The sequence below is a fragment of the Clostridium punense genome (genome assembly GCF_017874425.1).
Taxonomy (GTDB): domain Bacteria; phylum Bacillota; class Clostridia; order Clostridiales; family Clostridiaceae; genus Clostridium_J; species Clostridium_J punense.
The window spans coordinates 57,672-115,342 of record NZ_JAGGLL010000001.1; the positions used below are offsets into that span (position 1 = coordinate 57,672).

Here is a 57,671-nt window from a genome sequence, read left to right on the forward strand (position 1 = left end):
CTTAATACATCTAGATTATCTAAGGCTTTACCTGCTCCTATAGCCACACAATCAAGTGGTATTTCTGCTATATTAACAGGCATATGTGTTTCGTGGTTAATTAATTTATCTAATCCTTTTAAAAGAGCTCCTCCTCCAGTTAGCATTATACCCTTATCCATGATATCTGCTGCTAATTCTGGTGGTGTTTTTTCAAGCGTAGTTTTTATTGAGTCTATAATTGCTGCTATAGGCTCACTTAATGCCTCTCTTACTTCTGATTCAGTTATCTCTATAACTTTTGGAAGCCCTGTAACTAAATCTCTTCCTCTTATCTCCATAGTATTATCTGGTTCTCCTAAATCAAAGGCTGAACCTAATTGTATTTTTATAGCTTCTGATGTTCTTTCACCTATCATAAGATTGTATTGTTTTTTTATGTAAGCAATAATAGAAGTGTCTAGTTCATCTCCTGCAACTCTTAAGGATTTGCTAGTAACTATTCCCCCAAGTGAAATAATAGCAACTTCTGTAGTTCCACCACCTATGTCTACAACCATGCTTCCTGTTGGTTCATTTACTGGAAGGCCTGCTCCAATAGCTGCTGCCATTGGCTCTTCCATTAAATGTGCTTCCCTTGCTCCTGCACTTTTTGTAGCTTCTTCTATGGCTCTTTTTTCCACTTCTGTTACTCCTGATGGAAAACATACTACAATTCTAGGACTCTTAAAAGAATTTTTCGCCCCAACTTTATCTATAAAATGTCTTAACATTTTCTCAGTTACATCAAAATCAGCAATTACACCATCTTTCATAGGTCTTATTGCCACGATATTTCCTGGAGTTCTTCCAATCATTTGTTTAGCTTCATTTCCTACTGCAAGAACTTTTCCAGTATTTTTATTTATTGCAACAACTGAAGGTTCCCTTAATACAATCCCCTTCCCCTTAACATAAACTAGTGTATTAGCTGTTCCTAAATCTATTCCCATGTCTCTTGACTTCGCAAATAATCCCATTAAAATTCTCCTTTCTATTTATAAAAACTCTATAATACTCCCTTTTCTTTCAAACTAATATAAGTACCATTTCCAATTATAATGTGATCTAAAACATCTATACCAATGAGTTTCCCACATTCTTGCAGTCTATTAGTAATACCTATATCCTCCTTACTTGGAGTTGGGTCTCCCGAAGGATGATTATGACATACAATAATTGAAGCACTGCTGCATTTAATAGCTTCAACAAAAACCTCTCTCGGATGGACTATAGAACTGTTTAAACTTCCGATGGATATATCTACAGACTTAATTACTATATTTTTAGTATTTAACATAATAACCTTTAGACATTCCTTTTTCAAATATCTCATAGGTTCCATCACATATTCCACTACATCCTGAGGTTGTTTAATTTTAATTTCATCCCCTGATTTAAAGGATTTAAATCTTTTTGATAGTTCAGACAGTGCTAAAAGCTGAGTAGCTTTAGCCTCTCCTATACCTTTTAAATTTTGAAGGTCGTTGATATCAGAATTTAAGAGTCCATTTATACCACCACATTGTGAAAGTATTCTATTACTTAAATTCAAAATATTTTCAGACTTGCTTCCAGTTCGTAATATTATAGCTAAAAGCTCTCCATTAGACAAGCTTTCCGCTCCATATAGCAACATTTTTTCTCTTGGTCTTTCATTTCTTGGTAAATCTGTAAGTTTAATTTTTTCTTCCATTTCAAAACTCCTTTATAGATTTACCCCCATCTCCTTTAGCATTAAGTATAATTTATTCACAGATAACCCCATTACATTATAATAGCATCCATTTATTCCTTCAACAAAAATGGCGCCTTTATCTTGTATTCCATAAGCTCCTGCTTTATCAAAAGGTTCTCCTGATTTTACATAATCCTTAATGAGCTCCTCATGAAGGTCCATAAATTTCACTTCAGTACATATACAGCTTTTCTTTACATCCTTAGTAACACTGTTTATAATAACAATGCTTGAATAAACATAGTGAACATTGTTACTTAACATTTTAAGCATAGAAAAAGCCTCTTTTTCATTCTTAGGCTTTCCTAAAACATGGCCATTAAAAAACACTATAGTATCACAGCCTATTATTAAAGTGTCTTCATTTACCTTCTGTAATACATCTTTTGCTTTTTCTTCTGCTAATATACAAACATAATCACAAGGATTTCCATTAAATTTTACGCTGCTTTCATCAAAATTACTTACTAAGATTTTAAAGTCTTTGATTAACTTTCCTAGTAGCTGTTGCCTTCTCGGAGATGCTGATGCTAGTATGATATTCATAGTCTCACCCCTATAGTTTTCTAAATAATATTATTGCCAAAACTATACCAATAATAGACATAAAATTAATATTAAAGTTAAAACCGAAAGCTAATTCTACAACTTTTAAATCTAATGATAAAGGGCTTTTTAATCCTATAGAATAAGCCTTACCTAAAAAGCTTAACCCGCTAAAATTATTGGCCAAAATCTCCCCAATAAAACTCCCTGAAATGGCTCCTAGCAATATACCAAATATATATTCCTTGGCTTTCATATCTCCATTTCTCATTCTATATCCCCCATCTAAAATTTAAAATCAATATACATTTTTATCTTATATAGTTTAACACTTAACAAATTCTTATACAAGGCTATAACCCATTATTTAAAAATTTTTTATTATTTTGTTATTTATTAGTAGAGTATGTATTATTTTAAAGCATATCTCTAATTTTTTAAATTTTAATAATATAATTTAAGTTATTTTAGTTCTATTTTTAAAATTTTGTTCAAAAAAACTTTAAAAGTGCCCATAAACTTAGGCACTTTTATTAGTTTCTATATTACTTTTTAAATTGTTTCAGCTTATTATAGGTTGTACTAGTTATTTCTCCTACTTTTGTCTTGTCTACCTCTTCCGGTAACGATTTAATATACTCCTTTAATTCAATTACATCTTTATAATGCTTTTTATTTTCCTCAATAGTCTGAAGAGACTCTGCCCAGGCTTTCAACTCATTAGTTTTTACAGCCTTAATATTTTGCTCTGAAACCTTATTAATTATCTTGAAATTTGCTTCAATTATTTGACATAGTTCCCCAGTTGATAGGTCATCATAATACACATTAATTACTGATTTAGTACTATTAATCCCCTTCTCTTTTAACATATTATAAACCGGTTCCCATTGGTCTTTCGAATACACACCAAAGTATACTCTAAAAAGCTCGCCTTCCTCTACAATAAAAGGACTTCCCATAGACTCTATACTCTTTCTTAAGGCTTCAGCATTTTCTTTCACCTTAAACACTCCACATTGAATTAAGTAAAACTGATGATTAGGTTCTCCTTTATTTTCTTGTTCTCCCTGCTGATTTTTACCATTTTCAGTAACTTCAGTTCCCTTTTGCTGCTCAGCTTCTGTTGCTTTCTTAAACATAAAAGATAAGCCTGTCCCTAAAAGCAGCGCCGCTAATAGAGTTACAACAAAGTATAAAAAGAAATTACCTTTTCCTCTTCGCTTTTGTTTTATATTATATCTTGTGTACTTCATTTTATCACCCCAACCTATAGATTAAATTACAAAATCACCTATTGTAATTTTATAATTATCTTTATTACACTTGTCCAAGTTTTATACCAAAAAACCTTCGACATAGTTTTTATAAATAGGCTTCATTAGTGAAAGTTTAATTTATTTAGCATGAATTTCATTCTTGTTCAAAAAGCCTTAAGGGAACCAGTGTAATTACTCATGTATAAGTTAAGCTTTTATTCTGGTTCCCTATAATAACAAAAGCAGAGAAACTCCTCTGCTTTTTGTTACTCATCATACATTAGGGTAAGTCTTATTACTCTTCTTACAAGTCTTCTTGCTTTTTCATAAGGTACCCCATTTCTTTCCAAAAACCTGAATATGCCCGGATTATTATTCTCAATCCTACTAAGAATTAAATCTACTCTAGAATAATTGTCCTCCTCGTATCCATCTTCTATATTAACAAGTCCATTGCCTATAAATGGAGAAGTTCTACTTAGCGGAAAGCTTCTTTGCATAGGGCTTATTAAATTGTTCATTGGCATCATTCCCATCATACAGCACATGGACATAAATTCCTTCATTTCCTCTGGAATATCAGCATTGTCCATAGGAGCCATTGGAACGAACTCATATTCCTCGTAGACAATTTCCTCTTTATCCTTTTGAAATTCCATACTATACCTCCATTTTATTCCTTCTCTAAAATGTATGCATAGATGTTTAAATAAATTCTATTTTATTTCGTCCCTAAACTTTTATCTTAATGCTTTATTTAACTAAAATACACAATAAAATTCCTGGACATATAACACAAATCCTACTCTTTATAAATAAGAAAAGAATAACTTAATCATGTATTATTCAAGTTATTCTTTTCTTATCATCTTCACCTATTTAACTTCAATTCCACTAGAGGTAGTCTTTGAGAAAATATTATAGGAGATCTATAGTATCTCCCGCATTATTCTTAAGTTTATCTATGGAATGTATGTACCTATTGGTTGTGGATATACTTTTATGAGCCGCAAACTCCCTTACCTTCTCAATAGTAGCCCCTTTAGTTATTGCAATAGTTATTGCTGTATGTCTTGTTGAATGAACTCGTAGTTTTTTATTTATTTTTGCTTCTTTACAAACTCTTTTAATCATATAGTTTAGGGTGCTTGGGTCAAGTTTTTCTCTATTTTGTCCGTTAAGAGAGTGCCCAATAAATAAATAATCTTCTTTATTATCTTCAGAAGTTCTTCCTGTAGTTTTTATATATTCATTAATAAGTTCCTTCACCTTTGGTTGGAGTTTAACCATATCTGCTTTATTACCCTTTCTTATAACTTTTACTACATCATATTGCCCATAAGCTACAATATCCTTGAGTTTAATATTTATTATTTCCGATTTTCTTAGGGCTGTGGTTAGGGCTAAAGATAAAATTGCTTTATTTCTTAAACCTAAAACTGTGGATGTATCAATGCTATTTAATAAAATCTTACATTCTTCCTCAGTTAAAAATTCCGTTTCACTATTGTTTATAGTAGGTTTTTCTTCCTTTAAATTGCTAAAAGGATTAAATTTGATAATTTGAAATCCACTATAATTATCTACGTATTTCATTAGCCATTTATATAAAGCACTAAGAGAAGATATTTTTCTGTTGATTGTGGCTGAGGAAAGCCCCTTTTCTTTTAACTCTAGGATAAACTCCTGAGCATGAAATATATTGACTTTAACCATATCATCTAGTGCAATTTCTTCTATGTTACTAACTTTAAAAAAATCCTTTATATCTCTTTCATAGCTTCTACTTGTATACCTACTCTTTGACTCCCTAAGATCTAAAAAATACCTGATAAAATGTTTATTTCTAAAAATCTGTAAGTCCTTATTTAATATTTCATGGGAAGTAATTTCATTTTTCACAATATCACCTTTAACTTTCTAGTTTATGAGAAAATCACTTAAACAATAATTTACAACCTAAAGAAGTGATTCCCCAATAGAGATAGAAAACTCAAATCTAACATCCATAAGATTTTAATTTTTCTTTCATATCATAAATCAATTATCTTAATTATACACTAGAAGCTCAAATAATGAACAAATCCATTTTATTCATCTACTTTAGAAGTATAATAATTTTTTATTATTATATAGCTTCATTAAGAAATTATCATAAATCTGACTAACACTTATTTTTAATCCTTATAAGAATAAATTAGGCTACAGCACTTATTTATTGCGTGCTGTAGCCTAATACGTTTCGTTTTAATTCAATTTATTCTTGAGTAAGTTTTACCCTTCAAAGCCTTCTACTAATTCACTAATTTCTTTTAAGGCTGCATTTTCATCTGATCCCTTAGTACTAAGTACAATATTAGCTCCTTTGCTTATGCCCAGTGATAGTATACCTATTAAACTCTTAGCATTTGCACTCTTTCCTTTGTACTCAATTTTAATTTCACATTTGAAACGAGTAGCCTTTTGTACTAGCAATGTTGCTGGTCTAGCATGAAGCCCTTGAGAATTTTTAATTTCTATTTCTTTTGATACCAAAATGTATCACCTCATCTTTTTTGGTGAATTTCTATTTTACTGTGCTTACAAACTTTTCTATTCTGTCTAAACCATTTTTTATGTTTTCCATTGATGTAGCATATGAAAGTCTTATAAAGTTATCAACCCCAAAAGCTATTCCAGGAATTACTGCAACTTTTTCTTTTTCTAATAATAAATCACTAAAAGTTAATGAATCCTTAATTACTTTACCTTCTACTTCTTTGTTTAATAATTTAGATATATTAACCATTACGTAGAAAGCACCTTCAGGTTTTACACAAGAAAGGTTCTTAATAGAATTTATTCTATCTACCATAAAATCTCTTCTTGCTTTAAATTCTTTTTTCATGTTTTCAACTTCACTTTGATCACCATTTAATGCTTCTACAGAGGCATATTGTGAAATTGAGCATGGATTTGAAGTTGTATGACTTTGAATGTTAGACATTAGCTTAGTAACTTCTTCGCTAGCAGCTGCATATCCAATTCTCCATCCAGTCATAGCATAAGCTTTAGATACTCCATTAATTACAATTGTTCTATTATAAGCGTCCTCACTTAAGCTTGCAATTGAAATATGGCCTTCATTTCCATATAATAACTCTTCGTATATTTCATCAGAAATTATAAATAAATCTTTTTCTTTTGCAAAGTTTGCAATAGCTTCTAATTCATTTCTTGTATAAACTGTACCTGTTGGGTTATTAGGGCTATTTATTATTATAGCTTTTGTTTTATCAGTTGCAACTTTCTGTAATTCTTCAACAGTTAATTTAAAAGAATTGCTTTCTTCTGATTGAGCAAACACTGGAACTCCATCAGCAAGCTGAATTAGTTCTGGATAACTTACCCAGTATGGAACTCCTACAATAACTTCATCTCCTGGATTTAAAATAGCTTGAAAAACGTTAGCTAAGCATTGTTTTGCACCAGTGGAAATAATAATTTGAGAAGTTTTATAAGTTAAGTTATTATCTCTCTTAAATTTGTCAACTATAGCTTCCTTAAGTTCAATTATTCCTGAAGCCGCTGTATATCTTGTTAAGCCTTGCTCAATTGCTTTAATAGCTGCTTGTTGAATATTTTTTGGAGTATTAAAATCTGGTTCTCCAGCTCCAAATCCTATAACATCAATTCCTTCTGCTTTCATTTTCTTAGCCTTTGCTGTTATAGCTAAAGTTAAAGATGGTGATATTTGCATAGCTTTTTTTGATAAAATCATGTTTTTTACCCCCAAATTTTTGCATATTTTACGAAACTGAAATATAAAATTTCAAAATCTCTATAATTATTTTTCATTTAAATTATAATTTTTATTACTCTAAATTAAAATTTAAATTAAATTTATATTTGAATAATAAAATGCAACTTTCCATAAAATGAAAGTTTAACTTCATAGTTATAATATAGCATTTATTAATTACAGTGTAAACCTTTATAGTATATTTTTCACAACGTTTACAAAAAAATAAAGAACTTGTTTTAATAAGTTCTTTATTTATATAAATCTATAAAAATTATTTAGGTTGAACAATTAATCTAATTGCTGTTCTTTCTTCCCCATCAATTTCAATATCAGTAAATGCTGGTATACAAACTAGATCTACTCCACTTGGAGCTACAAATCCCCTTGCAATTGCAACAGCTTTTATAGCTTGGTTAATTGCACCTGCTCCAATTGCTTGAATTTCTGCTCCTCCCTTTTCTCTTAAAACTCCTGCTAATGCACCTGCTACAGAATTTGGGCTTGATTTTGCTGAAACTTTTAATACCTCCATAAATAAACCTCCTAAGTTAAACTTTATCATTGCACTATACTAATTCTACAAAAAACATAAAAATCCTCTTAAAATGTTTTAATTTATTTTGAAAATTGAAATTTCTTGTTTATTTTACACTATTAACCCTATTTTTTGCTTATTCTTGGCATTAATAAAAACCATATTTCCCCGCTATTCTCATTCTATTTTAGCATTAATTATAATTTTTTATAATCAATTTGTCTTCGATACTGCCAAGGTTTTCACCACATCTTTTTAGTAAAAAATGTTGAATTACTTATAAATAATAGGAAGCGAAATTAATTCTTATCTAATTCATGAAATCTACCTTGATACCCTTAAACTTTTTAATATGAATTTCATTGATGATGATCAAAATAAACTTTCATGGTAGAAGTCTATAATTAAAAAATCTTCTTGAATTTCAGCAAAATAGCTAAAAATCAAGAAGACTTGTTGTTTGCAAAGTTATTTTATTTTCTATTTGGCATATTCTATTGAACGTGTTTCTCTAATTACATTTACCTTGATTTGACCTGGATATTCAAGTTCACTTTCTATTCTTTTTACAATATCCCTTGCCACTTCAATAGCACCTGCATCATTAATTTCTTCTGGTTTAATCATAATTCTAATTTCTCTTCCAGCCTGAATGGCATATGACTTTTCTACGCCTTCATATGAATTTGCAATTTCTTCTAATTTCTCTAATCTCTTAATGTAAGCTTCTAAAGTTTCTCTTCTAGCACCTGGTCTTGCTGCAGATATAGCATCTGCTGCTTGAACTAGTATTGCTTCTAAGGACTGCATTTCTACATCTCCATGGTGAGCTGCTATAGCATTAACAACTAGTGGTGACTCATGATATTTCTTGGCAATTTCTGCACCAATTAGTGCGTGTGGCCCCTCAACTTCATGATCAACAGCTTTTCCTATGTCATGTAATAATCCTGCTCTTTTCGCTAAAGTTGGATCAATTCCAAGCTCTGAAGCCATAAGTCCTGCTAAATAAGATACTTCAATAGAATGTTTTAAAACATTTTGACCGTAACTTGTTCTGTATTTTAATCTACCTAACAGCCTAACTATCTCAATGTGTAGTCCATGTATACCAGTTTCAAAGGTAGCTTGTTCTCCCTCTTCTCTAATATCATTTTCAACATCCTTCTTAGCTTTCTCAACCATTTCTTCAATTCTTGCTGGATGTATTCTTCCATCAACTATTAACTTCTCTAATGCTATTCTTGCAACTTCTCTTCTTATAGGATCAAATCCTGAAAGAATTACTGCTTCTGGAGTATCATCAATTATTAAATCTACACCAGTTAAGGTTTCAAGAGCTCTAATGTTTCTACCCTCTCTTCCAATAATTCTTCCCTTCATTTCATCATTAGGAAGAGATACAACATGTACTGTTGACTCAGCAACATGATCTGCTGCGCATCTTTGGATAGCATAAGTTATAATCTCTCTAGCCTTTTTATCTGCCTCTTCCTTAGCCTTTGATTCTAATTCCTTAATCATCATTGCAGTTTCATGTTTGATTTCTTTCTTAACCTCATCCAATAAAACCTGTTTAGCTTCATCAGATGTAAGACCTGATATTCTTTCTAATTCCTGTCTTTGTTTAGTATACAATTCTTGTATACCTGCTTCTAATATTTCAACCTCTTGTTGCTTTTTATTTAATGATTCTTCCTTTTTCTCAAGAACTGTGCTTTTCTTATCTAAAGATTCTTCTCTTTGAATTATTCTTCTTTCAAGTCTTTGAATCTCGGTTCTTCTTTCTCTTGACTCTTTTTCAAAATCAGTTCTTAATCTATGAACTTCTTCCTTGGCCTCAAGAATTGCCTCTTTCCTCTTTGATTCAGCCTCTTTTTTTCCTTCTTCAATAATTCTTTTTGCCTCGTCTTCAGATTTAGCTATATTAGCTTGAGATATATTTTTTCTTGTATAAATAACAACAAAAATTCCAATTAAAATAACAACGAAAATTGCGCCTATTAATAAAATAATTGTGCCCATTTCCATTTAATCAACACCTCCTTTGCTTATTCTGTAATATCTATTTGCAATAAACTAAAAGCTAGAAAAGGTGTCATACTTATTCAATTGGTAGCAATTATATTATGCTAAACCAGTATTTGTATTTATTTTATATTAATTTTACATCAATGTCAAGATTGTTACCAAATAGTGCGTACAACTTAAACAATGTTCTACAATAAATTATACACAATTCTTATAATTTTTATACTTGCAAATCATAAAACTCTTTACTAAGTTTTGTTTTCAAAGGGGTATAGGGTATAAGCTCATAAGTAACTTAAGTATTAATTTTGCTATAGTCAGCCAAATTCATCACTTAACCCATACTTATGCTACCTTAATCCTTTAACTTTTTGCTAATGAATAAAATAAATTTTCACTTTGGAATCCTGTATCTTTATTTTAAACTTATTCTAAAACAAAAACAGTTATGAACCATTTTTATTCATAACTGTCTTTACAGGAAACCTAAGTAAAACTTAATTTATCAATAAAATATTATCAGTTTCCTTATAGCTAATAAAACTAGTTTTATTAGCTATAATACACTATTAAACTTTTTATTTGGCATATATTTTATTCTTCAGTCTCAGTCGTAGCTACTTCAACCTTTGAAATATTCTCTTTGTATAGAGGTAGATTATGCTTTTCTCTAATTTTATTTTCAACTTCTAATCTAAGTTCTGGATTTTCTTTAAAGAAAGTCTTAGCATTTTCTCTTCCTTGACCTAATCTTACATCTCCATAGGAGAACCATGCTCCGCTCTTTTGAACAATTTCTTCTTTTACAGCTATGTCAAGAACATCTCCTTCTTTTGAAATTCCCTGACCATACATAATATCAAATTCTGCTTGTTTAAATGGTGGTGCTACTTTATTTTTAGTAATCTTAACTTTTGTTCTATTCCCAAGGAATTCCTCGCCTTGTTTTATAGTATCTACCTTTCTTACATCCATTCTAACTGAGGCATAGAATTTAAGTGCTCTTCCTCCTGGAGTCGTCTCTGGACTTCCAAACATTACTCCTACTTTTTCTCTTAACTGGTTAATAAAGATAGCTACACATTTAGATTTATTTATTGCACCTGCAAGTTTTCTTAAAGCTTGAGACATTAATCTAGCTTGAAGTCCCACATGGGCATCTCCCATTTCTCCTTCAATTTCTGCTTTTGGAACTAGAGCTGCAACAGAGTCAATTACTATTACATCCACAGCACCAGAACGTACTAATGCCTCTGCAATCTCTAAACCTTGCTCTCCTGTATCTGGTTGGGATACTATTAAGTTATCTATGTCAGCACCTAGAGCCTTTGCATAAACTGGATCTAAGGCATGCTCAGCATCTACATAAGCAGCAGTTCCACCGGCTTTCTGCGCTTCAGCAACTATGTGTAGTGCAACTGTAGTTTTACCAGATGATTCTGGTCCGAAAATTTCTATAATTCTTCCTCTTGGAACGCCCCCTATTCCAAGTCCTATATCTAACCCTAGGCAGCCTGTTGAAATGGCCTCTAGATTCATAACTGTATTTTCTCCAAGCTTCATTATAGAGCCTTTACCAAATTGTTTCTCTATTTGTCCCATAGCAGCTTCTAATGCTTTTAATTTTTCGTTATTCATATATTTCCCCTAAGGGTTCACCATCCTTTCACATGTCGAACATTAGTTCTATTTAATTATATAATAAACTTTTGTTTAGGTCAACTATATTATAGATTTTCAAGAAATATCCTAATATATTATATTATAACAAGAAGTTCCTACTTAATTAGCAGGAACCTCTTATTATGATTACCATTTTATTGAAGTTTAATCATTACTTGTTTGTTTTTATTACATTTTTGTTTTTTATAAAATAGTCGAACCCAGATATTAAAGTTATAATTACAGACACTCCAATAGATATATCAGTTATAATCTTTAACCAATGTAATGGGTAACTTAGATAAACTAATCCCACTATTATAGCAACTATCTGAATTACAGTTTTAGCCTTGCCCCAATTACTTGCAGCTATAACCAAACCATCAGAAGCAGCTAAAGTTCTTAGTCCCGATACAGCAAATTCCCTAGCAATTATTATCATAGCTACCCATCCGAAAATAACATCTCTTTCAACTAAAGTTATTAATGCAGAAGTAACTAAAAGTTTATCTGCCAATGGATCCATGAATTTACCAAAGTTAGTAATTTGATTTCTTGACCTAGCTATATATCCATCTAATTTGTCCGTGATGGATGCAAGTATAAAAATAATAGTTGCAATTACCGTGCCAGTTGGACTATTTAATGCAATAAAAATTAAGAATATAGGTACTAACATCATTCGTAGTACTGTAAGTTTGTTAGCAAGATTCATTACACACATCTCCTACTTCCAATTTGATACTTATCTATTTATCCATATTGTCAACAATTTTTCCAACAAGATCATATTCTAATGCGTCAACAATGTTAACATTTATAAATTCTCCCATATTAATAATTTTATCACACTTTATAAAAATTTCACCATCTATTTCTGGTGACATTTCGTAACTTCTTCCAATATATTCTCCATTTTCTTTCTCTTCTATTAAAACCTCGTAGATTCTGCCAACTTTTTTCTTATTAACTTCTGCAGAAATCTTTTGTTGTAGTGTCATAAGTCTATGATATCTTTCTTCCTTAACTTCCTCCTCTATTTGATTTTCCATTTCTGCTGCTGCTGTTCCTTCTTCTTGAGAGTACTTAAACACACCTAACTTATCGAAGTTTACTTCTTTAACAAAGTCTAAAAGCTCCTGAAAGTTTTCTTCTGTTTCTCCTGGAAATCCAACAATAATAGAAGTTCTTAGTACAACATTAGGAATTGCTTCTCTTAGTTTCTTAATATTTTCTAAAATTATTTTTTTTCTTCCTCTTCTTTTCATTGCTTTTAGAATATCATCACTTATATGTTGAACAGGTATATCTACATAATTACATACCTTTTCATTGCTTGCAAACTCATTGATAATTTCCTCTGTAAGTTCTTCGGCATAACAATATAATACCCTAATCCATTTTATACTCTTAATTTTAGAAAGCTCTTGTAAAAGCATATGAAGTTTTTGTCCTCCATATATATCTATACCATAGTTAGTAGTATCCTGTGCTACTAAAATTAACTCCTTGTATCCATTAATCGCAAGTTCCTTAGCCTCGGCCACAATATCTTCAATAGTTCTACTTCTATATTTACCTCTAATTTTAGGTATTGCACAATAAGCGCATTGATAATTACAGCCCTCAGAAATTCTTATGTAAGCTGTAATTCCTCCCGTAGTAACAGTTCTTTTTCCAATATTTATATTTGAATCGCTATAATTTGTATAACAACTCTTTTCACCCTTCTCTAAGGCTTTTTCTATAGCTTCATTTAATTTATCATAATCATTAACCCCAAGAATTATATCTAATTCAGGTATAAGCTCTAAAAGTTCCTGTCCATACCTTTGAGTTAAGCATCCTGTAGCAACTAATACCTTACACTTATTATTTTCCTTATATTTAGCCATTTCTAAAATAGTATCAATAGATTCTTGCTTAGAGGTTTCTATAAATCCACAAGTATTTATTAATATTACATCCGCCTCTTCAGGCTCATTAACTATTTCATACTTCTCTTTTAGATTTCCTATGATAATTTCTGAGTCAATTCTATTTTTATCACAGCCTAAATTTACTACTCCTACTTTTAACTTACTCACTAGTTTTCCTCCTATTTATCTATTAGTATCCTTCATAATCATTTTCTCTTATAAGTATCTGCCTTGGTTTACTACCATTTTTACCTGATATTACACCATTTTGTTCTAACTGGTCCATAATTCTCGCCGCTCTATTATATCCTATCTTTAACTTGCGTTGCAATAGGGAGGTGGAGGCTTGACCTGTTTCTAATACTATGCTTATTGCTTGATCTAAAAGCTCATCTCCATCTTCATCTTTTCCATTAGCATTCACTTCTATTTGGTCAATTATTTCTTTTTTATATTGAATTTCCTCAACTCCACTTTTTATAAAATCCACAACTCTTTCTACTTCTTCTTCTGAAACAAAAGCCCCTTGAATTCTAACAGGTTTTGCCTCTCCTACAGGGTAGAACAGCATGTCACCTTTTCCTAGAAGCTTTTCTGCACCGGAAGAATCTAAAATAGTTCTTGAGTCAATTTGGCTGGATACTGAAAAAGATATTCTTGATGGAATATTTGCTTTGATAACTCCTGTAATTACATCTACAGATGGTCTTTGTGTTGCTATAACTAAATGCATTCCTGCTGCTCTAGCCATTTGAGCTAGTCTACCAATGTAGTCCTCAATATCATTTGGACATACCATCATAAGATCAGCAAGCTCATCTATAATTATAACTATCCATGGTAGTTTTTCTTCCACTATTCCTTTATTGGCTAAGTCATTGTAGCCCTCTATATTTCTTACATTGTTATCAGCAAATACCTTATATCGTCTTGTCATTTCATTTACTGCCCAATTCAAAGCTCCTGCGGCCTTTTTGGGGTCTGTAACTACTGGAATTAATAAATGTGGAATGCCGTTGTATATGTTAAGCTCAACCACTTTTGGGTCAATTAATAGTAGTTTTACATCTTCAGGAGAGTATTTATACAGCAAACTCATTAAAAGAGTATTTACGCACACACTTTTTCCTGAACCTGTAGCTCCTGCTATTAAAAGGTGAGGCATTTTAGTTAAATCTGAAACAATACAATTTCCTCCTATATCCTTTCCAAGGCAAAAAGCAAGGTTTTTGTTTGATTTACTAAACTCCTCAGCTTCTATAACTTCTCTTAAAAATACAGGAGTTAAATCCTTATTAGGCACTTCTATTCCTACAGCAGCTTTCCCTGGTATAGGAGCCTCAATTCTCACTCCTGAAGAGGCTAAATTTAGAGCTATATCATCTGATAGATTTACTATCTTACTTACCTTAACTCCAACATTAGGCTGAAGTTCAAATCGCGTTACTGAAGGGCCCTTTGTTACTTGAATAACCTTAGCTTCCACTCCAAAGCTTAAAAGGGTTTCCTGTAGCTTATTAGCACTATTTAAAAGCTCCTTTTTATCACCTTTCTTCAAGTTCAAAGCCTCATTTTTTGATAAGAGGTCTATGGATGGATACTGATATTCATAATGAATATTAGAAGATGAGGTATTAATTTGTATTTCTTCTTCTATTTCTGTGTTGATTACCTCTCTATGCTTTTGATCTTCAAAGACTTCCCTTTTAGGACTTCTTGGCTTTTCATGAGTTTCTATAGGTTCTTCACCAGATTCCATTGACTTCATAAAATCTATAATCTTTATTTTAGGATCCAACTTAGTTGAAAAATCCTGTGAAACTGATGCTGATTCCTTGACTTGTTCTACGGCCACTTCATTTCCTATTTTTATCTCACTTTTTTCTTGGTTCTCTTCCTTAGCAAAGTATTCCTTTCCTTTACTTATGAGATCCTTTAAAGTTACTTCACTGATTAAAGTTACAGCAATAATATATAAAGCTATAAAAATAATATAGCTTCCCCATTTACCAAATAGTTGATATAAAGGAACAGTTATGAGTAAAGCTATAATTCCCCCATGAAAGGTACTATCTCCATTAAATTGAGCAATTATAGCATCTGCTAGATAACCATCTTTGTAATAATGAGGTAATACAAGCATCTCTATAAATAAAAGAGTACAGATTACTAATAAAATTATTCCATAAAACCTCTGATTAAACTTGAGTTTTCCTCTAGTCGCTATATAGTTTAAGCCTATAAAAATAAAGAACACTGGAAATATGTATGCCCCTAAGCCTAGCATTCCCGTAAAAAATTTATTAAGAAATATTCCAATAGTACCAGATAAGGAAGATGGATTAGAAAATAAGGAGGAAAAAAGACTGAGCAGAATAAGTACTCCAAGTGTAATCAACATTATTCCTGTGACATCAAAGTTTTTTTCAGTTTTCCCTTCAGCACCAGCATTTATCTTCGCAGTACTACTTCGACTTTTTTTACTTTTCTCTTGTTTTTTATCCTGATCCTTAGATTTTTTAGCCACAATATCACCTCCGACATAAATACTTCTACATTCCTAAGGAAATTTCCTTTATTTGCACCTTTATATCCCCTTATAATTATAGTCTAAAATTACATGTTTAAAATACTAAATTATAATTTAATTTAATTTTCTTATTGAAAAACATAGTTTTTCCATTTAAAGTCCTTTTATAAACCATGCATAGAGGGGGTATAAAATACTACAAAAAAATTATATACGTATACTTAATATTCTATTAAGGTGCAAATTAAAACTAGCAAAGCCATACCACTGCTCTGCTAGTTTTAATTAAAGAGAACTTTATTATATTATAATTAATATTAAAAATTTATATAAACAAACTCTTAACATAAACTGTATAAACTCAAAGTTGTTTTTATATAAATTATAAACCTGGATATTTCTATTACACTACAATTACTCTTGATCAATTAATCCATTTAACTTATCCAAAGCCTGCCTTATGCCCCCTACTTCATCTATAAGTCCACACTCAACAGCTTGTTTTCCAATTAAAATAGTACCTATATCATTAAGCAATTCATCAGTTTGGCTCATTAAATTTCTAAAGTTCTCATCACTAATTTTTGAGGTTCTAACCACAAACTCCACAATTCTATCCTGCATCTTTTTAAAGTATTCAAAAGTTTGGTTAACCCCTATTACAAAACCATTCATTCTGATTGGATGAACAATCATGGTAGCTGTAGGGGATATAAATGAATAATCTGAGGAGGTAGCTAAAGGTACTCCAATTGAGTGCCCTCCTCCAATTACAATAGAAACTGTAGGCTTACTTAGGCTTGCTATCATTTCTGCTATAGCAAGACCTGCTTCTACATCTCCACCAATGGTGTTTAAAACCACCAATATACCCTTTACTTTTTCATCACGTTCCATAGCTATTAGCTGCGGAATTACATGCTCGTATTTTGTAGTTTTAGTTTGAGGGTTAGATATGCTATGGCCCTCTATTTGACCTATAATAGGTAGTATTTGAATCCTCTCATCTGGATGGGCTACAGTCATTACTCCAACCTCTTTTAGATTGGCCACTTCCTCACTTGGTCCATTTTTCAATTCTTCTTTTTTAGTATCTTCTTTACTACTGCTATTTAGCTTTTTTTCTGTATTTTTTTTATCAATAAACTCCATAATCATTCCTCCTAATTCACACATATTGTGTGCATTAGGAGGAATTTATATACTTATAACAAAAGTGCTGTAGTCTTCCAGCATAAAATTTATTTTTCAAATTGTAGAAACTTTAATACAACTACAAGCTCGAAAATGAGAGATTATTCTCCAAGATTGAATTCCTTATGAAGAGCATTTATTGCATTTTCTGTATTTTTAGATTCCACTAAACACCAAATAGTCATGTGAGAGTCAGCAGTTTGTAATACCTCTACTTTTTCCCTAGTTAGAGCTTTTAGAATTTTAGCCATAACCCCTGGAATTCCTCTCATCTTGGATCCTATAATAGCAATTTTACTACAGCTTTCTATATAGCTACAGGATAAATTTATCCTTTCAGCTATTTTCTTATACTTTGGAAGGTCATAATCAGCTATAGTGAATATTTTTTCTTTTGGAAAAACGTTTATTAAGTCTATGCTAATTTTCTCCTCAGCTAAAATATCAAACAATTCTTCATAAGATTTTTGATTATTGTCACTTACTCTAATCTGCACTCTATCTTTCATATGGGTTATTCCCGTAATGATGTTGTCATTATCCTCAACATAGTGACAAATAACAGTACCTTCACAATCACTTAAAGTATTTTTTATTACAAGTGGAATGTTGTATTTCTTTGATATTTCAACAGCCCTTGGATGAATAACCTTAGCCCCCTGATCTGCAAACTGGAACACTTCATCATAACTAATATTTTGGATTAATGTTGCCTCAGATACAATTCGAGGATCTGCAGTCATTATTCCATCAACATCTGTATAAATTTGAACTTCTTCTGCTTTTAACGCTGCTCCCAAAATAGCACCAGTAACATCACTGCCTCCTCTGCCAAGAGTAGTTAAGAAGCCATCCTCAGATATACCTTGGAAACCAGCAACTACTGGAATTTTCCCTTGTTTTACTATTTCTAACAATTTGTCAGGAGTTACCTCTAAAATAGCAGCATTATTATAGTTGTTATTGGTTTTTATACCTGCTTGGCCACCAGTTAAAGGGACAGCAGCAATATTTTCCTTAAATAAATCTTCAGTAATTATAACAGTACTTAATATTTCCCCACAGCCCATTAGTAAATCTATTGCTTGAGGATTACTTCTCTTAAAGTTGTCTTCAACTAGCGAAAGTAAGGTATCAGTAGCATAAGGAGCACCTTTTCTTCCCATAGCTGAGACTACCACTACCGGGCTATAACCTTGATCCATTGCAGCTTTTATTTTCTTTACTACAAGTTTTCTATTTTCTTCACTAGATACTGAAGTTCCACCAAATTTTTGAACAAGAATCTTCATCATTAAACCTCCAAAATTAAATGTGAGATCTTCTTAATGTTTCACCATCAATATCTATTATTATTGTTCTTGATCCAATTTTTTTAACATATTCCCAGGGTACTTCTAAAACATCATTGTTTCGGAATAAACTAAATCCACCTTTAGATTCATTCAATAATAATAGTTTAAACTCACCATTTTCATCTACTACAATATCATTATTACCTAAAAAACTGTATTTGTCACCATCATTAATATTTATAATCTCGTATCTTTCCATCTCACTAAGATATTTTATATTATCTTCCATAAAAATCACCTCACAACAATTCTCATAAATTCTATGAGAATTATTGTGAATATATGCCTACTTTATAATATAATCTAAAAAACCTTCTTTGATAGATAAGAACTTTTAGCTATATACCTATATAACTATTCATTAATGTATAAAGTGTTCCTTAAAAATATCTTATATTTTTGTATGATTAAAACTAAACTCATCAAGGTTATCCTTATATATATCTTTAAGCAAAGTAGAATCTTTTCCTACGAAAGCACTATTATATATTCCTTTTCTAAAAGTCATATCCATAACTTTTTCTATCTTTTCATGATTAATACTATCAATTCTACTAATCACATCATTAGGTGTATTAATTTTATCTTTAAATAGAACAGATTTACCATTACTGAACATTCTGCTACTAGTACTTTCTAGTCCTAATATATAACTTCCTTTTAATTGTTCCTTTGCTTTGGTGAGTTTCTCCTTTGAAATACTATCTGTAGAGAACTTTTTCAATTCAAAATTGATAGTTTCTAGAGCCTCCTTTATATACTGAGGATTTAGCCCAGCATACACATTTACTGTTCCTACATTTATGTGAGAAGAAATAAATAAATATATTGAGTAGCATATACCTAACTCTTCTCTTATCTTTTGGAATAGTATAGAGGATGCTCCTCCTCCTAAAATATTAGAAAGTAGTATAAGAGTATAAATATCATCATGGCCAACTTCTATTCCTGGTATACCTAAAGTAACATGTAATTGTTCAATGTCCTTTTTTCTAAACAGATTACTTTTTAAAATTTCTGGATTATTATACTTAGTAATGCTTTTTTTATTGCACGCCCAGTCTCCAAAATATTTTTCTACAATTTCTTTAATATTTGACATGTCTACTTTACCACATATGGATATTACACAATTTTCAGGTATGTAGTAGCTCTGTAAATAATCTACAAGCATGGTTCTGTTAAAACCTCTTACAGTATGTTCATAACCTAAGATAGGTCTTGAAATGGATTCTTGTCCCCAAGCTGCTATAGAATGCAAATCCATGAGCACATCTTCTGGAGAATCTTCACTCATGTTTATCTCCTCTACAACTACTCCTTTTTCCTTTTCAATATCTTCTTCAGCAAAATTACTGTTAAACAGCATATCAGATATTACATCTAAACCTAACTCCAGATAGCTATCTAATACCTTCACATAATAGCAAGTAGCTTCTTTACCTGTAAAAGCATTTATCTGACCACCAATGTCCTCAATAGCTTCAGCTATTTGTTTTGAAGTTCTACGCTTTGTACCTTTGAACATCATATGTTCTATGAAGTGAGAAATTCCATTATTCACTGCATCTTCATTCCTAGAGCCATTTTCAACCCATAACCCTACTGAAACTGAGTTAAATTGTTCTATATTCTCTACTACTACTCTTAATCCGTTATCAAGCTTAAATAAATTGTACATATATTTAATCCCCTTATCGTAATAAAATAAAAAGGTTTTTTCCTATTATTCCTAAGTTTAACTAATACTATGTATAATATGATAATTACTAAAATTTTGTTATAACTTATCTATATAATAAAAGCGTGTATTTACACGCCTATGAATAGATTTTATTTTTATAACTTATCTTGTTTAATTATAAAAGATACATTAAATATCGGCTGACCATTAGTTTTAGTCCTTACTTAATGGTGTTATCTAAACTTAGCATATTATAAAAAAATAAAAAGGCATAGTGCCCTTTTATTCTTGTTCTGGTTTATTTTCTTCGCTATCTTTAATAGCATCTTTTCTTGATAGATTTACTCTACCCTGACCATCTATTTCAGTTACTTTTACGAGGATTTCATCTCCTACTGAAACTATATCCTCTACTTTGTTTACTCTTGCAGTATCTAACTTAGATATATGAACTAAACCTTCTTTTCCTGGCATTATTTCTACAAATGCCCCGAAAGTTGCAATTTTAGTAACTTTACCTAAGTAAATTTCACCAACTTCTACTTCTTTAACAATTTCTTTAATTGTTTTTAAAGCAGCATTAGCACTATCACTATCATTAGACATGATGACAACTTTTCCATCATCATTTGTGTCAATTTTCACTCCAGTGTCAGCTATTATTTTCTTAATAACTTTTCCTCCAGGTCCGATTATATCTCTAATCTTATCTGGGTTAACTTGAATAACATACATTCTTGGAGCAAAGGCAGATAATTCTGTTCTTGGCTCTGGTATGCATTCTTTAATTTTATCTAAAATAAATAATCTAGCTTTTCTAGCATTTTCAATTGAAGTTCTTATGCAGTACTCAGATAATCCTTTAATCTTAGTATCAACTTGAATTGAAGTTATTCCTTTTTCTGTTCCTGCTACTTTAAAGTCCATATCTCCAAAGAAATCTTCTATACCTTGAATATCTGTTAAAACCTCTTCACTTGTTAAATCTTCATTTGTAATTAATCCCATAGCAATACCTGCTGCTGGTCTCTTAATTGGAACTCCAGCATCTAATAGAGCTAGTGTACTTCCGCAAACACTTGCCTGAGATGTAGAACCATTAGAGCTTAATACCTCAGATACAAGTCTTATAGTATATGGGAAATCTTCTTCAGAAGGAATTAGTGGTTCAAGAGCTCTTTCAGCTAAAGCACCATGACCTATTTCTCTTCTTCCTGGTCCACGCAATGGTTTAACTTCACCTACACTATAAGCTGGGAAGTTATAGTGGTGCATATATCTTTTAGTTTCTTCTTCACCTAAACCATCTAGTATTTGAACCTCACCTAATGCTCCTAAAGTAGCAACAGTCATTACTTGAGTTAATCCTCTGGTAAATAGACCTGTTCCATGAGTTCTTGGAAGTAATGAAGTTTCACAGCTTATTGGTCTTATTTCATCAAAACCTCTTCCATCTGGTCTTCTTTTATCTACTAAAAGCATATGTCTTACTATTTCTTTTTGAAGATTATAAACAACTTCACCTACATCCGCCATTCTATCTTCATATTTCTCGCCAAATTCCACATTGATTTTTTCTTTAATCTCATCAACTAAAAGATTTCTGTCACCTTTACTAGTTGTATACATAGCTTCTTTTAACATATCATAAGCAAAAGCTCTTACATCATTTTCGATTTGTTCATCTACTTTATGTAATTCTGGAATTATTTTTTCTTTTCCAAACTTAGCTCTTGCTTCTTCTTGGAAGGCAACAAGCTTTTGACACTCGTTAAATCCAAATTTGATAGCTTCTATCATTGTTTCTTCTGGAATTTCATCTCCACCAGCTTCAATCATCATTACTCTTTCTTTAGTTGCACATACTGTTAAAGACATTGAGCTTAATTCTCTTTCCTTAGCTGTTGGGTTAACAACAAAGTTTCCATCAATCAAACCTACAGATACTGTTCCTACAGGGTCAGTAAATGGAATACTTGATAGGTATAAAGCCATTGAAGCAGCATTCATAGCTAGTATGTCTGGTGCGTTATCTTGGTCTACAGATACTACTGTACAAACTACTTGAACATCATTTCTATATCCTTTAGGAAATAATGGTCTTATTGGTCTGTCTATAGCTCTTCCATTTAGTATGGCTTTTTCAGATGGTCTACCCTCTCTTTTTATAAATCCTCCTGGAATCTTACCAACTGCATACAATCTTTCTTCGTATTCAACACTTAATGGGAAAAAGTCTATACCTGCTCTTGGTTTTTCTGATGCATTAACGTTTACAAGTATTACTGTATCTCCATAGTTCATAAAAATAGCACAATCTGAAAGCATTCCTACTCTTCCAGATTCAACTTTCATCTGTCTGCCTGCTATATTAGTTTTAAGTGTATTTATCATATATTGGCCTCCTTTCGCCTTTTAATATTATTATTGTCAAATATTTATAATTTATAAATAGTTAAAATAATAGAGCGGCTTTGCCGCTCTGATTATTTTCTGATTCCTAATTCAGCAATTATAGCACGATATCTTTCAATATCTTGCTTCTTAACATAGTTTAAAAGTCCTTTTCTTTGACCAACCATCATTAAAAGACCTCTTCTTGAGTGGTGATCTTTCTTGTGAACTTTTAAGTGCTCAGTTAATTCTTTAATTCTTTCAGTTAATAATGCGATCTGAACCTCTGGAGAACCTGTATCTCCTTCATGTCTTGCATATTTAACCATTATTTCTTGTTTTCTTGCCTTTTCCATCGTAAAACACCTCCGAAAGTAAATCGCCAAATGCCATGCTTATCGTTGGCAACTCAAATACCATAGCATTAGGTTCCTAAAGAATTATATCAAATAATATTACACTTGTAAATTGTTATTTTATATAATTTCTATAAAATAGTAAAATTTTGTTATTTATGCCTATCTATAACTAAAGTTCCAATTTGTAGCCTTAGCATACTTCTTGTCACTTTCTAACTGCTCTTTTAATTCCTCAATTGAGTTAAACTTTTTTTCATCCCTAATTTTAGAGATAAAATAAACCTTAACCTGTTCATCATAAATAGATTTTTCAAAATCTAAAATATGAGTTTCAATACTAAGCTTTTTTCCATCTACAGTGGGGTTATACCCAATGTTAGTTATACCTTTGTAGAATGCCTTATGATATTCTACATAGCTATAGTAAACTCCACCTTTAGGTATTACAAACTTTTTATTATAACTTAAGTTGATTGTTGGAAAACCAATGGTTCTTCCAATTTGTCTTCCTTTAATAACTTTTCCACTGAGCATAAAGGGACTTTTTAAAAATCTATTAGCTCTTTCAATGTGTCCCTCTTGGATGTGATATCTTATAGCAGAACTACTTACTATTTCTTCATCAATAATAACAGGTTCTACCACTATTAAATTAAATCCAACAGAGCTGCTCAATTTATGAAGTAATTCTACATCTCCAAGGTTCTTGTATCCAAACCTATAATTAAAGCCAACAATAATTCCTTGAACATTATAAAACTCTTTTAAGTTTAATATAAAACTTTCTGGAGAAATTCTCATAAAGTCTTTATTAAACTCCATAAAATTAACTATGTCTACCCCTAACTCTTGGAGAATTTCAACCTTCTGTTTATTATCCATAATAAGCTTTGGGGCTAATTCTTTATTTATTGTAGCAAGTGGATGATTTTTAAAGGTACATACCATGGTTTTAGCCTTTAAAGCTCCATTGGTATTACTTTTATTATAATCTTGTGCAGCTTGTATAGCGCTTTCAATAAGAGCTCTGTGCCCTTGATGGATTCCATCAAAGCTTCCTAGGGCAATAAATGTAGGATTCTTTATTTCCTGTTTAAAATTATCCCTAATTACTCTCATGGATCTTACCTACACAAAAACCTTTAAAAGTTTTAGTCCAATATCATTATACAATGCTATACCTATAAATAGGTTTTCCTTATTGAAAATAGTATAGTAGGATGAATCAACTAAATTTTTAACCATTCTACTATCTTTAATAGCTACACCATTTACTAGTAGTTTTTCAAACTTTTCATCCACAACTAATTTTTCATAGTTCTTAAATGTGCTCTCAATTGGCAGTACATAATCCTTTAAGTTATTCTCAGTAAGGTCATCAAGGTTAATACTATCTTCCTTTAAAAAGCTTCCTGTTCCATATCTTTCGAGACTCCACATCATGGCTCCACACCCTAAAGCTTTTCCAATATCATAACATAAACTTCTTATATATGTACCTTTAGAGCATTTTACTAAGATTTTAATAATAGGTAGGTCAATGTTAATTATTTCTATATTGTAAATAGTAACTTTTCTAGGTTCTCTTTCTATTTCAATTCCCTGTCTTGCAAGTTCATAAAGCTTCTTCCCATTATGTTTAAGAGCAGAATACATAGGTGGAACCTGCTGTATTTCTCCAACAAAAGAGTTTATAATTTCTACAACTTTTTCCTCAGATACATTTACACTGTTTTCCTCTAGTATTTTACCTTCTCTATCATAAGTATCAGTAACCACGCCTAGCTTAACTTGAGCTTCATAAATTTTAAAATCATCCATAATAAACTCAATAGCTTTCGTTGCTCTACCAATACATACTGGCAATACTCCACTAGCCTCTGGGTCAAGAGTTCCACAATGTCCAACCTTCTTTTGCCTAGAAAGCTTCTTTATCTTCCTCACTACATCAAAGGATGTAATTCCAGTGGGCTTATATACATTAATAACTCCACAAAGTTCTTTAGAGTCCTGATTGTTTTCTTTATTTAAAGTCATTATATCAACTCTTTTTCTAATATTTCCATGAGTTTTGATTTAATAGTCGAAACACTACCTTCAAAAGCAAAACCTGCTGCTCTAATATGTCCACCACCATTAAATCCCTCTGCAATAGTTCTTACATCCACTATATTTTTAGATCTTAAGCTAACCTTAACACCCTCATCACTTTCCTTAATCAGTACTACTACTTCTACCCCTTGAATCATACTTCCATAAATAAGTACATCTGAAGTATCTGAAGATTCAAGACCTAATTCCTCTAGCATAGCTTTAGTAATATACATAAATACCACATTGCCATTTAACTCTAAGGTCATGGAATCAATAACTTTTCCATAAAGTTTAACTCTATTGAATTTCTTATTATCAAAGATAGTTCTATGAATTTCACTAAAGTCTATTCCAGTATTGATTACGTCTCCTGCAATAGTGTGAGTTACAGAAGTTGTATTAGAATGCCTGAAGGAACCTGTATCTGTTAATAGAGAAGTATATAGGCTTATTCCCATATCCTTTGTTAATTTAACACTTAATAATTGTAGCATTTGATATACAATTTCTCCTACTGCTGCTGCATTAGTGTCTACAAAGTTGTAATCTCCATACATCTCATTAGATAAATGATGATCTATATTTACTAAAGTGTAACTTCTATTATCCTTATCTATATCTGCATTAATTCTTTTAAAGTCTCCACAATCCAGTACTATAACTAGTTCAGTAGCTTCTTGTACTTCATAATTCTCACCAGTAATTTCACTACTTAAAGGCAAGTATTTAAAGTTTTCAGGAACAGTTTCTTTGCATAATATGTAAGCTTCTTTATTTAGTGCTCTAAGCCCTTGTAAAAGGGCTGTAGCACTTCCTAAAGAATCCCCATCTGGTGAAGCATGAAAAGTTATAGCAATGTTTTTGCTATCTTTTATAGCTTTAAGGATGTTATTCATTATCATCGCTATTTTTCTCCTTTATAGCTTCAAATAATGTGTTAAGGTGCTGAGCTTTATCTAAAGTTGCATCAAGTTCAATAAGCACTTGTGGTACATGTCTTAGCTTTACATTCTTTCCTATTTCTTTTCTCATAAAGCCTGTTGAACTTTTTAATGCGTCCAAAGTATTTGCCTTTTGTTCTTCACTTCCAAAAATACTTACAAATACCTTTGCATAGCTTAAATCTTTAGTTACCTCAACATCAGTTACGCTTACCATAGCAGTTAATCTAGGATCTTTAATTTTATTTTGTATGGTATTACTTACTTCTTTTTTAATTTCCTCATTAATTCTACCGCCTCTATAATTAGCCACGTAACTCAACTCCTTATGTTATATTTGTTTAGGTTTAATTTCTTCCATAGTATAGGCTTCTATAATGTCGCCTTCTTTTATATCATTAAATTTCTCTACACTTAATCCACACTCAAAGCCAGCTGCTGCTTCTTTAACATCATCTTTAAATCTCTTTAAAGATGCTAAAGTTGATTCAAATATTACAATACCTTGTCTTAATACTCTTACACTGCTGTTTCTTGTGATTTTACCATTTAAAACATAACATCCTGCAATTGTACCAACATTAGATATTTTATATACTGCTCTAACTTCAACTCTACCAAGAACTACTTCTTTATATTCTGGTTCAAGCATTCCCATCATAGCAGCTTTAATATCGTCTAAAGCATTGTATATAATTCTATAAGTTTTTATTTCAACGTTATCTCTCTCACCTACAGCAATAGCATTGTTATCTGGTCTTACGTTAAATCCAATTATTATCGCATTTGAAGCATAAGCTAAAGATACGTCAGTTTCAGTAATAGCACCTACTCCACCATGAATAACTCTTACTTTTACATTATCTGTAGAAAGTTTTTCAATAGATTGTCTTATAGCTTCAACAGAACCCTGAACGTCCGCTTTTACTATAACACTAAGCTCTTTAACTTTACCTTCTTGAATTTGGCTGTATAAGTTTTCCATAGAAACCCTATTAGATGATTGGAAGTTTTCTTGTCTGATTTTTTCTTTTCTTGACTCAGCCATGTTTCTAGCTGTTTTCTCATCTTTAACTACAATAAATCTATCTCCAGCTGCTGGAACTTCTGAAAGTCCTAACACCTCAACTGGAATTGATGGTCCTGCAGCTTTAATCTTTTTACCCTTATCATCAAGCATTGCTCTTATTCTTCCATAAGTTGTTCCAACAATTATAGAGTCACCAGTACTTAAAGTTCCATTTTGAACTAGTAAAGTTGCAAGTGGACCTCTTCCTTTATCTAATTTCGCTTCAATTACTGTACCTTTAGCATTTCTTTTAGGATTTGCATTAAGTTCTAGCATTTCTGAAGTTAAGATTACCATTTCTAATAGAGTATCTAATCCCTCTCTAGTATGAGCTGATACTGGAACACAAATTGTGTCTCCACCCCAGTCTTCTGATAAAAGTCCATGTTCAGTTAACTCTTGTTTAACCTTATCTGGATTTGCTGCTGGTCTATCCATTTTGTTTATAGCAACAATCATAGGAACTTTAGCTGCTTTACAGTGGTTAATAGCTTCTACAGTTTGTGGCATTATTCCATCATCTGCTGCTACAACTAGTATAACTATATCTGTTATTTGAGCTCCTCTAGCTCTCATAGCTGTGAAAGCTTCGTGTCCAGGTGTATCCAAGAAAGTTACTTTCTCTCCGTTTACATCTACAGTATAAGCACCTATATGTTGAGTGATTCCACCTGCTTCAGTAGAAGTAACTTTCGAATGTTTTATTGCATCTAATAAAGAAGTTTTACCATGGTCAACGTGTCCCATTACAGTTACGATTGGTGGTCTTTTTTCTTCATTCTCTTCGTTTTCTTCACTGTCTTCAATGCTTTCAGCATATACTTCTTCAGCTGCAAGTTTTCCTGCTTCTGCTTCTTTTAGTACTGCTAATGAACCAAATTTCTCTATAACTTTTTCAGCTATATTAAAATCAATTTCTTGATTCATATTAGCCATAACACCTTCGAATATTAAAGCCTTAATTACTTCTGTTGCAGGCTTTTTTAATTTCTCTGCTAAATCCTTAACTACAATGGTACCTTCAAGTTCTATAACTTCATCTACTGAATTCTCTATTTTTTTGTCCTCATCTCTCTTATCATTAGTTCCTCTTTTGATCTTACTGTTTTTTCTCTCTTGCTTTTTAATATCTTCATTAACTAACTCTTCATATTCCTCAACAATTTCTTTCTTGTCTTCATCTGAAGTTTTCTTCTCAGAATAGAGTTCCTTTATAAGATCTCCATCTTCTTCATCAATAACGCTCATATGGTTTTTAGCTTCGATGCCAAATTCCTCTAATAAAACAGTAATAAGTTCCTTACTTGATATTTCTAATTCCTTAGCTAATTCATATATTCTTAATTTTGACAAAACTTTCACCCCCGAATTTACGCTTGGTTGTTTTCATTCCATAACTGTAATAACTTGTCGCTCATGTTCTTATCTTTTACACAAAGCACATTAATTTCTGGCCTTCCTAAACAATGTCCTAAATCATCCTTAGAAACATTTTCAATAATAGGAATACTTCTGTCACTACAATACTTTCTAAACTTGTTTTTAGTGTTTTCAGCACATTCTAAGGATAAAATTGTTAAATAAACTCCATGCTTTTTTATATTCTCTTCGCACTTATTATATCCTTCTACTAGGTTGCCTGATTTTTTAGTCAGGCCTAAAAATTGAAAAAATTTATTCTGCATTCTCTATCTCTTCTTTCAGTTTAGCATATATTTCTTCGCTAATCTTACTCTCTAAGTTTCTTTCTAAGCGTTTAGTTTTAACAGCCTTTTCCAAACACTCCGCGCTTTTGCAAATGTACGCACCTCTACCTGGTTTTTTTCCATGAAGATCTACGGATATTTCATTTTCCTTGTTTTTTACCACTCTTATGAGTTCCTTTTTAGGCTTCATTTCCATGCAACCAGTGCACATCCTTTGTGGTATCTTTTTAATCTTCATAAGATATCACCTACTCCTCAGAATTATTAACTTCCACCATATTTAAAGATGAACTTTCTAATGCTAGTCTATCTGCTTGAGACTTACTCTTTATGTCTATCTTCCAACCTGTTAATCTTGCTGCAAGTCTAACATTTTGACCTTCCTTACCAATAGCTAAAGAAAGCTGATTATCATCTACTACCACCTTAGCGCTTTTGTTATCCTCATCAACAGCTACATCAAGTATCTTTGCAGGACTTAATGCATTAGCGATGTATTCCTCTGGTAATTTGCTCCACTTAATAATATCTATTTTCTCGTTTTTAAGTTCATTTACGATGTTTTGAACTCTTATACCTCTCGGTCCAACACAAGCACCCATAGCATCTACATTCTCATCCTTTGAATGTACTGCTATCTTAGTTCTTGAGCCAGCTTCTCTAGATATACTCTTTATCTCTACAACACCACTGTATATTTCTGGAACCTCAAGTTCAAAAAGTCTTTTAACTAAACCAGGATGAGTTCTAGATACTACAATTTGCGGTCCTTTTGGAGTCTTTTTAACTTCTACAATATAAAGCTTTAACTTTTCGTTAAATTTATATTCCTCACCAGGCATTTGTTCATTTGGGCCAAGTACTGCTTCAAGTTTTCCAAGGTCAATAAACACATTTCCTCTATCTTTTCTTAGTACTGTTCCAGTTATGATATCATACTCTTTTGTTATAAACTCGTCATAAATTATAGTTCTTTCTGCTTCTTTAATTCTTTGTATTACAACTTGTTTCGCTGCCTGAGCTGCTACTCTTCCAAAATCTCTTGGTGTTATTTCAATTTCCGCAATATCACCTAAAGCATATCTTGGGCTAATGTCTCTTGCATCCTCTAAGGATATTTCAATTACATCATCATAAACTTCCTCAACGACTTCTTTTAAAGAAAATACATGAGTTTCTCCAGTTTCTCTATTCATAACAACTCTTACATTTTGGTCCTTAGCATGTGATTTTGCGAAGTTCTTTTTGTAAGCAGCCACTAATGCATCTTCTAATGTATTAAATAATAACTCTTCACTGATACCTTTCTCATAGGCTAATTGTCTGATAGCGTCAATGAATTCTTCTTTAAATCCCTCTCTCATTATTACTTCCTCCTTACAAAGATGGGTTTAAGCTCACTGCAGAAACCTTTGACCTTGGTAAGATAACCTCATTGTTTTCAATAGATAAAACTAAGTTCTCTTGGTCAAAACTCTTTAGTACTCCCTCATATTTTTTCTTACCATTTATTAAAGCATTTAGATTTACTAACACGGGGCTATCTATGTATCTACTTAAATGTTCTTCAGTATATAAAATTCTAAACACGCCTGGAGAAGAAACCTCTAAATTATATTCTTCTGATATTGGGTCCTCTACATCTAAAACATCACTAATAGCTTTACTTACCTTTACGCAGTTATCTAAGGTAATACCTTTGTCACTATCTATATAAACTCTAAAAATATTTTCTCCAGCCTCTTTAACATACTCTAGATAATAAAGTTCAAATCCGCTACCTTCCACTATTGGTAAGGCTAATTTATTAAGCTTTTCTATTAATCCATTATTTCTCATCGCTATTCCCTCCTTCTTAATATTTTTCTACATTATGTGAATATTAAACCTATAAAGGCTCTTAAAACAAAAATTTATTATATCTTTTTGCCATTTTTTAAAAACAAATGTAGCTCTACCTATGAATTAATCATTATTTTGTTTCTTTTACTTCAAACCTTTAGATTTAGAAGTTTTACTTCTGCTAAAGCCTTACAGAAATTAATGATTTATGCAATGTTACTTCTAAATTTGGTTAACTATAATTAAAACGCAACTTTTGGGTTGCGTTTTAATAAATAGAGAGTAGGCAAAACCTACTCTCTCTGAAACAAAATTATGTTAACTTACTAAACTAAATATAATTATATCATACAGATATTCCTAATACAAGGAAAAACTTTTCCATAAATATTTAGCCTACTTAAAATAAAGAAAGTTGGTTAGTTTCTGGTAAATCCCCTAAAGCTCCATGATTGCTTAAAGCCTCAATTACAGTTTTGGTTACCTTACTTCTATTACGTAGATCTTCTTTGGAGATAAACTCACCATTTTGTCTTTCTTCAGCTATTGCTTTCGCAGCATTTACTCCTACTCCTTGAAGTCCACTTAAAGGCATTCTTATAAATTCGCCTTCAATAGTAAATTTAGTTGCCTCAGATTTATATATGTCCACTGGCAAGAATTTTATACCTCTTTTATACATCTCATAGGATAATTCTAATATGGTAAGTAATCCCTTTTCCTTAGTACCAATATTATTTCCTAGTTCATTAAGTTCATCCATTTTAGCTTTAATAGCTTCTTCTCCCTTTATAACTATTTCTCCATCAAAGTCATCAGCTCTAACGGTAAAGTAGGTAGCGTAATAAGCTTTGGGATAATAAACTTTAAAGTAAGCTATTCTCACCGCCATGGTTACATAGGCTACAGCGTGTCCCTTAGGGAACATGTACTTAATCTTTTTACAAGAACCAATATACCACTCTGGTACATTATGTTCTCTCATTATAGCTTCATGCTCCTCTGACAAGCCCTTACCTTTTCTAACCTTTTCCATAATGTTGAAGGCAGTTTTAGGAGGCAACCCCTTATAAATTAAGTACACCATAATATCGTCTCTTGTAGATATACAGTCTTTAAGAGTAGTGAATCCCTCTTTTATATAATATTGAGCATTATTAAGCCATACATCTGTACCATGAGAAAGTCCAGAAATTCTCACCAAATCTGAAAATGACTTAGGCTGAGTATCAATGAGCATCTGTCTAACGAACTTAGTTCCAAACTCTGGAATACCATAGCTACCAACCTCACAACCAAGTTCTTCTGGGGTTAATCCCAGTGCTCCTGTGGAAGTAAATATACTAATAACCTTAGGGTCAGATAAAGGCACAGTTCTTGGATCTATTCCCGTTATATCCTGAAGCATTCTAAGAACTGTAGGATCGTCGTGCCCAAGAATATCTAGCTTTAGCAGTCTTCCACTTATTGAATGGTAATCAAAGTGAGTTGTAATTATATCAGAATTCGGATCATCTGCCGGATGTTGAATTGGGCAAAAATTAAATATTTCATTATCACTTGGAACAACCATTATCCCCCCTGGGTGCTGTCCTGTTGTTCTTTTAACACCTGTACATCCCAAGGTTAATCTTTCTATTTCAGCAGAGGTAGCATTTATGTTTCTTTCATCCATATATTTTTTAACATAGCCATAAGCAGTCTTTTCTGCTATAGTACCTATGGTTCCTGCTTTAAAAGTATAACCCTTACCAAACAGCACTTCAGTATATCTATGGATATCTCCTTGGTTATCTCCTGAGAAGTTTAAGTCTATATCTGGTTCCTTATCCCCCTCAAAACCTAAGAAAGTTTCAAAAGGTATATCGTGTCCATCCTTTATATAAGGAGTTCCACATTTTTCACAATTTTTATCAGGTAAGTCTACTCCAGATCCAATAGAGCCATCTAAAATAAACTCGTTATTTTTGCAATTTGGACATACATAATGAGGTGGTAATCCATTAACTTCTGTAATATTAGTCATGGTGGCAACAAAGGAAGATCCAACTGATCCCCTTGAACCAACTAAGTAGCCATCTGCTAAAGACTTAGCCACAAGCTTATGTGCAATTAAGTACAGAACAGCATAACCATTTCCAATAATAGAGTTAAGTTCTTTATCTAATCTCTTTTGAATTACTTCTGGCAAATCCTCTCCATAGATATCAAAAACCTTTTGCATGGTCATATTTCTTATTTCATCTTCTGCTCCCTCAATCTTAGGTGGATAAGTTTCATCTGGAATAGGTTTAATAAACTCTATAGAGTCTGCAATATTTCTAGGATTTGTTATTACTACTTCTCTTGCTTTTTTTTCACCTAGATAAGAGAACTCTCTTAACATTTCTGTAGTTGTTTTAAGGTATAGTGGTGCTTGGTTGTCAGCATCACCAAATCCTTGTCCTGCCATAAGTATTCTTCTAAAAGCTTCATCTGTAGGATCTAAAAAATGTACATCCCCAGTTGCTACAACTGGTTTATTATAGTATTCCCCTAACTCACAAATCTTTTTATTTATCTCTCTTAAACTATCCTCATTTTTTACCGAATTATTTTTTATCAAAAATTCATTATTCCCTATAGGTTGGATTTCCAAATAATCATAAAAACTTACCATACTCTCTATATCATCAAAAGTTTTCCCACTTAAAATCGCCTTATAAACTTGACCTGCTTCACAAGCAGAACCTATAATTAAACCTTCTCTATACTGCTCAATAAGGCTTTTAGGAAGTCTTGGCCTTCGTTGGAAGTGATCTAAATTTGAAAAGGATATAAGCTTATATAAATTTTTTAATCCTTCCTGAGTCTTAGCTAGTATTATTACATGATAGGTAGGAACCTTTTTTATATCAAAAGTCTTTAAATATTCTCTATTTAAGTTATCTATATCCATAATTTCTTTTTCTCTTAATAGGTTAAAAGACTTTAATAAAATTTCTGCTGTTGCTTTTGCGTCATCCACAGCTCTATGATGATTTTCAAGGGATATACCAAGATGATTACAAATAACATTTAACTTATGTTTTTTAAGTTCTGGAAATAAAAACCTAGCTAGCGGCAAAGTGTCTAATATACCGTTATTAAATTTCAGCCCTAGTCTTTTGCAATTAGCTTTTATAAACCCTGTATCAAAGTCTGCATTATGTGCCACCACTACACTATCCTCAACAAAATCTAAGAACTTCGGAAGCACATATCCAATATTTTCTTCATTTTTTACCATATCATTATTTATCCCAGTAAGTTCTGTTATCTTGTAGGGTATGGACATCTCTGGATTAACAAAATAGTTGAAGCTATCTATAACTTCACCATTTTCGATTTTCACTGCCCCAATTTCAATAATTCTATCCTCTGAACTTGAAAATCCAGTAGTTTCAATATCAAATACTACAAACCTATCTTCAAAAGATTTTCCTCTTGAATTCCAAGCAATAGGAACTCCATCATCTACTAAATAACCTTCCATTCCATAAATAGCCTTAATACCATTTTTTTTAGCAGCATCCATAGCTTCTGGAAAGGCTTGTGCTACACCGTGGTCAGTGATGGCAATAGCACTATGTCCCCATTTTGCAGCCCTAGTAATAAGTTTAGAAGCACTTGTTAGACCATCCATTGAGCTCATAGTAGTATGTGCATGGAGCTCTACCCTTTTTTCTTCAGCGGTATCCATTCTTTCAATTTTCTTAAGCTTTACAATGCTTCTAGCAGTAAGCACTAACTCTCTAGTAAATCTATCTATTTCAACCTCACCGTACACCTTACAATGAAGTCCTTCTTTAAGCTCTCCTAGAATTTTTTCTAAGTCATCACTTGGCCTTGGGTATATTTTCACCGTAATTGAACTAGAATAGTCTGTAATAAAGGCAGATGGAAATATTCTTCCGCTCTTACTCTCAAATATATTCACTTTAAATACATCTCCAGTAATTGCAACCTTCCCTGAACTAATGTCTAGCTCACTAATAGGTGTACTTTCTTCATTGATATTTCTTCCAAAAATTACATTCTCATCTATAGGTTCTTGACTCTTTTTATATTTAATATAATCCTTTGCCTTATCCTTATTTGTGGTAGGCTTATTAGTATTTTCTTTACTTGCGGGTTTGCTTACACCTGATTTTATATTTGAAGTTACTTCTTTTATTATGGATGCTTCATCCGACTTATTTACCTCTAGATAGTCATGATTCTTTGTAGCATCAAATACCGCACTTATAGAAGCTTCTATACCAAACATTTCTTTTATGCCTTTTTTAAGCTGTAGCTCTATGTTCTTACTTTTTAATAGGTTGTAAATAAACATATTAGGCATATACAAAGTGATTACTCCATCCTTTACATCTTTGCTACATTTTAACAATACACTTCTTATAGACGGAAAAGATGAGGCTACGGAACCAACCACATCTACCCAGTACTGCCCCGCTACCTCATCTATTGACACATGGTCAATATCTCTATACCATAATAATTCAATGCTTTTAAAGCCGATTAATTTCTTACTGATGATATCATATATAAGCCTTTTCTTAGACTCTTCAATTTCCCATTTAAATTTTAATACAACTCTTAGTTTTTCGCTTTTTTTAAGGTATTGAACTCTAAGAAGTTTAATACTATCATCTGTAAAAACCTCATTATTGTCTATATCGTTCTTTAGAATGTCAACTAGGCTTGCATTCATTAAGTTACCTCCTAGTTTTAAAGTTTATCAATTTCTTTTAAAAGTTCTTCAACTAAATTTTCTTCTTTAACTTTTTTAATTATCTCACCTTTTTTAAAGATTAATCCTTCTCCATATCCGCCAGCAATACCAATGTCAGCTTCCCTTGCCTCTCCTGGCCCATTTACAGCACACCCCATTACAGCTACCTTAATATTCTTATTTAAATTAGCTAGTTTGCTTTCTACTTCCTCAGCTATTTTAATTAAATCAATTTGGGTTCTTCCACAGGTTGGGCAAGATACAAATTGTACTCCCTCATTTATGTATCCTAGGGACTTTAGAATCTCCTTGCCCACCTTGACTTCTTCAACTACATCTCCAGTAAGAGAAACTCTAATAGTATCACCTATGCCCTGTGCAAGGAGTGCTCCTATACCTACACTGGATTTAATAGTTCCCCTCCAAATAGTACCTGCTTCAGTAACCCCTACATGTAAGGGATAATTAACTTTTTCTGAGATCAGCTTGTAACTTTCTATCATTTGGACTACATCAGAGGATTTTATAGAAATAATTATATCATTAAAATTTACGTCCTCTAATATTTTAACATGATTTAAAGCACTTTCAACTAGAGCTTCAGGACAAACTTTTCCGTACTTCTTTAGTAAGTCTTTTTCAAGAGACCCAGAGTTAACCCCTATTCTAATAGGAATATTTTTCTCCTTTGCAGCCTCTGCAACTGCCTTTACTCTTTCTATACTTCCTATGTTGCCTGGATTTATTCTTAACTTTGAAACCCCATTTTCAATAGCTTTCAGTGCTAATCTATAATCAAAATGAATATCTGCAACTAAAGGAATATTAATTCCTTTTACAATTTCTTTTATAGCCTCAGCAGCTTCCATATCTGGAACTGCACATCTTACAATATCACAACCTGCTGCTTTTAGCTTTAGTATTTGCTCTACGGTAGCTTTCACGTCTCTAGTGTCCGTATTGGTCATAGATTGAATTGCTACCTTAGAGTCTCCTCCAATATATAAATTACCAATTTTTATCTTCCTTGTTTCTTTTCTAATCATTTTATCACTCCTAGAATTGTATAGGATTTACAATATCCTTAATTAATACTAATACCATTAAGGCCATTAATGCTAAGAATCCATAATAATTTATTGTAGCAACTTTTTCCTTATCTACTTCTTTTCCAGTTATGATTTGGAATAGTAGCAATAATATCCAACCACCATCTAAGGCTGGGAAAGGAATTACATTGAATATTGCTAATTGGACACTTAGGTAAGCGGTAAAGAATAATAAAGTTCCCACTCCCGCTTTAGCAGCTTGACCTGATATCTTAATTATAGAAATGGGCCCTCCTACATCATCTGCATTTAGTTTTCCTTTAAATAATTGGCCAAAGAAAGCAAAGGTTTGTTTAACCATGCTACCAGTTTGATTAAATCCATGGTATACGGATTCAGTAAAGTTTGGTTTAACTATCTTAGTGTTTATACCAATTAAATATCTATTTCCCTCTTTATCTATTATAGGAACTATATTAAAGCTTACATCCTCTGTTCCTCTTTTTACTTTCATGTCTACAGGCTTTCCTTCACCGGTAAGAACTTCATTTAAAAATTCCTCCCAAGTGGATATGCTCTTACCATTAACCTCAGTAATTTTATCTCCTACTTGCACCCCTGCCATCATAGCTGGTGAATCTTTTACAAGTTCTCCAACAATATTAGTGCGTTGTCCTTGAATTGATCCTGCCATAGCAAATAAAATTATAGCCAAAATAAAATTCATTATTGGTCCTGCAGCTACTATTGTAAGCTTTTGAAAGGAAGTTTTTGAAGCAAAAGCTCTTGGATCGTTAACTGTTACATCTTCATCTTCCCCATACATTTTTACATAACCACCAATAGGTAAAAGCTTTATAAGGTACTCTGTTTCTTTTCCTTTAAAGCCTACGACCTTTGGTCCCATTCCTAAAGAAAATTCTAAAACCTTAACTCCATTAATTTTAGCTAAAATAAAATGTCCAAACTCATGCCCTACAATAAGTAAGCTAAAAGCTAAAAGTGCCATTATCACATAGGGTATATTTGTTATTATAGTTTGCAATGCCTATCTCCCCTTTAATTTTTTAAAATTTATTTGTTGTATTTATTTAAAACATATTCTCTAGTTCTTTTATCTATGTCTATAATTTCTTCTAGAGTTGGATTTATTATATGTTCAAAGCTATTCATAGCTTCTTTGATTATCATTTCAATTTGTAAGTATTTTATCTTTTTATCTAAAAACAGCTCTACTGCAATCTCATTTGCCCCATTAAAAACTGCCGGCATAGTTCCTCCTGCTTTCCCTGCCTCATAGGCAAGTCTTAGACACTGGAAGGTATCCATATCTGGCTTTTCAAAGGTTAAGGAGCCTAAAGAGTAAAAATCAAGTTTTTCTGCAACTGAGTTTCCTCTTCTAGGATAATTAAGAGCATACTGAATTGGCAACCTCATATCAGTACTACCTAATTGTGCAATTACACTTCCATCTATGTATTCTACCATAGAATGGATAATGCTTTGAGGATGAATTACCACCTGAATGTCATCATAATCAACCCCAAATAAGAAGTGAGCTTCTATAACCTCTAGTCCCTTATTTACCAGGGTAGAAGAATCTATAGATATTTTTTTCCCCATATCCCACTTTGGATGCTTTAATGCCTGCTCTGGTGTTATTTCCTTTAGTTCATCTCTTTCCTTACCTCTAAAAGGTCCTCCTGAAGCTGTTAAAATTACCTTATTTACTTCATTATGTTTATTTCCTTGTAAGCTTTGGAATATTGCACAGTGCTCCGAGTCCACAGGAAGGATTTTTACCCCATTTTCCTTTGCTTCATTCATGACAAGCTCTCCTGCCACTACTAACGTTTCCTTGTTAGCAAGAGCAATATGTTTCTTTGCCCTGATAGCATTAATAGTTGGAATAAGACCAATCATGCCTACAACAGAAGTTACTACCATTTCTATTTCTTCTAAGGTTGAGATTCTATTTAATCCTTCAATTCCACTAAGAACTATAATATTCTTATTATTTTCTTCACAATAACTCTTAACTTGTAAGTAGGAGCTATGATCCATCATTGCTACATACTTTGGAGAGAACTCCTCAATTATTTCTATTACCTTTTTATAGCTTTTATTTGCAGATATACCGATTAGATTAAATTCCTCATTACTATTTCTTAATACATCCAAAGTTTGTGTACCTATAGAACCAGTAACCCCTAAAATACTTATATTTTTCATCTGTATCTCTCCTAACTATTTTTTCCAAGTTCTTCATTAAATATTTATTTTCACATATATGTTCTAATAAATAAACTACATTATAGCCTTTAGCCTCATCTATATTTTCAAACTACTTCCATGTAGAAAATTAACCTGAACTTATATACTAATGAAGAAATAAATATATTTATTCTATACGTATAAAGTATAAATTAGATTACAAATTAATTTACTTTAAATCATTCATATCCTTACAAAGTAATTTTCTTTTCTGGCTTCATAAATAATATCTCATTTACCGTTACCACGTATATTACTGCCATTATAATTCCCACAAAGCCTGAAATTTTCATACCTACATAAATAGCTAAAATCATTGGCAGAGGATGAATTTGCAGTTTATTACTCATAAACTTAGCTTCTATTATTTGAGTATAAAAAATCAACAAAATATATAATAAAAGTAAGCCTATAGCAATGATATAAGAACCTTTAGAGATATTATACAATATTAGCGGTGCAAACACAAAAATTGTTCCTATAATTGGAATTATATCTAATATTCCACAAACTATTCCTAACATAAAAGCATTATCTACCTTTAATATATAAAACCCTAAAATTGTTATTACAGTATTCAACATTACAACCATTAATATAACTTTAAATACCTTATCTATTTCCTTTGCTCTTTGAAGAATAAATTCTGCATTATTCTTTGTAATGATTTTCTCAATAACCTTCCATACACTTTTTGTATCTTTCAATAAAAAATAAGCAGCTATATTACCTATAAAATATGTTAAAATTCCATCGGTAGTATATACTGCTCCTTTTCTTAAAAAATCTATGTTATTTAAAGATTTGGATGTTATCTTAAGTATGTTTTCTTGTAAAGTGGTTGTAGATATATGAGTTACAAAAGCCATACTATTCCAAACATCCACTACATATTCTATAAAATCATTATACTGATTTTGTAAAAAATAAAATATTTTATTATAAGTAAAACTTCCTATAAAGATAAGAATGATAATAAATATAACGTTAATAAATAAAAGTGCAATAATAGAACTAATACTAGGGGAAAAAATATTTTTTTCCCTCATTAACCTATAAAGAGGAGATGAAGTATAGGTTAATAGAAAAATTATTAAGATTGGTTCTACATAATTATTAACAACCTTAGTTAATAATAAAAAAACTAATAGTAAGACCATGACTGTTATTAAATTCTTATACTTTTCAAGCACACTATATCCTCACAAAAATTGTTATATAATAGTATACTATTACTGATACAAAAAGTATGCTATCAAATCTATCTAATATACCTCCATGTCCTGGTATTAAATTTGAATAATCCTTAACCTTAGCATATCTCTTAATAGAGGAAGCAACTAAATCTCCAAATTGACCAAATATACCACCTAGTAATCCAATAATAACATAATGATAAGTAGGTATATTTACCCCATAATTTCCTATTATATATCCAAAAATACTACATCCTAAGATACTTCCTATTAGCCCTCCTATAGATCCAGCAAGGGTTTTTTTCGGACTAACTTTAGGGCTAATTTTTCGTTTTCCTAAGTACCTTCCAAAATAATATGCTAATGTATCACAGCCCCAAGAAGATATGAAGATGAGCCAAACTAAGAACTCTCCATATTGTTTTCCATTGACAAGAACTATAAAACTAAAAAATACAGCTACATAAAGGTATGCCATAATAGTTAAAGACACATCTATAAAATTGTACTTAGTATTTAAAACTGGAATTATCATTAAAATAAATATAGCTCCAATTAAATAAAAACTTTGATTTGAAAGATTAAAGTCCTGACCCAAAGGCAAATAGTAAGCAACACAAAGAACATATCCTACTATTGAAATAGGATTAAAATCACACTCTTTTGTGGTTTTGTAAAATTCATACATACCACACAAAGACAAAACTAGGACTAAATATTTTAAATAATATCCTCCTAAAAATAAAAATATCAGTAAAGGTGCTAAAGCCAAAGCACCAATATATCGTTTATTCATTAAATTCACCCCTTATAGACTATACTCCACCAAATCTTCTATTTCTATTTTGGTAATCACTTATAGCTTTGTGGAGATCTCTTTCGGTGAAATCAGGCCAATTTATATTTGAAAACCAAAACTCAGAATAAGCACTTTGCCAAAGAAGATAATTGCTTAATCTTAGCTCTCCACTTGGTCTAATAACTATATCAGGATCTGGCATTCCAGATGTATAAAGATGGTTGGAGATTAATTGTTCATCTATATCTTCAACCTTTATATTATTATCTAAAATTTCCTGGGCTATTTTTTTTACTCCACTGACTATCTCATCTCTTCCGCCATAATTCAGCGCAATATTTAAAGTTAGACCCTTATTATTTTTAGTTTTTTCTTTTGCAGAAAATATAGATTCCTGACACACTTGTGGTAGCTTACTTATATCTCCTATAACATTGAATACTACTTCATTTTTATGCAACTCATTAATTTCTTTTCCTATGAACTCCACAACTAATTTCATTAGTGCTGTTACTTCATCTTCTGGTCTTTTCCAGTTTTCAGTAGAAAATGCATAAAGGGTTAAATACCTTACCCCTAGCTTACTGCTCTCTTTTACTATTTTTCTTATTGTATCCATGCCAGCTCTATGCCCCATGGTTCTTGGTAAATTTCTTTCCTTTGCCCATCTTCCATTGCCATCCATGATAACAGCAATATGAGCTGGAATATTTGTCTTATCTATAATTATTTCTTCCGATTTTTCACTTTTCTTCCTTTTGTTATTAAAAAACAAACCCAATTATTCTCTCTCCATTTCTATACATAAATTACATTAATTTCGTCACTAAAATGTAATTATCAGGAACTAATTTCAACTCTAATGCCATCAATCATTATATAAATTCTCTACTTGAAATCTTATTAGTTTAAGTTTCTTCTTGAAGCTTATATAGGGAATCAGAGTTAAAACTTAACTTATACATGACTCCTACCCTGATTTCCTTAAAGGTTTGGTGATATGAATAAGTTAAAATTCCATCATGGAACCTTATAACTGCAAATATAACTTTATTCTATTAGGCTATGTTTTAGTATAGTATTTGAATTTATTAATAAAACCTGCAAATCTGCAGGTTTCATTAATAAAATTAAACAGCCATAATTTCTTTTTCTTTACTCTCAATCATCTTGTCAACTTCTTTTATAAACTTATCAGTTTCTTTTTGAATATTGTCTTCTGCTTTTTTTGCCTCATCTTCAGTGATTGTAGTATCTTTCTTTAATGTCTTTATCTTTTCGTTTGCATCTCTTCTTATTGACCTAATAGCAACTTTAGCTTCTTCTCCAGTTTTTTTAATAGTTTTAACTAGATTTTTTCTTGTTTCCTCAGTTAATTCAGGCACAATTAATCTTATAACTGAACCATCACTTGTAGGATTTATTCCTAAATCTGACTTTAAAATTGCCTTTTCTATATCCTTTATCGAGCTTTTATCCCATGGTTGAATTAATAATACTCTTGGCTCTGGAGCTGAAACTCCTCCTAATTGATTAAGTGGCATCATACTTCCATAGCATTCTACTTGAATTCTATCTAACATTGTTGGGTTTGCTCTTCCAGCCTTCATAGTTGCTAATTCAGCTTTAAATACTGAAATAGTTTTATTCATTTTTTCATCAGCATTTTTAATAATATCCTTTACCATAGAATTCCCTCCATCTACTTATTGCATTTAACTGTATTAGATGATACTAACGTACCAATATCTTCACCTTTAATAGCTCTTATAATGTTTTCTGGCTTATCTAATCCAAACACAAGAATCGGAATATTGTTATCCATACAAAGAGATGTAGCTGTAGAATCCATAACCTGTAATCCTTTTTCTAAAACCTCAATATAAGATAAATTTTCAAATTTCACAGCATCCTTATGCTTGTGTGGATCCTTATCATAAACACCATCTACTTTTTTTGCGAGTAGAATCACTTCTGCCTCAATTTCCGCAGCCCTTAATGCTGCAGTGGTATCTGTGGAGAAATATGGATTTCCTGTTCCTGCTGCAAATATCACAACTCTTCCTTTTTCTAGATGTCTCATAGCTTTTCTTCTAATGTAAGGCTCTGCAATCTCTCTCATTTCTATAGCTGTTTGAACCCTTGTGTTTACCCCAATAGCTTCTAAGGAATCTTGTAATGCTAAGGCATTAATGCAAGTAGCTAGCATTCCCATGTAGTCGGCAGTAGTTCTATCCATACCTTCACCACTTCTACCACGCCAAATGTTTCCGCCACCAACAACTGCTCCAACTTCAACTCCCATTTCTACCAGTTTCTTAATTTGTACAGCAATTGAATTAGCTACATCAAAGTCAATTCCATATCCCTTTTCTGCAGCTAAAGCCTCACCAGAAAGTTTAAGCATAACTCTTTTGTATTTCGCAGCTTCCATATATATTATACCTCCAAATACTTTTTTTTACATCACATTAGTTAAAATTTCATGTTATTTTAAAAAAAGAGAACATAGAGTTCTCTTCTTTAAATTATTTTCCTTGCATTTTTTGTACTTCTTCTGCAAAGTTATCTTCTTTCTTCTCGATTCCTTCTCCTCTTTCGAATCTAGCGAATCTTGTAACTGTTATGTCAGCACCAATTTTCTTTGATTCTTCTTGAAGATACTTAGTAATAGTGTAATCACCATTCTTAACCCAAACTTGCTCTACTAAACAAACCTCTTTATAGTATTTGTTTACTCTTCCCATAACCATTTTATCAACGATATTCTCTGGCTTTCCTTCATTTAAAGCTTGAACTCTGTAGATTTCTTTTTCTTTTTCTAAAGATTCATTGTCTACAGCATCTTTATTTAAGAATAATGGGTTAGCTGCTGCTACTTGCATTGCAATATCCTTACCAATTGTAGCTAAAACTGGATCTTGTTTCTCACAAGCTAACTCAACTAGAACACCAATCTTTCCATTTCCATGGATATAGCTTTGGATTATTCCATTTTCAACTTTAAATCTTTCAAATCTTCTTACAGACATATTTTCGCCTATTTTAGCTATTAATGCTGTAACAGTTTCTTGTAATGTTGCACTTTCATCAGCTATGTATTTTTGCGCAACTAACTCCTCTACTGTGCTAACATTTGATAATGCAACCATTTTAGCTACATTTTCAACAAGAGCCTTAAACTCGTCATTTGCTGCAACGAAGTCAGTTTCACAGTTAACTTCTACTACTGCACCTAATTTCATATCTTCTGAAATGTATGTAGTTACAATACCTTCAGCTGCAATTCTTCCAGCTTTTTTAGCTGCTGCTGCAAGTCCCTTCTCTCTTAATACCTCAATTGCTTTATCCATGTCCCCATTAGTTTCATTAAGAGCCTTTTTGCAGTCCATCATTCCTGCTCCAGTTCTTTCTCTAAGTTCTTTAACCATTCCTGCAGTTATCATCTTTATTCCTCCTCTTTATAACTAATTTAAAAGGTAAATGAAAGAAATATTTCTCTCACCTACCTTATAAATTTATTTTCTCTTTACAACCATAGATGAGGCTGTTTTTACTTGTGGTTTAATTTCTTATAATCAGCAAACTAATATTATTCAGCTATTTGCTCGCCTTGTCTTGCTTCGATTATAGCATCAGCTAATCTTTCAGTGATTAGTTTTACAGCTCTGATTGCATCATCGTTTCCTGGGATTACATAATCAACTTCATCTGGATCGCAGTTTGTGTCAACTATTGCAATAACAGGTATTCCTAATATTTTAGCTTCTGATATAGCATTTTTCTCTTTTCTTGGGTCAACAACAAATAATGCTCCAATTTTCTTAGCATCCATGTTTCTGATTCCGCCAAGGTTTTTCTCTAATTTTTCTCTCTCATTTTTAAGTTGAGTAACTTCTTTCTTTGGAAGAACTTCGAATATTCCATCTTGTTCCATTTTATCTAATTCTTCTAATCTTCCTATTCTAGCTTTAATAGTTCTGAAGTTAGTTAGCATTCCACCTAACCATCTGTTGTTAACAAAGTGCATGCTTGATCTGATAGCTTCTTCTTGAATAGCTTCTTGAGCTTGTTTCTTTGTTCCAACAAATAGGATATCTTTTCCTTCTTCAGCTACTGATTTTATAAAATCATAAGCTTCATCGATTTTCTTCACAGTTTTTTGTAAATCTATAATATAGATTCCATTTCTCTCTGTGAATATGTATGGAGCCATTTTAGGATTCCATCTTCTTGTTTGATGTCCAAAGTGAACACCTGCTTCTAATAATTGTTTCATTGATATTACTGCCATTTTTAATATACCTCCTCGGTTTTACCTCCATTACTTTCATTTCCATTGAAAACCTTAATAAGGCACCTTTCAACAAATAGAGTAATGTGTGTATTTTCTTACCTTGTGTAGTATAACACAATTATAAGTAGTATTCAATAAAAAATTTTCAAACATGTAATTTTTTAATTCACATCTATTAATTTAGACATATTTCCTTTTTTTATACCTATTTTCAAATTTATATAATATTTTTCACAAAAAAATAAGTGGGATTGCCCCCACTTATTTTCAATAAACTATTTTAATTTATTTAATTCATCCATTAGCTTGTCGTTTAGAATCTTTATGTGTGTTCCCTTCATTCCAAGAGACCTTGACTCAATAACTCCTGCGCTTTCAAACTTTCTTAAAGCATTAACAATAACGGATCTTGTTATTCCAACCTTATCAGCTATTTTAGAAGCAACTAATAATCCTTCGCTGCCTTCTAATTCGTTAAATATATGCTCTACTGCTTCAAGCTCTGAGTAAGAAAGAGTTCCTATCGCCAATTGAACTATAGCTTTCTTTCTAGCTTCTTCTTCAATATGCTCAGCCTTTGATCTTAAAATTTCTATTCCAACTATAGTTGCACTGTATTCAGCTAAAACTAAATCATCCTCTGTAAAAGAAGTTCCAAATCTAGATAAGAGTAAAGTTCCTAATCTTTCTCTATTTCCGTTAATTGGCACAATAGTAGTTAGCTTATTATCTAAACCACAATCTTTACCATTTTCAAAAACACAAATCCCTTTACTTGCTAGGTTTGCTTTAGTTTCATCCACATTTAACAATTTGCCGTTATAGCTCTCTGGAAATCTCATTCCGTCTAGAACTTCATTTTTAACTTCATCACACTCAAATCCGCCTGATAAATTATATCCTAAAACTTTTCCTCTTCTGCTTATTATGTAAACATTACAGTCAAGCACATCACTTAATAATTGGCAGATATCATCAAATACTACTGGCTCAGTACCAGACTTTTGCAATATCTTATTTAATTTCCTAGTTTTATCTAATAGTGACACTTAAATTCCTCCTATACTCCTTATTTGGGTAATAATTCTTTCTCTATAATAATTTTCAACTATCATTCTTACTTTCGGCAACAATTCAAAACATTTGTGTAATTGAAAATTTTTAGAATTGTGTTTTCCACAACTAATAATACCATAGTACTATTCCAATTTCAACAAAATTATATTATTTTTCGACATATTGTGCCATAATTAATATTTAGTTTTTTCTTTTATAATTATTTATTAACCATTTATTAATTTTTTATACCTACATTCTTTATTACTACACTCTAAATAATCACCTTTTGCTTTAGAATATCTCTTCAACATGATTTCTCCACAATTTGGACATTTTTCTCTACTTGGTTCATGCCAACTTACAAAGTCGCAGTTTGGATAATTATCACATCCAAAAAAAGTCTTACCTTTTTTACTTCTCTTTTCTAGTACCTTTCCTCCACACTTTGGACATGGAGCTTCAACTTCCTTAGCTATTGGCTTTGTATTTTGGCAATCTGGATATCCAGGACAGGCAAGAAAATCTCCGAATCGACCTTGCTTAATAACCATAAATCTTCCACATTTATCACATTTTACTTCAGATACTTTGTCTTCAATAGTTATTTTAGCTATTTCTTTTTCAGCAATATCTATAGCTGTCTTTAATGGAGTAAAGAAATTATTAACAATATCCTTCCATTGTTCTTTTCCTTCTTCCACTCTATCTAACTTATCTTCCATATCTGCTGTAAATTCTACGTCTACAATCTGTTTAAAGTATTCATTCATCAAGTTATTTACAATAAAGCCTAGCTCTGTAGGTTCTAAAACTTTTTTATTTCTTTCTACGTATTTTCTATCTAATAAAGTAGAAATTGTTGGTGCATAGGTACTTGGTCTTCCTATTCCATTCTCTTCTAAAGTTTTTACCAAAGATGCTTCCGAGAATTTTGCAGGCGGTTGAGTAAAATGCTGTTTTCCTTCAATAGACTTTTTAATTAGAATTTCATTTTCCTCTAACTTTGGAAGTTTAACTGCTTCATCTTCTTCTTCACTTTCTACAGCATAAACTTTAGTAAATCCATCAAATTTAACCTTGTAACCCGATGCTTTTAGACCATAGGGACCATTATCAATATTTATAGTAGTAGAATCTATAATTGAAGAAGCCATTTGACTTGCCACAAACCTATTCCATATTAAGCTATAGAGCCTATACTGATCATTATTTAAACTTCCTTTAGCAATTTCAGGGGTAATTTCAAAATGAGTAGGCCTTATAGCTTCATGAGCATCCTGAGCATTTTTTTTACCCTTATAAATTCTTTTTGAAGTAGGTAAGTATTTTTCACCGAAGATATCTTTTATAAATTCAGATACTACTTGTTGAGCTTCATCAGATACTCTCACAGAATCTGTTCTCATATAAGTAATTAAACCTACTGTTCCAAATCCTTTTATCTCTATTCCTTCATAAAGTTGTTGTGCAGTAGACATTGTTTTCTTAGTAGAAAAGTTTATTTTTCTATATGCATCCTGTTGTAAAGTACTAGTTGTAAAAGGTGGTAGTGGATTCTTAGTTTTTTCAGTAGCTTTAATACTTTTTACTACAAAGTCCTTACTTTCTAGTTCTTTAATTATTGCATTGCTCTCTTCTTCAGTACTTATTTCAATTTTCTTACCATCTTTACTATGAAGTTTTATAAGAAAAGCATTAACTTCTCCTTTTTTATGCATTTTTCCCTCAATAGTCCAATACTCTTTAGGAATAAATTTATTAATTTCCTGTTCTCTATCACAAATTATTCTAAGAGCTACTGACTGAACCCTTCCTGCACTTAAACCCCACTTTATTTTTCTCCACAAAATAGGACTTATCTCGTATCCAACTAATCTATCTAAAACTCTTCTTGCCTGTTGAGCATTAAATACATTTTCATTTATTGCTCTTGGGCTCTTTATTGCATTTTTTATTGCGTTTTTAGTTATTTCATTGAATTCAATCCTACATTTATCTGTTTCGTCAATCTTTAAAACCTTAGCTAAATGCCAAGATATAGCTTCTCCTTCTCTATCAGGGTCCGTTGCTAAATAAATTTTCTCACTTTTTTTGGCTTCTTTTTTTAATTTATCTAATAATTCGCCTTTTCCCCTAATAGTTATATATTTGGGCTCATAGTTATTTTCAATATCAACACCAAGTTGGCTCTTAGGTAAATCTCTTACATGCCCCATGGACGCCTCAACTATATAATTTTTACCCAAATACTTTTTTATTGTTTTTGCTTTAGCTGGTGATTCAACTATCACTAGTTTCTGACCCATCTTATCCCCTCCAGCAGTTTATGCTTTATATATATTTACTTTATTTGGTTTATACCTTGCTCTTAATTGTTATCTATACAACCTAAAATACTAATATATCTTAAGTCATGCTTTATATGGATGTTTTTTTTAATATTTAAATAAATGTTCATATTTTTTCAACACTTATAGTATACATATTTATCAATTAATGCAAGTTTTTATTACTCATTAGTTTAAACCTTTTTAAGAACTTAGTTTTACTAGCTTTATTTTTCCATATACAAGTATATGCAGTCAATACTTTACTTCTATATGGCACTCCTTACTTTCTTAGTAACTCTAGAACTTATATAATAAAATTGTATTCTAAAAATTTAGCTTTAAATACTTTTATTAACTCTTACATAAAAGTTACCACTTAAGCATAGTATTTCATCTTTTAGTTGCATTTCAAATAATAACTCATATAATTGTTTTATGTCAACATTAGTTAATCGCATTATATCATCTATATGTATAGGATTATTATCTATAACCTTATATATTTCATTTAAAACTCTACTGTTTTTATTATTATTTCCAATGCTATCTTTGCTATTTATGCTTTTATTTTTTCTATCTCTTTGTACTCCTAATATCTGAAAAACATCCTCAACTCCTGTAAATACATGAGCCCCTTCTTTAATCAACTTATTTGTCCCTTTACTCTCCGCTGAGAATATGGACCCAGGTATTGCTAATACATCTTTACCTTGCTCTAAAGCTCTAGTGGCTGTTATTAGAGACCCACTTTTCTCACCTGCTTCTGCAACTATAATCAATTTACTAAGCCCACTAATTATTCTGTTTCTAATAGGAAAATACATAGGTCGCGGAGTGGTACCTGGTGGAAATTCACTAATTATACACCCTCCACAGGAAATTATTTCATTATAAAGGTTATTGTTTTCCCTTGGATAAACAACATCTACTCCACAGCCTAACACAGCTGCAGTATATCCTTTATTATCTATAGCCGTTTTGTGCGCAATGCAATCTATGCCCTTAGCCATACCACTGACTACATTTATGTTACTATTAACCATTTCCTTTGTTATTATCTTTGTAATATCTTTTCCATAAGGTGTACATCTTCTTGATCCCACTACAGCTACGTTTGTGCTATTATTAAGTCTAGAAATATCACCTTTATAAAAAAGGGTATAGGGAGCATCATCTAATAACTCTAAACTTTGCGGATAATTTTTCTCGCCTATTGTACTCATATTTATGTTTTCTTTTTCAACTTTTTCTAAAAGATTATACAGCTTTGGTAAATCATAGGCTTTAGTGAGCCTACTTAATACCTTATTATCTTCATAGTTAATATTTTTATGTGTGATTACAAATTCTCTTATATTTTCAACACTTTCAAACTCATTTAACAGCTTTAATTTGATTGTGGTTGATAATTCAACAATCGAAAACCACAATTTTAATATTTCCATATCATACCTCTCCATAAAATAACGTTTTAATTTATGAACTACATTAACTTAACTCAATAAGCTTTATATTTTACCTATAAGATAAAAGACTCCCTCATTCTGATACCAATTCTCTTTATGTTTAAAAATACAAAGCATCTATACTTCGGCTTTTGTACTATAAATTAAATAATACTTTCATCAATGAACTTTCTATATTGAAGAGCCTCGATTATATCTTTTTCATCTATTTTAGCCTTTTCATTTAAATCTGCAATGGTCCTAGCAACCTTAAGTATTCTACTATAAGCTCTAGTGCTTAAGGAAAATTTTTTAAAAGCTAGCTCTAACACCCTATTAGATTTATCATTTAACTGACAGTACTCTCTAAGATGTTTTTCCTTCATTTGTGAATTGCAGCTTATTCCCTCCCCCTTAAATCTTTCTCTCTGGAGCTTCCTTGCTTTATTTACTCTAAATCTTATATCTTCTGAGCTTTCTCCATAGGCTCTTTTATTTATTTCCTCGTAGGATATAGGATTTACCGAAGAAAAAATATCTATCCTATCAAGAATAGGTCCCGAAAGCCTAGAAGCATACTTTTTAACTTCATAGTCTGAGCACTTACAGCTCTTCACATTAGTGCCAAAATAACCACAAGGACAAGGATTTAAGGCACCTACTAGCATGAAATTTGCTGGGTACTTTATTGTTCCACTTACCCTTGAAAGCTTAACTTCTTTTTCTTCTAAAGGTTGTCTTAGAACCTGGAGACAGGTTTTATTAAACTCTAATATTTCATCCAAAAATAAAACTCCATTATGAGCATAGGAAACTTCTCCCGGACTTGGATTCCGTCCTCCTCCTATAAGCGCTATGGAGGTTATTGTATGGTGAGGATTTCTAAAAGGTCTTGTATTAATCAGTCCTGTCTTACCAACGCCTTCACTAACACTATAAATTTTTGTAACCTCTAAGGACTCCTCATAAGTAAGTTCCGGAAGTATAGAAATTATCCTTTGAGCTAGCATTGTTTTACCAGAGCCTGGAGCTCCATGCAATAAAATATTGTGGTTTCCTGCTGCTGCGACTTCAAGGGCCCTTTTTGTAGCTTCTTGTCCTATAACTTCACTAAAATCTAGTTCATTGACTATGCTTTTAAATTCCTTATTAACTTTATGAGGCATCATATCCTTGTATTTTAAATAATTCACTACTTGAGTTAACGTTTCTAAGGGATACACCTCTGCATTTTTTACAATGCTACACTCCTCAATATTTTCTTCTGGAATTATATATTTATGGATTCCATGCTTAACTCCTTCAATAATGATAGGCAGAGCCCCCTTAATCCTTTTCAAATGTCCATTTAAAGATAATTCCCCCATAAACAAATACCCTTCCATACTCTCTACTGATATTTGATCAGTAGCAACTAAAAGTCCTATGGCTATTGGTAAGTCAAAATGGGAACCTTCTTTTTTTAAAGCTGCAGGAGCCAAATTTATAGTTATTCTTCCTACTGGAAATTCAAAGCCTGAATTTATTATGGCAGCTCTTACCCGTTCTTTAGATTCCTTTACTGCTACATCTCCTAATCCAACTATATTAAATGTTGGTAGACCATAAGAAATATCTATTTCTACATTAACTATTACTCCTTCAACACCAAAAAAAGTGGCACATAATATTTGTATTGCCATAATATCACCTTTCTTACATTTAGACATCTTCAAAAAATAAATAAGTCAATCTGCTCGTCTATTTTGTGATATACTGAGTCAACAGAACCCTTTGATAGCACCACTATCTGCGGACCCTGTTTCCTTGTCTGCACAAGCAAGCTTGTGAACACAAAATATCCTTCACATATTTGACTTGTTATTTATTTTCAGATTCCTTATAACGTAATTATTGCCAAATATAAATTGTATAAACCTACAAATTTAAATTAGTAAACATTATGTTTTTACAATAGGTAAGTAGCAAAGATACCAAAATTCAATACATATTATGGAATTTATTCTTGAAACTTACATGGACTTGTTTTAATATTATATTATGGGAAACTAATTTTGTAACCATAAGAAAGGATGGTTCAATGGGTGTATTAAATAAAAGCATAGGCTCTTACGGTGAAAGTATTGCTGAAAACTATTTAAAGGAGATGGGATACACAATTCTCGAAAGAAACTTTAAGTGCAAAATAGGTGAAATTGATATTATAGCCAAAGATAATAAGTATATTTGTTTTGTTGAAGTTAAGACTCGATATGGCTCTCTTTATGGCAGCCCCGGAGAAAGTGTAACTAACTTAAAACAGTATAAAATTAATAAGACTGCCCAGTTTTACATTTTAAAGAAAAAGCTTCATAAATTTAGTTTTAGATTTGATGTTATAGAGGTAATACTAAATAATGAGGATGATAACTATTCAATTAAATTAATTAAGGATGCCTTTCAAGTTTCTTAACTAAACAAGTAAAAAGTTTCATATACTTGTAAGTTTAAATATATAAACTACTTCCTTAAACTGAGATAAAAATTAGAAGTTAAGTCCTATATGATTCATCATTTATTTCCGCTAAGGTTTTAAAGAACAAATAAGTACAGTTTAAACAGCGACTTTAGAACTTCCACCATAGCTTAATATTCTTCACAATACTTTTTTTAATCTTTTTTAGATACTAATTACAATAGAATTATTTTTCTTTTAAATTGTGATTGTAATTTAATAAATATTAATTTTAAAGAATATAAAAAAATCAGGGATGATTATAATACCTATCCCTGATTTTATAAAAAGTATAAGTTTAATTTAAATTTTATATAAATCTACTCATTACTCAAAATTTTAGTTAAGAAGGACTTTCTATGTATTTTAGTAATTCCATACTTTTTAATTGCGTCTACATGATCCTTGCTTCCATAACCCACATTATGCTCAAAGCCATACTCACTATAAGCGTTACTGTATTCTTTCATCATATTATCTCTATAAACCTTAGCTAAAATCGATGCACATGCTATTGAAGCACTCTTAGTGTCTCCCTTTATTACAAACTCATTCTTCAAAGCAAAACCTTTTATTGCATATCCATCAGATAATACTAATTCTGGTTTAACCTTAAGTCTATCTATAGCCAGCTTAAACACTTCATTGTTACAAAAGCCTATGCCTCTTTTATCAATTTCCTCATTATCAAGAACTGCAATACTATAAGCTAAAGCCTTTTCTTTGATAATTTGACTCAACTCCTCCCTTAGGCTTGGAGTTAGTTTTTTTGAGTCATTGATATGAAGTATAAAATCCACTGTATTTAAATCTAATATTACAGCAGCCGAAACAATTGGCCCCGCAAGAGGTCCTCTACCTACTTCATCTACTCCTGCAACCAGCTTATAGCCGTAGCTCTTATCAAAATTATAAAGGCTTTCAACTCTTAAAACCTCACTTTTATAGCTTTCCACTTGCTTTTGTAGAGATTTGCCCATACTATTTACATTCTTTCTTTTATCTTCACTTAATGTTTGTGCAACTTTTAAATATAGTTCTTCATGATCTTTTACTGAATAACTATTCATAAACTCCTTTATTAATGCTTTAATTTCATTTGAATTCATATTTTGTATATTCTGTAGTACAATTAAATTATTCATTATTCATCTCTTCTTTAACTTCTTCTTTTATAGCCTCTTTTATTTCACCTTTAGTTTCCTCTTCTGCTTCTTCTTTTATCTCCTCACCAAAATCAGGTCCTTCTAGTGATATTGATCCCAGTTTTCCACCCCTAAATTCATCTAAAAGCATTACAGCTACTCTATTATAATCAATGTTTCCTCCAGAAATTACAGCTCCCCTTTTTCTACCTATGTTATCCATATTATCTATTGGCATTTCTTCTAAGGAGTTAAGTTTATATCTTTCTATTAATCTTTTAGGGTGAGTAGTTTGAAGCCTTTCAATTAACTTTAAGGCTAATTCCTCAACATCCATTATTTCGTCTTTAATGGCCCCTGTAAAAGCTAAGTTTAGACCAACTTTTTCATCTTCAAACTTTGGCCATAAAACTCCTGGAGTATCCATAAGTTCGATTCCGATTTTAGTTTTAATCCATTGTTTACTTTTAGTAACCCCTGGTCTATCTCCTGTTCTTGCTATATTATTCTTAGCCATTTTGTTAATAAATGTGGACTTTCCAACATTAGGAATACCTACTACCATAACTCTAGTGACTATGTTTACTATACCCTTACTTCTCATTCTATCATGTTTTTCTTTAAGAATTTCATCTAAAGCTGGTTTAATTTTATTTAATCCTGCTCCAGTTAGACAGTTGACAGATAAAACTTTTGTATAGCTGTTAGATAGCTTTCTAACCCATTGGTTAGTAACACTTTCCTCACTTAAATCACTTTTATTTAAAAGTATTATGCGAGGCTTATCTTTACAGATTTCTTGTATATCTGGGTTAGAGCTAGAATATGCTATCCTTGCGTCTCTAATTTCAATTACTGCATCTACAAGTTTTAAATTTTCTTTTATCTCTCTTCTAGTTTTAGCCATATGGCCAGGAAACCAATTTATACTCATTTATTTCATCACTCCTAGGTGTTTTTTACTTCTTAATATTATTAACTATATCTCAAATATGTATAATCTATTTAATTATTTTTGTCTCAGCTTATTTAAAATTAATTTTCTTATATGTACCAATGGATTCATGTAACATGGTCTTTTGAACAAATCTACATAACTTATAATCTTTAGCCCTTGAACTTCTCCATGAACTCCAATATTTTACCTATATTTTTAAATAAATTTTTTAATTTCATATATAATAAAAAAAGGGACTCGAGAGTCCCATTTTCTTATATTAATTCTTTAACTTTAGCTGCCTTACCTACTCTGTTTCTTAGGTAGAATAACTTAGCTCTTCTTACTTTACCTCTTCTCACAACTTCGATTTTCTCGATAACTGGTGAGTTTATTGGGAAAGTTTTCTCTGTTCCAACATTATAAGCAACTCTTCTTACAGTGAAAGTTTCTCTAGCTCCACCGTTTTGTCTCTTAAGAACAGTTCCCTCGAAAATTTGGATTCTCTCTTTGTTTCCTTCTTTGATTCTGATATGTACTTTTACAGAATCTCCAACATTGAATTTTGGTAAGTCATTTCTTAACTGTTCTGCTTCTATAGCTCTTATTATATCTAACATGTGCATTCCCTCCTAAATATTATTTTGACGTTCTTAATCATACCTTATGACAGAGGACCGCCCGTACTAGCACAATGACCATTTTATCACAATATTTTTTCTTATGCAATATTATTTTTTTCTTCCATAGTAGTTCTCTAATAACTTTTTATCCTCTTTTGTTAGCTGAAAGCTTTCAAATAAATCTTTTCGTCTCTCCTTAGTAATAATTAAGGATTGAGTTCTTCTCCATTTTCTTATATTTTCATGGTGACCTGACATCAATACCTCTGGCACTGTATCCCCCTGAAATTCTACTGGTCTAGTGTACTGAGGATACTCTAATAATCCACTATAGAAAGATTCTTCACTAAAACTCTCTTCACTTGCTAAAACTCCGGGAATCAGCCTACATATACTATCAACTATAGGTATACATGCCATTTCTCCTCCAGTTAAAACAAAGTCTCCAAGGGAGAGTTCCATATCTATGTATTTAAAAGCTCTTTCATCTATGCCTTCATAGTGACCACACAAAAATATCAGTTCTTCTTCTTTGCTTAACTCCTTAGCTATCTCTTGATTAAAAGTCTTTCCTCTAGGCCCTAAGAATATAACTTTTCCCCTATTACGTTTTTTCACTTCCAAAATACTATCTACTATAGGTTGGGCTAGCATTACCATGCCAGCCCCCCCACCATAAGGGTAGTCATCAACTTTTTTATGTTTATTCAAGGAAAAATCTCTTATGTTTACAGCACTTATATTGATCAAACTACTCTCTTGAGCTCTACCTATGATACTGTGGTTAAAAATTTGAAACATCTCTGGAAATAAAGTTAATATGTCTATCTTCATTCTGACCAAACATGCACAGGTTTAATTACTATTTTGCTATTTTCTACATCTACACTAACCACTATATCCTTTAAGGCAGGAATTAAAACTTCTTCTTTACCTTTACCTTTAACCCAATACACATCATTGCTGCCTGTTTGAATAACATCAAAAACCTGTCCTAATTCCTTGTCTTCAGTATCTACAACAGTACATCCAATTAAATCTGCAATATAATAAGTGCCTTCCTCAAGTTCTTTAGCCGCTTCTCTATTTATCATAAGGTATTTATTTCTATACCTTTCTGCCATCTCAACAGTATCAATACCTTCTATCTTTAAGATAGCCCTATCATTTTGAAGCTTAACTGAGGTAATTTCTCTTATCTCTCCATCTATAAATACCTTTTTTAGCCCTCTAAACTCTTCTAAACTATCCATCAGTGAAATTACCTTTACTTCTCCTCTGATTCCATGAGGTTTAGAAATTTGTCCTACGCTCATAAACTCTTTCATAACAAATTTTCTCCTTTTTTATTATGTATATTTTATTATACCTTAGAAGAACGCTTCTATATAGTATAGCCAAATCTTATTAGGATAAAACTTCAATATATCAAAATAAGAGTTAGGTATCCCTAACTCTTATATTATCTCCACAACAACTCTTTTATTTTCTTTAATAGCCGCTGCTTTAACAACAGTTCTGATAGCTTTAGCTATTCTTCCCTGTTTTCCAATTACTTTACCCATATCCTCTTGAGCAACCTTTAATTCTAAAATTATTGAGTGCTCACCAGCAATTTCATTTACTTGAACAGAATCGGGATTATCAACTAATGATTTAGCAATAATTTCAAGTAATTCTTTCATGGAATGCGCCTCCAATCAATTGAACTTTTCTATTTTATGCCTGCATTGTTGAAAAGTCTTTTAACTGTGTCTGTTGGTTGTGCACCATTTTTTATCCATTTACTAGCTTTTTCTTCATCGATTTTTACAGTAACTGGCTCTGTAGTTGGGTTGTAGTATCCAATCTCTTCTACAAATCTTCCATCTCTTGGAGATCTTGAATCAGCTACGATAATTCTGTAAAAAGGAGCTTTTTTAGCACCCATTCTTCTTAATCTGATTTTTACTGCCATGTTTTTCACCTCCTTCAAAGGGTTAAGTTATATATCTCAATATTTATATTCTAAAAAGGTAGTTTTCCAAATAAACCTTTCTTACCTGGCTTAGTCATACCTTTCATTTGCTTCATCATCTTCTTCATACTTTCAAAATCTTTTAGTATCTTATTTACTGCTTGAATTGTGGTTCCAGAACCATTTGCAATTCTTTTCTTTCTTGAAGGGGAAGAAGAAATTAAATTTGGATTCTTTCTTTCAGCTGCTGTCATTGATTTTATTATAGCTTCAATTTTTGCCATTTCCTTTTCACTTTGAGAAAGATCTACACCCTTAAGTTCTTTTGCATTGAACCCTGGAATCATTTCTATAATTTTTCCTAGTGGGCCTAAATTCTTCATTTGATTCATTGTTTCAAGGAAATCCTCAAAGTTAAACTCTTGGTTAAGCATTTTATTTCCAAGCTCTTGAGCTTTCTTTTCATCTATAGCTGCTTGAGCTTTTTCAATAAGAGAAAGCACATCACCCATACCTAAAATTCTAGAAGCCATTCTCTCTGGGTGGAATACCTCAAGGTCTGTCATCTTCTCTCCCATACCAGCAAACTTTATTGGTTTACCAGTTATGGATTTAATAGAAAGAGCAGCTCCTCCTCTTGTATCACCATC

53 protein-coding genes and 2 pseudogenes (2 of these 55 cut by a window edge) are annotated in these 57,671 nt (G+C 31.6%); 1 reads left to right on the forward strand and 54 read right to left on the reverse strand.

Annotated features, from left to right (window positions below):
* The 46 genes and pseudogenes from J2Z44_RS00270 to J2Z44_RS00490 all read right to left on the reverse strand — a co-directional run.
* Window positions 1-998, reverse strand: the 5' portion of a protein-coding gene (locus tag J2Z44_RS00270; protein ID WP_021283367.1) for a rod shape-determining protein. The gene continues 13 nt to the left of window position 1, outside the view; only the first 998 of its 1,011 coding nucleotides appear in the window; its start codon is at window positions 996-998; the stop codon falls past the left edge of the window.
* 29 nt (window positions 999-1,027) lie between these two features.
* Entirely contained in the window at window positions 1,028-1,714 is a 687-nt protein-coding gene (gene radC / locus J2Z44_RS00275; protein ID WP_021283366.1) for a RadC family protein, read from the reverse strand.
* A gap of 12 nt (window positions 1,715-1,726) precedes the next feature.
* On the reverse strand, window positions 1,727-2,302 hold the full coding sequence (locus tag J2Z44_RS00280) for a Maf-like protein (RefSeq protein ID WP_021283365.1): 576 nt from the start codon (window positions 2,300-2,302) through the stop codon (window positions 1,727-1,729).
* 10 nt (window positions 2,303-2,312) lie between these two features.
* Window positions 2,313-2,573 carry a DUF4321 domain-containing protein gene (locus J2Z44_RS00285; protein WP_021283364.1) on the reverse strand — a complete coding sequence of 87 codons (261 nt, stop codon included), beginning with the start codon at window positions 2,571-2,573 and terminating at the stop codon, window positions 2,313-2,315.
* Between the two features lie 274 nt (window positions 2,574-2,847).
* A complete protein-coding gene (locus J2Z44_RS00290) occupies window positions 2,848-3,558 on the reverse strand; it encodes an SPOR domain-containing protein (RefSeq protein WP_021283363.1) in 711 nt (236 codons plus the stop codon).
* Between the two features lie 269 nt (window positions 3,559-3,827).
* Window positions 3,828-4,220 (reverse strand): hypothetical protein, encoded by a 393-nt coding sequence (locus J2Z44_RS00295; RefSeq protein WP_021283362.1) that lies wholly within the window; start codon window positions 4,218-4,220, stop codon window positions 3,828-3,830.
* Between the two features lie 259 nt (window positions 4,221-4,479).
* The gene (locus tag J2Z44_RS00300; protein ID WP_021283361.1) at window positions 4,480-5,463 is read right to left on the reverse strand and encodes a tyrosine-type recombinase/integrase; all 984 of its coding nucleotides are present in this window, start codon (window positions 5,461-5,463) and stop codon (window positions 4,480-4,482) included.
* Window positions 5,464-5,835: 372 nt separating this feature from the next.
* Window positions 5,836-6,096, reverse strand: a complete 261-nt coding sequence (locus J2Z44_RS00305; RefSeq protein WP_021283360.1) for an HPr family phosphocarrier protein — start codon at window positions 6,094-6,096, stop codon at window positions 5,836-5,838.
* A gap of 31 nt (window positions 6,097-6,127) precedes the next feature.
* Entirely contained in the window at window positions 6,128-7,321 is a 1,194-nt protein-coding gene (locus J2Z44_RS00310) for a pyridoxal phosphate-dependent aminotransferase (protein WP_021283359.1), read from the reverse strand.
* 295 nt (window positions 7,322-7,616) lie between these two features.
* A complete protein-coding gene (locus J2Z44_RS00315) occupies window positions 7,617-7,877 on the reverse strand; it encodes a stage V sporulation protein S (RefSeq protein ID WP_017414479.1) in 261 nt (86 codons plus the stop codon).
* Between the two features lie 483 nt (window positions 7,878-8,360).
* On the reverse strand, window positions 8,361-9,911 hold the full coding sequence (rny, locus tag J2Z44_RS00320; protein ID WP_378109572.1) for a ribonuclease Y: 1,551 nt from the start codon (window positions 9,909-9,911) through the stop codon (window positions 8,361-8,363).
* Window positions 9,912-10,505: 594 nt separating this feature from the next.
* Entirely contained in the window at window positions 10,506-11,549 is a 1,044-nt protein-coding gene (gene recA, locus J2Z44_RS00325; RefSeq protein WP_021283356.1) for a recombinase RecA, read from the reverse strand.
* 196 nt (window positions 11,550-11,745) lie between these two features.
* Entirely contained in the window at window positions 11,746-12,288 is a 543-nt protein-coding gene (gene pgsA, locus J2Z44_RS00330) for a CDP-diacylglycerol--glycerol-3-phosphate 3-phosphatidyltransferase (RefSeq protein WP_021283355.1), read from the reverse strand.
* Between the two features lie 34 nt (window positions 12,289-12,322).
* A complete protein-coding gene (gene rimO / locus J2Z44_RS00335; RefSeq protein WP_021283354.1) occupies window positions 12,323-13,660 on the reverse strand; it encodes a 30S ribosomal protein S12 methylthiotransferase RimO in 1,338 nt (445 codons plus the stop codon).
* Window positions 13,661-13,682: 22 nt separating this feature from the next.
* Window positions 13,683-15,893, reverse strand: coding sequence for a DNA translocase FtsK (locus tag J2Z44_RS00340; protein ID WP_209649285.1), 2,211 nt, complete (start codon window positions 15,891-15,893; stop codon window positions 13,683-13,685).
* Between the two features lie 543 nt (window positions 15,894-16,436).
* Window positions 16,437-17,174 carry a ClpP family protease gene (locus J2Z44_RS00345; protein ID WP_021283351.1) on the reverse strand — a complete coding sequence of 246 codons (738 nt, stop codon included), beginning with the start codon at window positions 17,172-17,174 and terminating at the stop codon, window positions 16,437-16,439.
* Between the two features lie 143 nt (window positions 17,175-17,317).
* Complete coding sequence (gene dapG, locus J2Z44_RS00350; RefSeq protein WP_021283350.1) at window positions 17,318-18,508, reverse strand: aspartate kinase; 1,191 nt, start codon at window positions 18,506-18,508, stop codon at window positions 17,318-17,320.
* A gap of 16 nt (window positions 18,509-18,524) precedes the next feature.
* Entirely contained in the window at window positions 18,525-18,800 is a 276-nt protein-coding gene (locus tag J2Z44_RS00355) for a YlmC/YmxH family sporulation protein (RefSeq protein WP_021283349.1), read from the reverse strand.
* 162 nt (window positions 18,801-18,962) lie between these two features.
* Complete coding sequence (locus J2Z44_RS00360; protein ID WP_021283348.1) at window positions 18,963-20,252, reverse strand: M16 family metallopeptidase; 1,290 nt, start codon at window positions 20,250-20,252, stop codon at window positions 18,963-18,965.
* 285 nt (window positions 20,253-20,537) lie between these two features.
* On the reverse strand, window positions 20,538-22,649 hold the full coding sequence (locus tag J2Z44_RS00365; protein ID WP_209649262.1) for a polyribonucleotide nucleotidyltransferase: 2,112 nt from the start codon (window positions 22,647-22,649) through the stop codon (window positions 20,538-20,540).
* Window positions 22,650-22,741: 92 nt separating this feature from the next.
* Window positions 22,742-23,005 (reverse strand): 30S ribosomal protein S15, encoded by a 264-nt coding sequence (gene rpsO / locus J2Z44_RS00370; protein ID WP_031271411.1) that lies wholly within the window; start codon window positions 23,003-23,005, stop codon window positions 22,742-22,744.
* Window positions 23,006-23,167: 162 nt separating this feature from the next.
* Entirely contained in the window at window positions 23,168-24,127 is a 960-nt protein-coding gene (locus tag J2Z44_RS00375) for a bifunctional riboflavin kinase/FAD synthetase (RefSeq protein ID WP_021283345.1), read from the reverse strand.
* Between the two features lie 9 nt (window positions 24,128-24,136).
* Window positions 24,137-25,045: a tRNA pseudouridine(55) synthase TruB gene (gene truB / locus J2Z44_RS00380; RefSeq protein WP_021283344.1), complete on the reverse strand. Its 909-nt coding sequence runs from the start codon at window positions 25,043-25,045 to the stop codon at window positions 24,137-24,139.
* Window positions 25,045-26,004 (reverse strand): DHH family phosphoesterase, encoded by a 960-nt coding sequence (locus J2Z44_RS00385; protein ID WP_021283343.1) that lies wholly within the window; start codon window positions 26,002-26,004, stop codon window positions 25,045-25,047. Before J2Z44_RS00385 ends, truB begins: the two co-directional genes overlap by 1 nt.
* Window positions 25,991-26,356 carry a 30S ribosome-binding factor RbfA gene (rbfA, locus tag J2Z44_RS00390; RefSeq protein ID WP_209649263.1) on the reverse strand — a complete coding sequence of 122 codons (366 nt, stop codon included), beginning with the start codon at window positions 26,354-26,356 and terminating at the stop codon, window positions 25,991-25,993. Before rbfA ends, J2Z44_RS00385 begins: the two co-directional genes overlap by 14 nt.
* Before the next feature lie 18 nt (window positions 26,357-26,374).
* Window positions 26,375-28,141, reverse strand: a pseudogene (gene infB / locus J2Z44_RS00395) (translation initiation factor IF-2); the annotation flags it as partial.
* Between the two features lie 237 nt (window positions 28,142-28,378).
* Window positions 28,379-28,474 (reverse strand): annotated as a pseudogene (locus J2Z44_RS22030) (translation initiation factor IF-2 N-terminal domain-containing protein); the annotation flags it as partial.
* 8 nt (window positions 28,475-28,482) lie between these two features.
* The gene (locus tag J2Z44_RS00400; protein WP_021283340.1) at window positions 28,483-28,797 is read right to left on the reverse strand and encodes a ribosomal L7Ae/L30e/S12e/Gadd45 family protein; all 315 of its coding nucleotides are present in this window, start codon (window positions 28,795-28,797) and stop codon (window positions 28,483-28,485) included.
* On the reverse strand, window positions 28,787-29,056 hold the full coding sequence (gene rnpM, locus J2Z44_RS00405) for an RNase P modulator RnpM (RefSeq protein ID WP_021283339.1): 270 nt from the start codon (window positions 29,054-29,056) through the stop codon (window positions 28,787-28,789). Before rnpM ends, J2Z44_RS00400 begins: the two co-directional genes overlap by 11 nt.
* A gap of 10 nt (window positions 29,057-29,066) precedes the next feature.
* The gene (gene nusA / locus J2Z44_RS00410) at window positions 29,067-30,182 is read right to left on the reverse strand and encodes a transcription termination factor NusA (RefSeq protein ID WP_021283338.1); all 1,116 of its coding nucleotides are present in this window, start codon (window positions 30,180-30,182) and stop codon (window positions 29,067-29,069) included.
* Window positions 30,183-30,195: 13 nt separating this feature from the next.
* Window positions 30,196-30,657: a ribosome maturation factor RimP gene (rimP, locus tag J2Z44_RS00415; RefSeq protein ID WP_021283337.1), complete on the reverse strand. Its 462-nt coding sequence runs from the start codon at window positions 30,655-30,657 to the stop codon at window positions 30,196-30,198.
* 403 nt (window positions 30,658-31,060) lie between these two features.
* Window positions 31,061-35,395: a PolC-type DNA polymerase III gene (locus J2Z44_RS00420; protein WP_021283336.1), complete on the reverse strand. Its 4,335-nt coding sequence runs from the start codon at window positions 35,393-35,395 to the stop codon at window positions 31,061-31,063.
* A 17-nt stretch (window positions 35,396-35,412) separates the two neighbouring features.
* Window positions 35,413-36,462: a flavodoxin-dependent (E)-4-hydroxy-3-methylbut-2-enyl-diphosphate synthase gene (gene ispG, locus J2Z44_RS00425; RefSeq protein ID WP_021283335.1), complete on the reverse strand. Its 1,050-nt coding sequence runs from the start codon at window positions 36,460-36,462 to the stop codon at window positions 35,413-35,415.
* Window positions 36,463-36,472: 10 nt separating this feature from the next.
* Complete coding sequence (gene rseP, locus J2Z44_RS00430) at window positions 36,473-37,474, reverse strand: RIP metalloprotease RseP (RefSeq protein WP_031271407.1); 1,002 nt, start codon at window positions 37,472-37,474, stop codon at window positions 36,473-36,475.
* Between the two features lie 65 nt (window positions 37,475-37,539).
* Window positions 37,540-38,697, reverse strand: coding sequence for a 1-deoxy-D-xylulose-5-phosphate reductoisomerase (locus J2Z44_RS00435; protein WP_021283333.1), 1,158 nt, complete (start codon window positions 38,695-38,697; stop codon window positions 37,540-37,542).
* Between the two features lie 233 nt (window positions 38,698-38,930).
* Window positions 38,931-39,899 (reverse strand): AI-2E family transporter, encoded by a 969-nt coding sequence (locus J2Z44_RS00440; protein WP_242833412.1) that lies wholly within the window; start codon window positions 39,897-39,899, stop codon window positions 38,931-38,933.
* 34 nt (window positions 39,900-39,933) lie between these two features.
* A complete protein-coding gene (locus J2Z44_RS00445) occupies window positions 39,934-40,731 on the reverse strand; it encodes a phosphatidate cytidylyltransferase (protein WP_209649264.1) in 798 nt (265 codons plus the stop codon).
* Window positions 40,732-40,750: 19 nt separating this feature from the next.
* Window positions 40,751-41,515 carry an undecaprenyl pyrophosphate synthase gene (locus J2Z44_RS00450; protein WP_021283330.1) on the reverse strand — a complete coding sequence of 255 codons (765 nt, stop codon included), beginning with the start codon at window positions 41,513-41,515 and terminating at the stop codon, window positions 40,751-40,753.
* 349 nt (window positions 41,516-41,864) lie between these two features.
* Window positions 41,865-42,422: a ribosome recycling factor gene (gene frr / locus J2Z44_RS00455; protein WP_021283329.1), complete on the reverse strand. Its 558-nt coding sequence runs from the start codon at window positions 42,420-42,422 to the stop codon at window positions 41,865-41,867.
* Window positions 42,423-42,436: 14 nt separating this feature from the next.
* Complete coding sequence (gene pyrH / locus J2Z44_RS00460; RefSeq protein WP_209649265.1) at window positions 42,437-43,168, reverse strand: UMP kinase; 732 nt, start codon at window positions 43,166-43,168, stop codon at window positions 42,437-42,439.
* A 94-nt stretch (window positions 43,169-43,262) separates the two neighbouring features.
* Window positions 43,263-44,180, reverse strand: coding sequence for a translation elongation factor Ts (gene tsf, locus J2Z44_RS00465; protein WP_021283328.1), 918 nt, complete (start codon window positions 44,178-44,180; stop codon window positions 43,263-43,265).
* A 146-nt stretch (window positions 44,181-44,326) separates the two neighbouring features.
* Window positions 44,327-45,028, reverse strand: coding sequence for a 30S ribosomal protein S2 (gene rpsB / locus J2Z44_RS00470; RefSeq protein ID WP_021283327.1), 702 nt, complete (start codon window positions 45,026-45,028; stop codon window positions 44,327-44,329).
* Between the two features lie 278 nt (window positions 45,029-45,306).
* A complete protein-coding gene (gene codY, locus J2Z44_RS00475; RefSeq protein ID WP_021283326.1) occupies window positions 45,307-46,080 on the reverse strand; it encodes a GTP-sensing pleiotropic transcriptional regulator CodY in 774 nt (257 codons plus the stop codon).
* A gap of 234 nt (window positions 46,081-46,314) precedes the next feature.
* Window positions 46,315-48,396 carry a type I DNA topoisomerase gene (topA, locus tag J2Z44_RS00480; protein WP_209649266.1) on the reverse strand — a complete coding sequence of 694 codons (2,082 nt, stop codon included), beginning with the start codon at window positions 48,394-48,396 and terminating at the stop codon, window positions 46,315-46,317.
* 362 nt (window positions 48,397-48,758) lie between these two features.
* Entirely contained in the window at window positions 48,759-49,865 is a 1,107-nt protein-coding gene (gene dprA, locus J2Z44_RS00485) for a DNA-processing protein DprA (RefSeq protein ID WP_021283324.1), read from the reverse strand.
* Window positions 49,866-50,029: 164 nt separating this feature from the next.
* Complete coding sequence (locus tag J2Z44_RS00490; RefSeq protein ID WP_209649267.1) at window positions 50,030-51,547, reverse strand: YifB family Mg chelatase-like AAA ATPase; 1,518 nt, start codon at window positions 51,545-51,547, stop codon at window positions 50,030-50,032.
* Between the two features lie 398 nt (window positions 51,548-51,945).
* Between J2Z44_RS00490 and J2Z44_RS00495 the strand changes: the two genes are divergently transcribed.
* Window positions 51,946-52,317, forward strand: coding sequence for a YraN family protein (locus J2Z44_RS00495; protein ID WP_021282014.1), 372 nt, complete (start codon window positions 51,946-51,948; stop codon window positions 52,315-52,317).
* A gap of 362 nt (window positions 52,318-52,679) precedes the next feature.
* Here J2Z44_RS00495 and J2Z44_RS00500 read toward each other — a convergent pair whose 3' ends face one another.
* From J2Z44_RS00500 to ffh, 8 genes are all read right to left on the reverse strand, one after another.
* The gene (locus J2Z44_RS00500) at window positions 52,680-53,468 is read right to left on the reverse strand and encodes a ribonuclease HII (protein ID WP_082206872.1); all 789 of its coding nucleotides are present in this window, start codon (window positions 53,466-53,468) and stop codon (window positions 52,680-52,682) included.
* Window positions 53,469-53,496: 28 nt separating this feature from the next.
* Complete coding sequence (gene ylqF / locus J2Z44_RS00505) at window positions 53,497-54,438, reverse strand: ribosome biogenesis GTPase YlqF (RefSeq protein WP_021282016.1); 942 nt, start codon at window positions 54,436-54,438, stop codon at window positions 53,497-53,499.
* 278 nt (window positions 54,439-54,716) lie between these two features.
* The gene (rplS, locus tag J2Z44_RS00510) at window positions 54,717-55,061 is read right to left on the reverse strand and encodes a 50S ribosomal protein L19 (protein WP_021282017.1); all 345 of its coding nucleotides are present in this window, start codon (window positions 55,059-55,061) and stop codon (window positions 54,717-54,719) included.
* A gap of 111 nt (window positions 55,062-55,172) precedes the next feature.
* Window positions 55,173-55,898, reverse strand: a complete 726-nt coding sequence (gene trmD, locus J2Z44_RS00515) for a tRNA (guanosine(37)-N1)-methyltransferase TrmD (RefSeq protein ID WP_021282018.1) — start codon at window positions 55,896-55,898, stop codon at window positions 55,173-55,175.
* Window positions 55,895-56,392, reverse strand: a complete 498-nt coding sequence (gene rimM / locus J2Z44_RS00520) for a ribosome maturation factor RimM (RefSeq protein ID WP_209649268.1) — start codon at window positions 56,390-56,392, stop codon at window positions 55,895-55,897. The genes trmD and rimM overlap by 4 nt, the downstream gene beginning before the upstream one ends.
* Window positions 56,393-56,521: 129 nt before the next feature.
* Window positions 56,522-56,749, reverse strand: coding sequence for a KH domain-containing protein (locus tag J2Z44_RS00525; RefSeq protein ID WP_017414522.1), 228 nt, complete (start codon window positions 56,747-56,749; stop codon window positions 56,522-56,524).
* A 29-nt stretch (window positions 56,750-56,778) separates the two neighbouring features.
* Entirely contained in the window at window positions 56,779-57,021 is a 243-nt protein-coding gene (gene rpsP, locus J2Z44_RS00530; RefSeq protein WP_021282616.1) for a 30S ribosomal protein S16, read from the reverse strand.
* A 50-nt stretch (window positions 57,022-57,071) separates the two neighbouring features.
* Window positions 57,072-57,671 carry the 3' end of a signal recognition particle protein gene (ffh, locus tag J2Z44_RS00535; RefSeq protein ID WP_021282617.1) on the reverse strand. It continues 750 nt past the right edge of the window, so 600 of the gene's 1,350 nt are visible here — the last part of the coding sequence; its start codon lies off the right edge, out of view; the stop codon is at window positions 57,072-57,074.

Bases quoted from the DNA above. Each gene is read 5' to 3' on its own strand.
- radC (WP_021283366.1), bottom strand. From the start codon at position 1,714: ATGGAAGAAAAAATTAAACTTACAGATTTACCAAGAAATGAAAGACCA.
- J2Z44_RS00280 (WP_021283365.1), bottom strand. From the start codon at position 2,302: ATGAATATCATACTAGCATCAGCATCTCCGAGAAGGCAACAGCTACTA.
- J2Z44_RS00285 (WP_021283364.1), bottom strand. From the start codon at position 2,573: ATGAGAAATGGAGATATGAAAGCCAAGGAATATATATTTGGTATATTG.
- J2Z44_RS00290 (WP_021283363.1), bottom strand. From the start codon at position 3,558: ATGAAGTACACAAGATATAATATAAAACAAAAGCGAAGAGGAAAAGGT.
- J2Z44_RS00295 (WP_021283362.1), bottom strand. From the start codon at position 4,220: ATGGAATTTCAAAAGGATAAAGAGGAAATTGTCTACGAGGAATATGAG.
- J2Z44_RS00310 (WP_021283359.1), bottom strand. From the start codon at position 7,321: ATGATTTTATCAAAAAAAGCTATGCAAATATCACCATCTTTAACTTTA.
- J2Z44_RS00315 (WP_017414479.1), bottom strand. From the start codon at position 7,877: ATGGAGGTATTAAAAGTTTCAGCAAAATCAAGCCCAAATTCTGTAGCA.
- rny (WP_378109572.1), bottom strand. From the start codon at position 9,911: ATGGAAATGGGCACAATTATTTTATTAATAGGCGCAATTTTCGTTGTT.
- recA (WP_021283356.1), bottom strand. From the start codon at position 11,549: ATGAATAACGAAAAATTAAAAGCATTAGAAGCTGCTATGGGACAAATA.
- pgsA (WP_021283355.1), bottom strand. From the start codon at position 12,288: ATGAATCTTGCTAACAAACTTACAGTACTACGAATGATGTTAGTACCT.
- J2Z44_RS00340 (WP_209649285.1), bottom strand. From the start codon at position 15,893: ATGTTGATTACACTTGGAGTACTTATTCTGCTCAGTCTTTTTTCCTCC.
- J2Z44_RS00345 (WP_021283351.1), bottom strand. From the start codon at position 17,174: ATGGAGTTTATTGATAAAAAAAATACAGAAAAAAAGCTAAATAGCAGT.
- dapG (WP_021283350.1), bottom strand. From the start codon at position 18,508: ATGAAGATTCTTGTTCAAAAATTTGGTGGAACTTCAGTATCTAGTGAA.
- J2Z44_RS00355 (WP_021283349.1), bottom strand. From the start codon at position 18,800: ATGGAAGATAATATAAAATATCTTAGTGAGATGGAAAGATACGAGATT.
- J2Z44_RS00360 (WP_021283348.1), bottom strand. From the start codon at position 20,252: ATGTACAATTTATTTAAGCTTGATAACGGATTAAGAGTAGTAGTAGAG.
- J2Z44_RS00365 (WP_209649262.1), bottom strand. From the start codon at position 22,649: ATGATAAATACACTTAAAACTAATATAGCAGGCAGACAGATGAAAGTT.
- rpsO (WP_031271411.1), bottom strand. From the start codon at position 23,005: ATGGAAAAGGCAAGAAAACAAGAAATAATGGTTAAATATGCAAGACAT.
- J2Z44_RS00375 (WP_021283345.1), bottom strand. From the start codon at position 24,127: ATGAGAGTAATTAGGGATAATTTTAAACAGGAAATAAAGAATCCTACA.
- truB (WP_021283344.1), bottom strand. From the start codon at position 25,045: ATGACTTTAAATAAAGAAAACAATCAGGACTCTAAAGAACTTTGTGGA.
- J2Z44_RS00385 (WP_021283343.1), bottom strand. From the start codon at position 26,004: ATGATAATGAATAACATCCTTAAAGCTATAAAAGATAGCAAAAACATT.
- J2Z44_RS00400 (WP_021283340.1), bottom strand. From the start codon at position 28,797: ATGCAGAATAAATTTTTTCAATTTTTAGGCCTGACTAAAAAATCAGGC.
- rnpM (WP_021283339.1), bottom strand. From the start codon at position 29,056: ATGAAGATTAAAAAGATACCACAAAGGATGTGCACTGGTTGCATGGAA.
- nusA (WP_021283338.1), bottom strand. From the start codon at position 30,182: ATGAGAGAGGGATTTAAAGAAGAATTCATTGACGCTATCAGACAATTA.
- rimP (WP_021283337.1), bottom strand. From the start codon at position 30,657: ATGAGAAATAATGGATTAATAGAAAAGCTTAATAAATTAGCCTTACCA.
- J2Z44_RS00420 (WP_021283336.1), bottom strand. From the start codon at position 35,395: ATGAATGCAAGCCTAGTTGACATTCTAAAGAACGATATAGACAATAAT.
- ispG (WP_021283335.1), bottom strand. From the start codon at position 36,462: ATGATTAGAAAAGAAACAAGGAAGATAAAAATTGGTAATTTATATATT.
- rseP (WP_031271407.1), bottom strand. From the start codon at position 37,474: ATGGCACTTTTAGCTTTTAGCTTACTTATTGTAGGGCATGAGTTTGGA.
- J2Z44_RS00435 (WP_021283333.1), bottom strand. From the start codon at position 38,697: ATGAAAAATATAAGTATTTTAGGGGTTACTGGTTCTATAGGTACACAA.
- J2Z44_RS00440 (WP_242833412.1), bottom strand. From the start codon at position 39,899: ATGGTCTTACTATTAGTTTTTTTATTATTAACTAAGGTTGTTAATAAT.
- J2Z44_RS00445 (WP_209649264.1), bottom strand. From the start codon at position 40,731: ATGAATAAACGATATATTGGTGCTTTGGCTTTAGCACCTTTACTGATA.
- frr (WP_021283329.1), bottom strand. From the start codon at position 42,422: ATGGTAAAGGATATTATTAAAAATGCTGATGAAAAAATGAATAAAACT.
- pyrH (WP_209649265.1), bottom strand. From the start codon at position 43,168: ATGGAAGCTGCGAAATACAAAAGAGTTATGCTTAAACTTTCTGGTGAG.
- tsf (WP_021283328.1), bottom strand. From the start codon at position 44,180: ATGATAACTGCAGGAATGGTTAAAGAACTTAGAGAAAGAACTGGAGCA.
- rpsB (WP_021283327.1), bottom strand. From the start codon at position 45,028: ATGGCAGTAATATCAATGAAACAATTATTAGAAGCAGGTGTTCACTTT.
- topA (WP_209649266.1), bottom strand. From the start codon at position 48,396: ATGGGTCAGAAACTAGTGATAGTTGAATCACCAGCTAAAGCAAAAACA.
- dprA (WP_021283324.1), bottom strand. From the start codon at position 49,865: ATGGAAATATTAAAATTGTGGTTTTCGATTGTTGAATTATCAACCACA.
- J2Z44_RS00490 (WP_209649267.1), bottom strand. From the start codon at position 51,547: ATGGCAATACAAATATTATGTGCCACTTTTTTTGGTGTTGAAGGAGTA.
- J2Z44_RS00495 (WP_021282014.1), top strand. From the start codon at position 51,946: ATGGGTGTATTAAATAAAAGCATAGGCTCTTACGGTGAAAGTATTGCT.
- J2Z44_RS00500 (WP_082206872.1), bottom strand. From the start codon at position 53,468: ATGAATTCAAATGAAATTAAAGCATTAATAAAGGAGTTTATGAATAGT.
- ylqF (WP_021282016.1), bottom strand. From the start codon at position 54,438: ATGAGTATAAATTGGTTTCCTGGCCATATGGCTAAAACTAGAAGAGAG.
- rplS (WP_021282017.1), bottom strand. From the start codon at position 55,061: ATGTTAGATATAATAAGAGCTATAGAAGCAGAACAGTTAAGAAATGAC.
- trmD (WP_021282018.1), bottom strand. From the start codon at position 55,898: ATGAAGATAGACATATTAACTTTATTTCCAGAGATGTTTCAAATTTTT.
- rimM (WP_209649268.1), bottom strand. From the start codon at position 56,392: ATGAAAGAGTTTATGAGCGTAGGACAAATTTCTAAACCTCATGGAATC.
- J2Z44_RS00525 (WP_017414522.1), bottom strand. From the start codon at position 56,749: ATGAAAGAATTACTTGAAATTATTGCTAAATCATTAGTTGATAATCCC.
- rpsP (WP_021282616.1), bottom strand. From the start codon at position 57,021: ATGGCAGTAAAAATCAGATTAAGAAGAATGGGTGCTAAAAAAGCTCCT.